At 59.2% G+C, this 55,858-nt stretch carries 46 protein-coding genes; 28 read left to right on the forward strand and 18 right to left on the reverse strand.

The window, feature by feature from the left end; translation table 11 throughout:
• Positions 1-137: 137 nt before the first annotated feature.
• From GPK39_RS02495 to GPK39_RS02510, 4 genes are all read right to left on the reverse strand, one after another.
• Positions 138-1,169 carry a 3-deoxy-7-phosphoheptulonate synthase gene (locus GPK39_RS02495; protein WP_252204576.1) on the reverse strand — a complete coding sequence of 344 codons (1,032 nt, stop codon included), beginning with the start codon at positions 1,167-1,169 and terminating at the stop codon, positions 138-140.
• A gap of 581 nt (positions 1,170-1,750) precedes the next feature.
• Entirely contained in the window at positions 1,751-3,607 is a 1,857-nt protein-coding gene (locus GPK39_RS02500; RefSeq protein WP_215673653.1) for an ABC transporter ATP-binding protein, read from the reverse strand.
• Positions 3,607-5,973, reverse strand: a complete 2,367-nt coding sequence (locus GPK39_RS02505; protein ID WP_215673654.1) for an ABC transporter ATP-binding protein — start codon at positions 5,971-5,973, stop codon at positions 3,607-3,609. Before GPK39_RS02505 ends, GPK39_RS02500 begins: the two co-directional genes overlap by 1 nt.
• A complete protein-coding gene (locus GPK39_RS02510; protein WP_050766108.1) occupies positions 5,970-6,419 on the reverse strand; it encodes a MarR family winged helix-turn-helix transcriptional regulator in 450 nt (149 codons plus the stop codon). Before GPK39_RS02510 ends, GPK39_RS02505 begins: the two co-directional genes overlap by 4 nt.
• Positions 6,420-6,671: 252 nt before the next feature.
• Here GPK39_RS02510 and GPK39_RS02515 point away from each other — a divergent pair, with 252 nt between their 5' ends.
• From GPK39_RS02515 to GPK39_RS02585, 15 genes are all read left to right on the forward strand, one after another.
• Positions 6,672-7,421 (forward strand): SDR family NAD(P)-dependent oxidoreductase, encoded by a 750-nt coding sequence (locus tag GPK39_RS02515; RefSeq protein ID WP_006234857.1) that lies wholly within the window; start codon positions 6,672-6,674, stop codon positions 7,419-7,421.
• A 108-nt stretch (positions 7,422-7,529) separates the two neighbouring features.
• Positions 7,530-8,546 carry a 2-keto-3-deoxygluconate permease gene (locus GPK39_RS02520; RefSeq protein ID WP_195240566.1) on the forward strand — a complete coding sequence of 339 codons (1,017 nt, stop codon included), beginning with the start codon at positions 7,530-7,532 and terminating at the stop codon, positions 8,544-8,546.
• Between the two features lie 467 nt (positions 8,547-9,013).
• Positions 9,014-11,065, forward strand: a complete 2,052-nt coding sequence (gene pflB / locus GPK39_RS02525) for a formate C-acetyltransferase (protein ID WP_035137643.1) — start codon at positions 9,014-9,016, stop codon at positions 11,063-11,065.
• A gap of 85 nt (positions 11,066-11,150) precedes the next feature.
• On the forward strand, positions 11,151-11,402 hold the full coding sequence (grcA3, locus tag GPK39_RS02530; RefSeq protein ID WP_117746636.1) for an autonomous glycyl radical cofactor GrcA3: 252 nt from the start codon (positions 11,151-11,153) through the stop codon (positions 11,400-11,402).
• Between the two features lie 303 nt (positions 11,403-11,705).
• Complete coding sequence (locus tag GPK39_RS02535; RefSeq protein WP_252204578.1) at positions 11,706-12,716, forward strand: LacI family DNA-binding transcriptional regulator; 1,011 nt, start codon at positions 11,706-11,708, stop codon at positions 12,714-12,716.
• A 183-nt stretch (positions 12,717-12,899) separates the two neighbouring features.
• Positions 12,900-14,282: a family 43 glycosylhydrolase gene (locus GPK39_RS02540; RefSeq protein ID WP_117743236.1), complete on the forward strand. Its 1,383-nt coding sequence runs from the start codon at positions 12,900-12,902 to the stop codon at positions 14,280-14,282.
• Positions 14,283-14,327: 45 nt separating this feature from the next.
• Positions 14,328-15,779 (forward strand): PTS transporter subunit EIIC, encoded by a 1,452-nt coding sequence (locus tag GPK39_RS02545; RefSeq protein WP_252204580.1) that lies wholly within the window; start codon positions 14,328-14,330, stop codon positions 15,777-15,779.
• A gap of 101 nt (positions 15,780-15,880) precedes the next feature.
• Positions 15,881-17,323: a glycoside hydrolase family 32 protein gene (locus GPK39_RS02550; protein ID WP_215673658.1), complete on the forward strand. Its 1,443-nt coding sequence runs from the start codon at positions 15,881-15,883 to the stop codon at positions 17,321-17,323.
• Between the two features lie 277 nt (positions 17,324-17,600).
• Entirely contained in the window at positions 17,601-18,455 is an 855-nt protein-coding gene (locus GPK39_RS02555) for a DegV family protein (protein WP_252204582.1), read from the forward strand.
• Positions 18,456-18,642: 187 nt separating this feature from the next.
• Entirely contained in the window at positions 18,643-19,461 is an 819-nt protein-coding gene (pflA, locus tag GPK39_RS02560) for a pyruvate formate-lyase-activating protein (protein WP_215673660.1), read from the forward strand.
• A 448-nt stretch (positions 19,462-19,909) separates the two neighbouring features.
• Complete coding sequence (locus GPK39_RS02565) at positions 19,910-20,842, forward strand: serine hydrolase (protein ID WP_215673661.1); 933 nt, start codon at positions 19,910-19,912, stop codon at positions 20,840-20,842.
• Positions 20,843-20,920: 78 nt separating this feature from the next.
• Positions 20,921-21,661, forward strand: a complete 741-nt coding sequence (mtnN, locus tag GPK39_RS02570) for a 5'-methylthioadenosine/S-adenosylhomocysteine nucleosidase (RefSeq protein WP_196025698.1) — start codon at positions 20,921-20,923, stop codon at positions 21,659-21,661.
• A gap of 38 nt (positions 21,662-21,699) precedes the next feature.
• The gene (gene yihA / locus GPK39_RS02575) at positions 21,700-22,290 is read left to right on the forward strand and encodes a ribosome biogenesis GTP-binding protein YihA/YsxC (protein ID WP_195362208.1); all 591 of its coding nucleotides are present in this window, start codon (positions 21,700-21,702) and stop codon (positions 22,288-22,290) included.
• Positions 22,291-22,383: 93 nt separating this feature from the next.
• Positions 22,384-23,067, forward strand: a complete 684-nt coding sequence (locus GPK39_RS02580) for a DUF3990 domain-containing protein (protein WP_215673662.1) — start codon at positions 22,384-22,386, stop codon at positions 23,065-23,067.
• A 31-nt stretch (positions 23,068-23,098) separates the two neighbouring features.
• Entirely contained in the window at positions 23,099-23,731 is a 633-nt protein-coding gene (locus tag GPK39_RS02585) for a helix-turn-helix transcriptional regulator (RefSeq protein ID WP_215673663.1), read from the forward strand.
• Positions 23,732-24,017: 286 nt separating this feature from the next.
• Here the strand turns inward: GPK39_RS02585 and thrB are convergent, their stop codons facing one another.
• Together thrB and thrC are read right to left on the reverse strand one after the other, a co-directional pair.
• The gene (gene thrB / locus GPK39_RS02590) at positions 24,018-24,899 is read right to left on the reverse strand and encodes a homoserine kinase (RefSeq protein ID WP_006234874.1); all 882 of its coding nucleotides are present in this window, start codon (positions 24,897-24,899) and stop codon (positions 24,018-24,020) included.
• Between the two features lie 201 nt (positions 24,900-25,100).
• Entirely contained in the window at positions 25,101-26,618 is a 1,518-nt protein-coding gene (gene thrC, locus GPK39_RS02595; RefSeq protein WP_215673664.1) for a threonine synthase, read from the reverse strand.
• A gap of 104 nt (positions 26,619-26,722) precedes the next feature.
• Here thrC and GPK39_RS02600 point away from each other — a divergent pair, with 104 nt between their 5' ends.
• The 3 genes from GPK39_RS02600 (at position 26,723) to GPK39_RS02610 (ending at position 30,293) form a co-directional block, all read left to right on the forward strand.
• Positions 26,723-28,111 (forward strand): aspartate kinase, encoded by a 1,389-nt coding sequence (locus tag GPK39_RS02600; RefSeq protein ID WP_215673665.1) that lies wholly within the window; start codon positions 26,723-26,725, stop codon positions 28,109-28,111.
• Positions 28,112-28,285: 174 nt separating this feature from the next.
• Complete coding sequence (locus GPK39_RS02605; RefSeq protein ID WP_117766544.1) at positions 28,286-29,311, forward strand: aspartate-semialdehyde dehydrogenase; 1,026 nt, start codon at positions 28,286-28,288, stop codon at positions 29,309-29,311.
• 403 nt (positions 29,312-29,714) lie between these two features.
• Positions 29,715-30,293, forward strand: a complete 579-nt coding sequence (locus GPK39_RS02610) for a methylated-DNA--[protein]-cysteine S-methyltransferase (RefSeq protein ID WP_338404378.1) — start codon at positions 29,715-29,717, stop codon at positions 30,291-30,293.
• A 312-nt stretch (positions 30,294-30,605) separates the two neighbouring features.
• Here the strand turns inward: GPK39_RS02610 and GPK39_RS02615 are convergent, their stop codons facing one another.
• Positions 30,606-31,244 carry a GyrI-like domain-containing protein gene (locus GPK39_RS02615; RefSeq protein ID WP_215673666.1) on the reverse strand — a complete coding sequence of 213 codons (639 nt, stop codon included), beginning with the start codon at positions 31,242-31,244 and terminating at the stop codon, positions 30,606-30,608.
• A 271-nt stretch (positions 31,245-31,515) separates the two neighbouring features.
• On the opposite strand from GPK39_RS02615, the gene GPK39_RS02620 reads away from it, so the two are divergent.
• Positions 31,516-32,217 (forward strand): ABC transporter ATP-binding protein, encoded by a 702-nt coding sequence (locus tag GPK39_RS02620; protein ID WP_117635686.1) that lies wholly within the window; start codon positions 31,516-31,518, stop codon positions 32,215-32,217.
• 5 nt (positions 32,218-32,222) lie between these two features.
• Positions 32,223-34,988 carry an FtsX-like permease family protein gene (locus GPK39_RS02625; RefSeq protein WP_252204585.1) on the forward strand — a complete coding sequence of 922 codons (2,766 nt, stop codon included), beginning with the start codon at positions 32,223-32,225 and terminating at the stop codon, positions 34,986-34,988.
• 542 nt (positions 34,989-35,530) lie between these two features.
• On the opposite strand, the gene GPK39_RS02630 is transcribed toward GPK39_RS02625, so the two are convergent.
• Both GPK39_RS02630 and GPK39_RS02635 read right to left on the reverse strand, forming a co-directional pair.
• Positions 35,531-36,610 carry a 6-phosphofructokinase gene (locus GPK39_RS02630; RefSeq protein ID WP_196025713.1) on the reverse strand — a complete coding sequence of 360 codons (1,080 nt, stop codon included), beginning with the start codon at positions 36,608-36,610 and terminating at the stop codon, positions 35,531-35,533.
• 140 nt (positions 36,611-36,750) lie between these two features.
• On the reverse strand, positions 36,751-37,836 hold the full coding sequence (locus GPK39_RS02635; protein ID WP_215673667.1) for a carcinine hydrolase/isopenicillin-N N-acyltransferase family protein: 1,086 nt from the start codon (positions 37,834-37,836) through the stop codon (positions 36,751-36,753).
• Positions 37,837-37,997: 161 nt separating this feature from the next.
• On the opposite strand from GPK39_RS02635, the gene GPK39_RS02640 reads away from it, so the two are divergent.
• Positions 37,998-39,383 carry a M18 family aminopeptidase gene (locus GPK39_RS02640; protein WP_252204587.1) on the forward strand — a complete coding sequence of 462 codons (1,386 nt, stop codon included), beginning with the start codon at positions 37,998-38,000 and terminating at the stop codon, positions 39,381-39,383.
• A gap of 257 nt (positions 39,384-39,640) precedes the next feature.
• On the opposite strand, the gene GPK39_RS02645 is transcribed toward GPK39_RS02640, so the two are convergent.
• From GPK39_RS02645 to GPK39_RS02655, 3 genes are all read right to left on the reverse strand, one after another.
• Entirely contained in the window at positions 39,641-40,576 is a 936-nt protein-coding gene (locus GPK39_RS02645) for a D-2-hydroxyacid dehydrogenase (protein ID WP_215673669.1), read from the reverse strand.
• A 127-nt stretch (positions 40,577-40,703) separates the two neighbouring features.
• Positions 40,704-41,591 carry a type I methionyl aminopeptidase gene (gene map / locus GPK39_RS02650; protein ID WP_055286839.1) on the reverse strand — a complete coding sequence of 296 codons (888 nt, stop codon included), beginning with the start codon at positions 41,589-41,591 and terminating at the stop codon, positions 40,704-40,706.
• A gap of 159 nt (positions 41,592-41,750) precedes the next feature.
• Complete coding sequence (locus GPK39_RS02655) at positions 41,751-42,527, reverse strand: radical SAM protein (protein ID WP_215673670.1); 777 nt, start codon at positions 42,525-42,527, stop codon at positions 41,751-41,753.
• Positions 42,528-42,752: 225 nt separating this feature from the next.
• On the opposite strand from GPK39_RS02655, the gene GPK39_RS02660 reads away from it, so the two are divergent.
• From GPK39_RS02660 to GPK39_RS02670, 3 genes are all read left to right on the forward strand, one after another.
• A complete protein-coding gene (locus GPK39_RS02660) occupies positions 42,753-43,550 on the forward strand; it encodes an alpha/beta fold hydrolase (RefSeq protein ID WP_215673671.1) in 798 nt (265 codons plus the stop codon).
• A gap of 211 nt (positions 43,551-43,761) precedes the next feature.
• Complete coding sequence (locus tag GPK39_RS02665) at positions 43,762-45,663, forward strand: diguanylate cyclase (RefSeq protein WP_215673672.1); 1,902 nt, start codon at positions 43,762-43,764, stop codon at positions 45,661-45,663.
• Positions 45,664-45,666: 3 nt separating this feature from the next.
• Entirely contained in the window at positions 45,667-46,023 is a 357-nt protein-coding gene (locus GPK39_RS02670) for an Hpt domain-containing protein (RefSeq protein WP_195240810.1), read from the forward strand.
• 105 nt (positions 46,024-46,128) lie between these two features.
• Here the strand turns inward: GPK39_RS02670 and GPK39_RS02675 are convergent, their stop codons facing one another.
• The 6 genes from GPK39_RS02675 to GPK39_RS02700 form a co-directional block, all read right to left on the reverse strand.
• On the reverse strand, positions 46,129-46,938 hold the full coding sequence (locus GPK39_RS02675; protein ID WP_215673673.1) for a gamma-glutamyl-gamma-aminobutyrate hydrolase family protein: 810 nt from the start codon (positions 46,936-46,938) through the stop codon (positions 46,129-46,131).
• 87 nt (positions 46,939-47,025) lie between these two features.
• The gene (locus GPK39_RS02680; protein ID WP_276571283.1) at positions 47,026-47,790 is read right to left on the reverse strand and encodes an amino acid ABC transporter ATP-binding protein; all 765 of its coding nucleotides are present in this window, start codon (positions 47,788-47,790) and stop codon (positions 47,026-47,028) included.
• A gap of 36 nt (positions 47,791-47,826) precedes the next feature.
• On the reverse strand, positions 47,827-48,660 hold the full coding sequence (locus tag GPK39_RS02685) for an amino acid ABC transporter permease (protein ID WP_215673674.1): 834 nt from the start codon (positions 48,658-48,660) through the stop codon (positions 47,827-47,829).
• Positions 48,657-49,316 (reverse strand): amino acid ABC transporter permease, encoded by a 660-nt coding sequence (locus tag GPK39_RS02690; RefSeq protein WP_215673675.1) that lies wholly within the window; start codon positions 49,314-49,316, stop codon positions 48,657-48,659. The genes GPK39_RS02685 and GPK39_RS02690 overlap by 4 nt, the downstream gene beginning before the upstream one ends.
• 138 nt (positions 49,317-49,454) lie before the next feature.
• Positions 49,455-50,450, reverse strand: a complete 996-nt coding sequence (locus tag GPK39_RS02695) for a glutamate ABC transporter substrate-binding protein (RefSeq protein ID WP_215673676.1) — start codon at positions 50,448-50,450, stop codon at positions 49,455-49,457.
• Positions 50,451-50,829: 379 nt separating this feature from the next.
• The gene (locus tag GPK39_RS02700; RefSeq protein ID WP_215673677.1) at positions 50,830-52,611 is read right to left on the reverse strand and encodes a 1-deoxy-D-xylulose-5-phosphate synthase; all 1,782 of its coding nucleotides are present in this window, start codon (positions 52,609-52,611) and stop codon (positions 50,830-50,832) included.
• Between the two features lie 228 nt (positions 52,612-52,839).
• On the opposite strand from GPK39_RS02700, the gene GPK39_RS02705 reads away from it, so the two are divergent.
• The 4 genes from GPK39_RS02705 to GPK39_RS02720 all read left to right on the forward strand — a co-directional run bounded on the left by GPK39_RS02705 (position 52,840) and on the right by GPK39_RS02720 (position 55,517).
• Positions 52,840-53,376 (forward strand): HD domain-containing protein, encoded by a 537-nt coding sequence (locus GPK39_RS02705; protein WP_215673678.1) that lies wholly within the window; start codon positions 52,840-52,842, stop codon positions 53,374-53,376.
• 3 nt (positions 53,377-53,379) lie between these two features.
• Complete coding sequence (locus GPK39_RS02710) at positions 53,380-54,399, forward strand: putative ABC transporter permease (protein ID WP_338404379.1); 1,020 nt, start codon at positions 53,380-53,382, stop codon at positions 54,397-54,399.
• A gap of 5 nt (positions 54,400-54,404) precedes the next feature.
• The gene (locus tag GPK39_RS09870; RefSeq protein WP_215673679.1) at positions 54,405-54,572 is read left to right on the forward strand and encodes a P-II family nitrogen regulator; all 168 of its coding nucleotides are present in this window, start codon (positions 54,405-54,407) and stop codon (positions 54,570-54,572) included.
• 87 nt (positions 54,573-54,659) lie between these two features.
• Entirely contained in the window at positions 54,660-55,517 is an 858-nt protein-coding gene (locus GPK39_RS02720; protein ID WP_215673680.1) for an HAD-IIB family hydrolase, read from the forward strand.
• Positions 55,518-55,858 lie beyond the last annotated feature (341 nt).

The raw sequence follows: 55,858 nt of genomic DNA on the forward strand, positions 1-55,858 counted from the left end.
GTCGCATTTGAGACAAGGTGACGTGAAACGAAAGGGCGCTGACCTTCTGGTCGCGCCCTTGAAGTTGAACGTCAGATTGTACAGGTGCGGCCCGCGCAACGTCGGTCGGTTACGGCGTTTGGTAAAACCGCGTAACTCTAAATACGCTCCGCGATTTCGTGGATGAGGTAGTCGGTCTTTTCCCAGCCCAGGCACGGGTCGGTGATCGACTTGCCAAAGACGCCGCCGTCGACCGGCTGATCGCCGTCCTCCAGGTAGGACTCGATCATAAAGCCCTTGACTAGCTTAGAGATGGACTCATTGCGGCGGCAGCTGTCGAGCACCTCCTTGCAAATACGATACTGCTCCAGCGGACGTTTGCCCGAGTTGTCGTGGTTGCAGTCGATGACCGCTGCCGGGTTGGCATAGCCGGCATGCTCGGTATAGCGCTCGGCCAGGCGCTCCAGGTGCTCGTAGTGGTAATTGGGGTAGGTACGACCGTCGAGACCGATGTAGCCACGCATGACGGCGTGTGCGAGCGGATTGCCGTCGCATTCAACCTCCCAGTTGCGGAAGATAAAGCTCTGATGTGCCTGGGCGGCGTAGATGGAGTTGAGCATGACGGTGGTGGAACCGGCGGTGGGGTTCTTCATGCCCACAGGCACCGAAATGCCGCTCGACACCAGGCGATGCTCCTGGTTTTCGACCGAGCGCGCGCCTACGGCAACGTAGCTCAGTAGGTCGACGAGGTACTGGTAGTTGGACGGATAGAGCATCTCATCGGCGGTAAAGAAGCCAGTCTCCTCGATGACGCGCAGGTGCATATGGCGGATGGCCTTGACGCCCTCGAGCAGGTCGTCGGGAGCCTCGGGGTTGGGGTTGTGCAGCAGGCCCTTGTAGCCGGTGCCCTTGGTGCGCGGCTTGTTGGTGTAGACGCGCGGAATGATGATGAGCTTGTCCTTGACCTCTTCGGCGGTCTTGGCCAGTCGGTTCATATACTCGAGCACCGAATCCTCGCGGTCGGCAGAGCACGGGCCGATGATGAGCACCTTACGTGCGTCCTCGCCGGTAAAGACTTTGGCGACCTCGGCGTCAAATGCCTGCTTTTTGGCGGTAAGCTCGGCAGAAAGTGGCATTTCCTTGCGGATCTCCATGGGGATCGGCAGCCTGCGTTTGAATTCCATGGCCATAGGGGTCTCCTCAATCTATAGAAAGAGCAATAAGCGTATTGTCGAATGCTCGGCATTATCCGCTGTCGCACGCTAAAGTGCAAGCCCTTGTCACCCCGAAACCTACCAAAAAGAGACAGGTTTATTTTGGCAGGTTTTATCTGGGCAAACGTCGGCGAATGCCGGGAGGGAGCGGCGCCGCGCGGGACCCTAAGGCTGTTGTCAGTTCCCCAGGAAATACCCTGTGGGCAAAAAATGCCAAATATGAGTACGGTTGCTATCTTAGTATCATATTGCCTTCGCAAAATAATAGACATAACAGCAAAATATGTTTATTAACGCAAACACATATAAGTCCGCTATAGGGCTGTTTGATCAATTTAGGGACGCGTGTAAGCCGTGAAAACGGCATTTGGGGCTGTTTTGGCTGTTACTAAAAAGGTAACAGTACTCATATTTGCCCTTTTTTGCCCACGGGGTCTGGAAAGCGCCGTCAATGAGGTCTCAGGGAAGGCGTTTCGAGGCTCGAAGGACACAAAACGGGGGCGCAGGTTGTCCTGCGCCCCCGTTTTCTGGGCATTGCTGTTGTTTGCCGCCGGTTGTTACGCCGCCTCGTCGAACTGCGAGTTGTACAGGTCGGCGTAGAAGCCGCCCTGGGCGAGCAGCTCGTCGTGCGTGCCCTTTTCGACGATGTCGCCGTCGCGAATTACCAAGATCACGTCGGCGTTGCGGATCGTGGACAGGCGGTGCGCGATGACAAAGCTGGTACGGCCCTGCATCAGCGCATCCATGGCGCGCTGAATAAGCTCCTCGGTACGGGTATCGACGTTGGAAGTCGCCTCGTCCAGAATCAGCGCCGGGCGGTCGGCCAAAATGGCGCGGGCGATGGTCACGAGTTGGCGCTGGCCCTGCGACAGGTTAGTGCCCTCCTCGTTGATCATGAAATCGTAGCCGCCGGCGAGCGTATGGATAAAGTGGTCGCAACGCGCGGCACGCGCGGCGGCCTCGACCTCGGCATCGCTCGCGTCGGGGCGTCCGTAGCGGATGTTCTCGCGGATGGTGCCGTTAAACAGCCAGGTATCCTGCAGCACCATGGCAAACTCGCCGCGCAGCGCCGCGCGGTCCCAGTCGCGCACGTCGATGCCCTCGACGCGCAGCGAGCCGCCGTCCACGTCGTAAAAGCGCTGCAGCAGCTTGATGAGCGTGGTCTTGCCGGCGCCGGTGGGGCCGACGATGGCGATGGTCTGGCCGGGCTGCGCCTCGCAGCTAAAGTCGTGGATGATGGTCTTGTCGGGCGTGTAGCCAAACTTGACATGGTCAAACTCCACGTGGCCGGGGCGCTTCTCGGGAATCTGCGCGTCGGCTTTCTGCTCCTCCTCGGGCGCGGCCAGGAACTCAAAGACGCGCTCGGTGGCGGCGGCCATCGACTGCATCGTGTTGCTCACGTTGCCCAGCTGCTGTACGGGCTGCGTAAAGTTGCGAACGTACTGGATAAAGCTCTGGATGTCGCCGGGCGTGGCATTGCCGGTCAGCGCGAGCTGCGCGCCCACCACGACGACGCCCACATAGCCCATGTTGCCCACCAGGCTCATAAGCGGCATCATCAGGCCCGACAGGAACTGCGAGCGCCAGCCGCTAATAAAGAGGCGGTCGTTTTGACGGTCGAACTCCTCGATTGAGGCCTCGGCGCGGTCGAACACTTGAATGACGTTCTGGCCGGCAAAGTCCTCCTCGATGATGCCGTTGACGGTGCCCAGGACCTGCTGCTGCTCGCGGAAGTACGGCTGCGAGAAGTGAATCATCACCATCAAGATAATTGCGGCTGCCGGTAGCGTGAGCACGGTGACGCCGGTGAGCGGCAGGCTGATCGAGAGCATCATGATGAGCACGCCGATAATCTGCGTGACCGACGTGATAAGCTGCGTCACGCTCTGGTTGAGCGACTGACCCAGCGTATCGACGTCGTTGGTGATGCGGCTGAGCACATCGCCCTTGCTGTGGCCGTTGAAGTAACTCATCGGAACGACAGCGATCTTGGCGGCGATCTCCTTGCGCATGCGATAGCAGATCTTTTGCGTGACGCCGGTCATGAGCCAGCCTTGGATCAGGCTGCAGACAGAGCTCGCCAGATACAGGCAGAGCAAAAAGCCGAGCGTCTTGGCGATCCAGTCAAAGTCAACGTCGCCGGTGCCGTTGACCTTGGCGACCAGGCCTTCGAACAGCTTGGTCGTAACCTGGCCGAGCACCTTGGGTCCCACAATGTTAAAGATGACCGAGCACACGGCAAAGGCGACGGCGGCAAACACGGCAATCTTGTGCTGGCCGATATAGCCGAGCAGCTGCCTCATGGTGCCCTTAAAGTCCTTGGCCTTTTCGCCACGACGCATGCCACCCATGCGGCCCATGGGACCACGCTGGCGGGTGGGTTTGGGAATCTGAGTCTTGGTCTCGTCTGCCATTAGCGCTCGCCTCCTTCCGTGACGGCTGCAATTTCTTCTTGGGTAAGCCCCAGCTCCTCGGCAGAAAGCTGCGACTGTGCGATCTCCAGGTACGCCGGGCAGCTGCGCAGCAGCTCCTCGTGCGTGCCGGTGCCCACCACGTGGCCGTCGTCGAGCACGATGATCTGGTCGGCGTGCATGATGGTCGCGATGCGCTGGGCCACGACCACGAGCGCGGCGTCGGTAACGTTTTTGGCCAGCTCTTCGCGCAGACGTGCGTCGGTCTTGTAGTCGAGGGCGCTAAACGAGTCATCGAACACCGCGACCTCGGGCTTTTTGGCCAGGGCGCGGGCGATGGCCAGGCGCTGGCGCTGACCGCCCGAAACATTGGAGCCGCCCTGGCTGATGGGGGAGTCGTAGCCGCCCTCGCGCTCGGCGATAAAGTCCTCGGCCTGTGAGATGCGCGCGGCTTGGCGCATGTCATCATCGCTTACCATGTCGCCCGCAAACTTGAGGTTGCTCTCAACGGTGCCCGAGAACAGACGACCCTGCTGCGGAATATAACCGATGCGGCGGCGCAGCTCGGAAAGGGTCATGTCGCGCACGTCGATGCCGTCGAGCGAAATGCTGCCGCCCGTGACGTCGTACAAGCGTGGAATCAGCTGCACGAGCGTGGACTTGCCCGAGCCCGTGGAGCCAATGATGCCGAGCATCTGACCGGCATGCGTGGTGAAATTCACGCCGCTGATGACATCGGCGCGGGCATCGGGGTACTGGAAGCTCACGTCGCGGAAGGTGAGCTCACCGCGCGGCGAGCTGGCCGCGGGCAGTTTGGGCGAGGCAGGGTCGTTGATGCTCGTGGGGCAGGTGATGACCTCATCTACGCGCTCGGCTGCGACCTCGGCACGGGGCAGGATGACCGAAACCATGGTGAGGATCATAAACGCCATGACGATCTGCATGGTGTAGGAGATAAACGCCATCATGTTGCCGACCTGCATCACGCCGTCGGACACGCCCTGCGCGCCAAACCAGACGATAAGCACGGTGATGCAGTTCATGACGAGCATCATGAGCGGCATCATAAAGCTCATGGCTCGGTTGGTGTAGAGCTGCGTGGTCATCAGGTCGAGCGACGCCTTGTCAAAACGTTCGAGCTCATGTTCCTCGCGGTTGAACGAGCGGATGGGCATAAGGCCGTCGAGCAGCTCGCGGGCGGTAAGGTTCACGCGGTCAACAAAGCTTTGCATCTTTTTGAACTTGGGCATGGTGAGGCCCATAAGCACGCCGACGACGGCCGAGACCGCGATGATGGCAACGGCGATGGTCCACTCCAGGCCGGTATGGTTGGCCAGGACGCGCATGACGGCGACGATGCCCATGACGGGGGCCATCAGACACATGCGGATAAACAGAGTTGCGGCCATCTGGATCTGCTGAATGTCGTTGGTGCAGCGGGTGATGAGCGAGGCCTGGCTAAACTTGCCCACCTCGGCCGGCGAGAAGTGCATAACCTTGTTGAAGGTCTCGCGGCGCAGGTCGCGGGCGATGGAGCAGGCGGTGCGCGAAGCCACGGCACCGGTCAGGATGGTGGCGACGAGCGACACGAGGCACAGTCCAAACATCGTGGTCGCCATGCGGCTCAGGTAGGCGTTCTGCACGTCGGCGGGGTCGATGCCCTGCGCCTTGTACTCGTCCTGTACATAGCTCACGGCGCGCTGGGTGACGATGGAGCCCGACATGGAGCCCATTTTGTCCGCCATTTGGTTGGCGCCCTCGACGAGCTTGCTTTGGTCTACCAGACCGCCCTCGACACCCAGGCGCAGGCTCTTCATAGTGATCTTACCGCCGTCGGCATCAATCTGCTTTTGCATGTTCTGCGCCGCCGCGGCCTTCTGCTGCATCTCGGCGAGCTGCTCGGGCGTCATCGCTGCCATTTGCTCGGGGGTGGGCATGGCCTGGGCAGCGTTGTCGTCTTTCTCGCTGGACGAGCCCATCATGTCGCCCATGGAGTTGGCGTCGATGCCCTGGTTGAGCGAAAGGACAACAGTCTCGGGCAGGCTCATAATGTCGGCAATCTTGCCTCCATCGGCACGCTCTTCCTCGGTGCCCTCGTACGTTCGAATGTCGTTTTTGTCAGCCTTGCTAAACACGGCCTCCACAGCCTTGGCGTCCTTGGCGCTCATAAAGAGTTCGAGGTCGTCGAGCGATTCGGCGCGGATGGTGTCGGGTACGGGCGACGCGATGCCGCCTTGCTGCACACCCACGTCGACGATGTCGCTCATATAGGTAGGCAGCGCCAGATCGGCGTTGCAGCTGATTACGATAAGTACGATAGCTGCGAACAGTGCCAGGATATGTTTTTTAAAGAGCTTGAGAATCCTCACTCGGCATCTCTCCTTTCTTGATTGCGGTCGATAATTTCGTTGGCACGTCTAAGAAGGCGCACCATCTCTTGGGTATCTGTTTCGCCAAGCTGCTCGAGGAAGGCCGCGGTGCGGTCCTCGAATTCCCGACGTTTGATTTCGATAACCTGGAATCCTTTGTCGGTCACCGTGACGTGTACGCGACGACGGTCGGTCTTTGAGTGCTCGCGCTCGACCCAGCCCTTGGCCTCGAGGGCGCGCAGGATATTGGCGATGCGGGCGCTCGAGACCCAGGCGCGATCAGCGAGTTCGCTCGGCGTGAGCGAGCCGCCGGCGCGCATGAGGGCGCGCATGACGGCCATCTCGCCACCCAGAGCCTGGTCGGCAAAGCGCGAAACGCGCTGGTGCATGCTGCCAAACTCGGTAAAGAGCTGACGCCCAAGCTCATGGAAATCGGTATCTTCCACCGAAAACCCCTAACACTAGAAACTATTTTCGGTGGAAGATGATACCCCCATACGCGGGCCTCATACAGTAGGCAATATTAAGAGCTCATTAAGACTTAAAATCATTCAATTGCTAAAGCGTTTCAAAGAACTATCATGCCCGCGGTTAGGCGAGGGGTTGTCACCACCATGACGACTGGGACTCATATAATCGCCACGTGCGATGCTCCAACTTCCCGCAAGGAGACACCTTACATAAAGGGGGATGGAGTCATGGCATTTGACTTCACGGGCAAGACCGCGATTGTCACGGGCGGCACTCAGGGCATTGGCCTCGAGATCGCCAAGGGCATCGTCGCGGGCGGCGGACATGTCGCGCTCATCGCAAGGAACGCTGCTAAGGGCGAGGCCGCTGTGGCCGAGCTTGGCGAGGGCAACAAGTTCTATCAGCTCGATGTCGCCGATGCGCCCAAGGCGCGCGAGACCGTCGAGCAGATTTTTACGGACCTGCCGCAAACCAACATCCTGATCAACTGCGCTGGCGTCATCAGCACCAAGAAGTTCGACGAGATCGATGACACCGAGTGGCGCCGCACCATCGACATCAACCTCAACGGTACCTTTACCATGATGAACGCCGTCTACCCGCACTTTAAGGCGGCCCATGCCGGCACTATCGTCAACGTGAGTTCCGTTGCGGGCAAGATCGGTGGCGGCCTGCTCGGCACCGCGGCTTACGCGAGCTCCAAAGCAGGCGTTAACGGTCTGACCAAGGCAGTCGCCAAGGAAGGCGGCAAGTTTGGCGTTCGCTGCAACGCCGTGTGCCCGTCGCTCACGTTGACCGATATGACCTCGATTCTCTCTGACGAGAACTCTCAGCGCATCATCAACGGTATTCCTCTGGGCCGCGCCGCCCAGGCCAGCGAGCCTGCGCAGATGGTGCTGTTCTTCGCTTCCGACCTCGCCAGCTTCGTGAACGGCGAGATTGGTGACTGCGACGGCGGCATCGTCCTGGACGGGTAATACCCCGCGGTGATCGTTTGGCGGCGACCCTGGCGACTCGGGGTTGTCGCCTTCTTTCTGACATAGGCGCGTGCGGCTACGATTCGCATGCATCCAAAGGAGATATATATGAGTGAATCGACTGCGGTGGAGGCGCCGGCGGCAAAGGAGCCGTTCTTTAAGATGTCCTCCATCCCGGGCGCCAATATCTTGGTGCCGCTTCTGTTGGGCTGCCTGCTCAACACGCTATTCCCCGACCTGTTTAAAACGCTCGGTAGCTTTACGCTTGGCATGACCCAGCAGGGCGCAGGCCCGCTCGTGGGCGCTTTTTTGCTCATCGTCGGTACGACGATTTCGTTTAAGAGTGCTCCTGCCGCCGCTGCACGCGGCGCCATCATCATCGCCGTCAAGCAGATCGTGGTCGTTGCCGTGTCGCTGCTCATCCTTTATGTGTTCAACGACAACCTGTTTGGCATCTCGGCCATGGTGATGCTGGCCGCTTGCACGGGTGCCAACAACGCTATGTACGCTGGACTGATGGGCACCATGGGCAACGAGGCCGAGCGTGGCGCCGTCGCCATCACCACGCTCGTTGTCGGCCCTCCGGTCACGATGATCGTGCTCGGCGCCGCCGGTCAGGCTCCGATTGGCTGGTCGCTCGTGGGCGCCATCCTGCCGATCGTTGTCGGCATTATTCTAGGTAACCTGTTCCCCAGCTTTAAGAAGATGATGGCACCGGCACTTTCCGCCGTCATCGTGCTCGTCTTCTTTGCCATGGGCTCGACCATGACCTTTGGCCAGCTCATTAATGGCGGTCTTCCCGGTATTCTGCTCGGCGTGATCTGCTCGGTGGTCTTTGCAATTCCCGTTATCGCGGTCGATAAGCTCACGGGCGGTACGGGTGTCGCAGGTGCGGCCATTTCGAGCTGCGCCGGAGCCAATGTGGCCACGCCTGCTGCCATGGCAAGCGTCAACGAGGCCTTGTACGGTGGCGCCGTGCTCGCGACGGCTACGGCACAGGTTGCCGCCTGCGCAATCGTGACGGCTATTTTGACCCCGCTGGTCACCAGCTGGTGCTACAAGCATTTTGAGGGCCAGCAGAGCAACGGCAAGGCAACGACCGACAAGGCCGCCTCAGCCGCCTAATGCCAAACGGCAATCAAAGCTAAAAACTAGCTACGCCACAGGGCGGCCACGGGGGATCCCGTGGCCGCCCTGCAGTTTCTGTAGGGTCTCTGGGACACTTTACCCTGCTAAAGCTGGCATAACAGCTAGAGCGAACGTCGTACAAAGGCAAGGAAAAATAACATACAAATCGGTGAACGGTAGCTGTCCGCGCTCGCATTTCCTGCGGGTTTGTAAAAAACGCCCTTATGATATAAAAAAAGAAACATATAACAGCCCAGATGGAGAGGGTCGCTATGTTATCCTTCTCAAACGGGTGAAATCTTGGGTTTTGGGTTGTAGTTCCAAGGTGGACAAACGTTTTTCTCTGCACCAACGTGTGGTGAAGAACGGAAGAAGCCGGTAGTGCAAGCCGAACATTCAAGAATTCAATAAGCAGCGGTGTGAGAGAGCGCCGCATAACACGTAACTAGGAGCGTGGTTACACAATGCAGGAGGCATGGGAAGGCTTCAAGGAAGGCATTTGGACGGGAGAGGTTGACGTCCGAGACTTCATCCAGAAGAACTACACCCCCTACGAGGGCGACGAGTCGTTCCTCGTCGGCCCGACCGAGCGTACCAAGGAGCTGTGGGGCGAGGTTCTCGACCTGCTGCTTAAGGAGCGCGAGCAGGGCGGTGTCCTCGATATGGACACCAAGACCGTTACGGGTATCGTGAGCCACCCCGCTGGCTACATCGATAACGCCCACCGCGAGAAGGAGACCATCGTCGGTCTCCAGACCGACAAGCCGCTCAAGCGCGCGCTGCACGTCAACGGCGGTATCCGCATCGCTTGCCAGGCTGCCAGCCAGCACGGCTATAAGGTCGACGAGAACGTTGTCGAGCGCTACACCTTCGAGCGTAAGACCCACAACGCTGGCGTCTTCGATGTTTACACCCCCGAGATGCGTGCTTGCCGCTCGGCTCACATCATCACCGGTCTGCCCGATGGCTATGGCCGCGGCCGTATCATCGGCGACTACCGTCGTGTTGCCCTGTACGGCGTCGACTACCTGATCAAGGACAAGGAGGCCCAGAAGGCTTCCACCCCGACGGTCATGACCGCCGACAACATCCGCGACCGCGAGGAGCTGCAGGAGCAGATCCGCGCCCTCGGCGAGCTCAAGATGATGGCCGAGACCTATGGTTTCGATATTTCCAACCCTGCCACCAACACGCAGGAGGCCATCCAGTGGATGTACTTCGCCTACCTTGCTGCCGTTAAGGAGCAGAACGGTGCCGCTATGTCCATCGGCCGTACCTCTACGTTCATCGACATCTACGCTGAGCGCGACCTTGCCAACGGTACCTTCACCGAGGAGCAGATCCAGGAGTTCGTGGATCACTTCATCATGAAGCTCCGCATGGTCAAGTTTGCCCGTACCCCCGAGTACCAGGCCCTGTTCACCGGCGATCCGCAGTGGGTCACCGAGTCCATCGGCGGCATGGGTGTTGACGGCCGTACGCTCGTTACCAAGATGAGCTACCGCTACCTGCACACGCTCGAGAACATGGGCACCAGCCCCGAGCCCAACATGACCGTTCTGTGGTCGACCCGTCTGCCCGAGAACTTCAAGAAGTTCTGCGCCAAGACTTCTGTCGCCAGCTCCTCGATTCAGTACGAGAACGACGACCTCATGCGTGTCTATCATGGCGACGACTACGGTATTGCCTGCTGCGTGTCCTCCATGCGCATCGGCAAGGAGATGCAGTTCTTCGGCGCCCGCGCCAACCTGGCCAAGTGCCTGCTGTACGCACTCAACGGCGGTGTTGACGAGGTCTCCAAGAAGCAGGTCGGTCCCAAGTATCGCGCCGTCGAGGGCGATACGCTCGATTACGACGACGTTGTGGCCAAGTACAACGACATGATGAAGTGGCTCGCTGGCGTGTACGTCAACTCGCTGAACATCATTCACTACATGCACGACAAGTACTGCTACGAGCGCATTCAGATGGCTCTGCACGACAAGCACGTGCACCGCTGGTTCGCTACGGGCATCGCTGGCCTTTCCGTCGTGGCTGACTCCCTGTCCGCCATCAAGTACGCCAAGGTCCACCCCGTCCGTGATGAGAACGGCATCATCGTCGACTTCGAGACCGAGGGCGAGTTCCCCAAGTACGGTAACGACGACGACCGCGTCGACCAGATCGCTCACGACGTTGTGCACCAGTTCATGGAGTACATCCGCATGAACGACACCTATCGCAACTCCGTGCCCACGACCTCGGTTCTGACCATTACCTCCAATGTCGTGTACGGTAAGAAGACCGGCTCCACGCCCGACGGCCGCAAGGCTGGCCAGCCGTTCGCCCCGGGTGCTAACCCCATGCACAAGCGCGATAGCCACGGCGCCATCGCTTCGCTGTCTTCGGTTTCCAAGCTCCCGTTCCGCGATGCTCAGGACGGCATCTCCAACACCTTCTCCATCATCCCGAGTGCGCTCGGCAAGGAGGATCAGGTGTTCTTTGGCGATATCGACCTTGATCAGCTGGGCGAGTAACTATTGTTAGTGCTATACTAACAATAACGATTACTGATTAGTGCGCCGGTTTCGGCCGGCGCCTATCGATCGAAGGAGACACATTATGAAGGTTTCTGAAGTTTCCGAGACTCAGGCCGATAACCTGGTCCACATGCTCGACGCTTACGCCGAGAAGGGTGGCCACCACCTGAACATCAACGTCTTCAACCGTGAGACGCTGCTCGACGCTCAGGCTCACCCCGAGAAGTATCCGCAGCTGACCATCCGCGTTTCCGGCTACGCCGTGAACTTCCACACGCTCACCAAGGAGCAGCAGGACGAGGTCATTGCGCGTACCTTCCACAACAAGTTCTAAAGGGTTCAACTCCTGTAGGATTACTGGGGCCGGTTTTGGGTTATTTCCCAAAACGTCCTCGGACATGCAAAGAGGCTCCGCTGCGCGCGTTGCGCGGTGGAGCCTCTTTGCGTCCTGCGGAATGTTTTGGGAGATAGCCCAAACAGCCCCGGCGGGGGTCCTGTGTAGTCACCCTTTAGGCGGAACTCTCCTAATTATTTGGATGAGTCGTTTACTTACTTGTACTGTTACCGTCTTCCCGCTCTTGTTGGGGTATGCTTTGTTCGTATGTAAACGTATGACATGTTGATGGGGGAGGGTGCTATGGCTCGCGAGGGCGCTCGTTCTAAGGATTCGGCTAAGCCTGGCATCAAGGAAGTTGCAGCGGTGGCGGGGGTTTCGCCTACTACGGTATCTCGCGTGCTTAATAATCGCGGCTATATTAGCCAAGAGACCCGCGATAAGGTCCATGCCGCGATGAAGCGCATCAACTATACGCCCAACGATATCGCCCGTGCCATGCTCAACGGTCGCCTGAATCTTATCGGTATGATCGTCCCCTATGTCAGCAGTCCGTTTCATGCCCAAGTGGTTCAAGTCATTGAGCATACCCTGGCCGAAAACGGTTTTAAGATGCTGCTGTGCAATAGCGCCAATCGACCCGAGCTTGAGCGCTCTTATATCGACATGCTTCGACGCAATATGGTTGATGGCGTCATCGTCAACTCGCTTAATATCGGTGCCGAGGCGTATGCCGAGATGGGCTTGAGTCTGGTTGGTATCGACTGCGACCTTGGCGAGGCCTCTGTTCAGATTGCGAGCGACAGCTATGGCATCGGCGAACTTGCCACGCGTCGCCTGATTGATGACGGGTGTTCGCGCATCTTGTGCCTGCGCAACAATAGCCGCATGCGCATGCCTGCCAATAAGCGTACCGATGCCTACCACGATGTTGTGGAGCAGGCCGGTTTGCCCGCGCTTGTCCGTGAGGTCGAGTTCGTTAAGTCCGATGACGAAAAGAGTGCGGTCGTTGCGAAGATCCTCGATGAGAACCCCGATATTGACGGCATCTTTGCGGGAGACGACACGATGGCGGCTATCTGTCTTAACGTGATGAAGCAGCGCGGCTTGAGCGCTCCGGACGATATTAAGGTCGTGGGCGCGGATGGCGCCCGCCGCACTATGACGTTTATGCCTGACTTAACAACCGTTCGTCAAGATATCGATCGCATCGGAGAGCTCGCGGCGCAATCCATCATCGCTCTTGTTAACGGTGAAAAGCCCGAATCGAATACCAAGCTCCCCGTTGAACTCATTGAGGGCAAAACCGCGTAGTTCATCCCGTGCCAAAAGAATTCCTCAAACGCCTCTGATGACCGTTCGCCGGCATATGTCAACCGTTTGCCGACGACTGGAACTGCGAAAAGACGTATTGGTGTGAAAACGTTTGACATATGAAAACGATTGACATATCTTGCAGTTGTACCGAGTTAGTATCACGTGGGAAGGAAGTCTCGGATGCACAAGGTGTATTACCAGCCTGAGGGAATTTGGGTGGGCGACATCATGCCGTACGGCGAGGACGGCACGTTCTATCTCTATCATCAGCGTGACACGCGAAACCCCGGACCTTTCGGAGAGCCGTTTGGCTGGGCACTCGCGACAACCAAGGACTTCGTCAATTACAAAGACTTTGGCGAGAGCCTTGAGCGTGGCGGCGACGAGGAAGTCGACCAGTATGTTTATGCCGGCACGGTGTTTAAGGTGGGCGACAAGTACCATGCGCTCTACACTGGTTGCAATCGCGATAAGGTCAAGGCACGCTTGATGAAGCAGGTTCTTCTTCACGCAACGAGTGACGACGCCGTCAAGTGGGAGAAGAACATCGCCGAGACGCTGCTTCCGCCCCAGGAAGGTTACGATGACCGCAACTGGCGCGATCCCTTTGTGCTTTGGGATGAGGAGAACGAAGAGTACATGCTCATCCTCGGCACGCGCGTGGGCGAGGACAAGCGTCTGATGACCGGGCGTCTGGTCAAGTTCACCTCCAAGGACCTGGATACCTGGGAGTTCCAGGGCGACTGGTGGAATCCGGGCCTTTACACCATGTTCGAGATGCCTGATCTCTTTAAGATGGGCGACTGGTGGTATCTGGTGTTCTCCGAGTACAGTGATGGCAACAAGACCCGTTACCGCATGTCTCGCTCCATCAACGGTCCTTGGATCACTCCTGCTGACGATTCATTCGATGGCCGCGCGTACTATGCCGCGCGTACCGCATTTGATGGCGAGCGCCGCGTTCTCTTTGGTTGGGTTCCTACGCGTGACGAGGGTGGCGATCCCAGCTCTTACCTGTGGGGTGGCACCTTTATGCCTCTCGAGATCGTTCAGCGTGCCGACGGAACGCTCGGCACCAAGCTCCCTGACAGCATGCTTGGCGCCTTTGGCGAGGCTAAGGCAGTCGAGGCCTTTGAGCTTTCCTGCGAGTCGGGCAAGGTCGAGCAGGTGCTCGCCGCGGATGCCGGTTCCACCTATATGCTCGATGCCGACATCGAGCTCGCCGGTGACGCTGCCGGCTTCTCGGTGAAGCTTGCCGAGGACGCCGAGTCCGGTCTTGCCTATGAGTTCCGCGCCAACCTGCGTGAGGGCAAGCTCGAGTTTACGGCGGCCCCCCAGTATCCGTGGTTCCAGGTCAACAACATGGGCCTCGAGCGTCCGTTGTTCTTTAAGGGCGAGGGCACTCATCATGTGCGCCTGGTCGTTGACGACGATATCGCGACCATCTTTGTCGATGATGTTGCGCTTAACGCGCGCTTCTGCAATAAGCAGGGCCAGGGTGTGGCACTGACGGTCACCGACGGTACGCTCAAGTGCGCAAATGCAACGATCGCGTCTCTGTAATGGCATCAAAACGTTTTATGATTTCGTAAGGGAATGGAGAGGAACATGGACTACAAAGTAGTGTCTCAGCAAGTCGTCGATAACGTCGGCGGTCTGGAGAACATCGAGGGCGCCACGCATTGCGTTACGCGTCTGCGTCTGGTGCTCAAGGATACGAGCAAGTACAACAAGGCCGAGCTCGAGAACATCGATGGCGTCAAGGGCGTGCTGTACAACAGCGGCCAGCTCATGATCATCTTCGGTACCGGTACCGTCAACAAGGTCTACGATGAGTTTATGGCTCTGACGGGCGTTAAGGAGATCAGCGCTTCCGAGGTCAAGGGCGCCGAGGCGGACAAGAAGGGCAAGTTCTTCTCGGTCCTCAAGGTATTCTCGGATATCTTTATCCCCATCATTCCCGCTTTCGTCGGCGCTGCTATCATCATCGGCCTTAAGTCGCTGATCGTTGCCAACGGCCTCTTTGGCATGGAGGGCAGCCTTGCCGACCACAGCGAGTTCCTCAAGAACCTCGCAAGCTTCTTTGCCATTATCGCCACCACGTTTGACTACCTGCCTGTCCTGGTTATGTACAGCGCGGTGAAGCGTTTTGGCGGTAACCCGATTCTGGGCATCCTCGTCGGTATCGTCATGGTTCACCCGAGCCTTATGAACCGCAACACGTTCGTTATGGATCCGACGGGTGCTGAGTACTGGAACTTTGGTCCGCTCTCCATTCCCATGGTTGCTTTCCAGGGCGGCGTGTTCCCTGCAATCCTGACTGCCTGGTTTATGGCCAAGGTCGAAAAGATTGCCCAGAAGCAAATCCCCGAGGTCGTCTCGTTCGTCTTTGTCCCGACCGTTACCCTGATTCTTGCTAACGTCGCCCTGTTCACCGTGTTCGGCCCGCTCGGCAACCTGATCGGCGACGTCCTCGCCGGTGTAATCGATATCCTGTACAACAGGATGGGCGTCTTCGGTGCCTTTGTCTTTGCCGCATTCCTGCAGCCGCTCGTCGTTACCGGTACGCATCAGTTCATCCAGGGTATCGAGGCAAACCTCGTCGCCACGACTGGCTTCAACTACATCCAGGCCATCTGGTCGGTTTCCATCATCGCCCAGGGCGGCGGCGCCATCGGCATGTACCTCATTCACAAGAAGCATTCCAAAGAGCGCAACATCTGCATGTCGTCCTTTATCCCGACGCTGGTCGGTATCTCCGAGCCCGCAATCTTTGCTGCAAACATGCGCTACTCGATCATCCCGTTCATCTGCGCTTGCATCGGTGCAGGCTGCGGCGGTGCCTTCGTGAAGCTCTTTGAGGTGCGCGCCATCGGTCAGGGTCTGACCGGCGTGCTTGGCCTGCTCATCGTCACGCCCGAGACGCTCGTGTGGTATGTGGCTGGCAATCTCATCGCCTTTATCGTGCCGATCGTCTTGATCTTTGCCTACAACAAGGCAAAGGGCGTGCCGACCACTGATGAAGAGGGCGCTGGTGCTGGCTTTGATGTCAGCTTCTAGTTGAGCCGTTCAGCGTAATCTGAGGATAAGTCCATTTGGGGAAGGGCGTTCGACTCGTGTGAGTCGAGCGTCCTTCCCCATAGACGAGAAAGTCAACGGCGATGTTTAATCAAAAAAATAAGGTGACACGCGCGGACTATGAGCAGTGGCGTGCCGGACAGGATGAGACGGCGGGTCGCATCGCGTCCGACCCCGATAGGCTCCTGTTCCATGTGGAGCCTGAGCTTGGCTGGCTCAACGACCCCAACGGTTTGGTGCAGATCGGTGATACGTATCACATCTATCACCAATACGATCCATTCGATGCTGCGCATGGCGGTCCAGTGCTTTGGAATCATCTGACAACAAAGGATTTTGTGACGTACGAGAATCGCGGCCCTGTGCTGTTCCCCGATTCCGATTTGGATTCGAGCGGAGCGTATTCTGGTTCTGCCTTTGTACACGACGGCAAGATTCACTACTTCTATACCGGCAACGTCAAGCATTTTGACCGCGATGATTACGACTACGTGTTGACGGGCCGTGAGCAAAACCAGATTCATGTGGTTGCCGAGAACCCCGACGAATTGGGCGAGAAGCGCATAGCTGTTGGGCCGGTCGATTGCCCCGACGATATCGGTACGCACGTGCGCGATCCCAAAATCCTTGAACACGATGGTATCTACTACATGGTTCTGGGCGCTCGTACGAAAGACGACCGCGGCTGCGTGCTTGTCTATACCTCGAGCAATCTAGAGGACTGGAGCTATGCGACGCGCATTGAGTTGGGCGAGAAGTTTGGCTTTATGTGGGAGTGCCCCGATCTGTTTGAGCTCGATGGTGAGCTTATTCTCGTTTGCTGTCCGCAGGGTGTGTCCGCCGATGGTTGGCGTTACCGCAATCCGCACCAGTGCGTGTGGTTTCCCATCGAGGCCGATTGGGAGGCGCCGAGTTTTAAGATCGCCGGGCAGGGCATGCCCCCGATGGTCGATGCCGGCTTTGATTTCTACGCACCGCAGTCTTTTGAGGATGCTGCGGGTCGGCGTTTGATGATCGGGTGGTCGGGTTGCCCCGATGCGACGGCAAAAAGCCCGACGGTGGCACGCGGGTGGCAGTGCGCGTTGACGGTGCCGAGAAAACTGAGCATGCGCGATGGTAAGCTCTGTCAGCAGCCGGTGCACGAGATTGAGAGGATGCGCGGCGACTGCGTTCGTACCGTAGGCGGAGGGACCGTTGAGGAGCCGGGCCGCCTGTTTGATCTTGTGGTTTCCTGTGAGGGCGCCCAGGTGATCGAGCTCGAAATCCGCAAGGGTGTCTTTGTGCGCTATGCAGACGGGATGCTTACCCTCGACATGGGTGACGAAGGCTATGGGCGCGACCAGAGGTCGATCGAGCTCAGCGAGCTTCGCGACCTGCGCGTGCTTTCGGACACTACGATGGTCGAGATTTTTGCAAATGGCGGCGAGGCAGCACTTACGAGCCGGACCTATTCGCCGGCGGTTCCGGCGATGGAGCTGCACGCCGAGGGTGCGGTATCGATGAATTTCTACCGCCTCGTGCATTAACCGTGCATGGAGTACGATTGGACTTGCTGGGCGGAATGTGTCGCAGTTACCGCGGCCAGCTACCGTTTATCGCGTATAGCTACCGTTTGCGGAATAAGTAACACTCCTTAATAAACCGTGTAGAATCTCAAGCAAGCACGGAGTTTTCCAGGGAGACGCTGTCCTTTGTTGTGTGCAAGGGGCGGCGTCTCTTTGGCGCTTGAGGGCAGTTCTGCAGCAGGATGGTGGACGTGCGTCACATATTAAAAAGCCAATGTCGAGATGGGTCGTGATAAGAATGGGCAAGTACGTAATCGTGGTTGAATCTGGTTCGGATGTGACGCCAGAGCTCTGCGAACGCTACGGCATCGTGCGCGTGCCTATGCATGTCACGATTGGTGACGAGACCGTCGAGGACGGCTCGATCGATCCGCTCGAGATTTATTCGCGCTGCAACGAGTTTGGCGTGATGCCAAAGACCAGTGGCTGCGCACCGGCAGATTTCTCTCGCGTGTACGATCGCATTCACGCCGAGCAGCCCGACGCGACCATTTTGCATCTTGCATATTCCGAGGCCACGACCTGCTCGCATCAGTCCTCAAAGATTGCGGCCCAGGGGCGCGACTACGTGTTCTCCATGGACACGCGCTTTGTCTCGGTGGGCCAGTCGCTCGTTGTCGTCGAGACTGCCAAATACATTGAGGCTCACCCCGATGCCACCGTTGACGATATTTTCGCCTTCACCAATTCGGTGATGGACCGCGTGCTGTTGGGCTTTGTTCCTACCGACCTCGCCTTCCTTAAGGCCGGCGGTCGCTTATCCAACGTCGCGTTCCTAGGCGCCCATCTGCTCAAGATTAAGCCCTGCATCGAGGTGACGGGCGGTAAGTTCGTAGCGACCAAGAAGTTCCGCGGTTCTATGCTCAAGTGCGCCCGTGCCTTTCTTGACCACATGGTAGCGAAGGGCGAGATCGACTACTCACATATTGGCCTGGCGTATTCGGTGGGTCTTTCCGAGGAGTTGCGCGACGACATGGAAGTCTATGCGCACGATCTGGGCTTTAAGGAGGTTACCTGGACTCAGGTCGGCGGCGTCATCTCGAGCCACTGCGGCCCGACCGCCTTCGGTGCGGTGCTCACGCTTAAGGCGTAAAGGCCTGACGTCTATCGATATCTATTGCCACAGCGGCGGGCGGGTTGCGACAACCTTCCCGCCGCTCTTGCGTAGGGCCAAATAGGGCAACCCAATTGACCGCTAAACCGTTTCGCCATCATGCGTATGGGCTAGAATGACTCTGGTATTTATGTAGCTAAAACCAATGAGAGGCAAGGTAGCGGGAATGGCTGAGATGACGCTTGAGGGTGTGGACGCTCGTCCTGGGGATTCCGCATTTGCCCTAGGCCGTGTGCATTCGATTGAGACGATGGGAACGGTCGATGGTCCCGGCATTCGCTTTGTGGTGTTTGTCCAGGGCTGTCCTATGCGCTGTGCGTATTGTCACAATCCCGATACCTGGTCTGTTAACGGCGGCACGATGGTGACCGTCGAGCATCTGATGGACGAGTTCCAGAGCAACCATGAGTTCTATCGCAGTGGCGGCATTACCGTTTCGGGCGGTGAACCGCTCCTGCAACCCGAGTTTTTGGCCGACCTGTTCCGCGCGATGCACAACAACCCCGATGGTCGCGTGCATACCTGCCTTGACAGCTGTGGCTATGCGTTTGATCCCAAGCATCCGGAGAAGTTCGATGCCGTACTCAACGAGACCGACATGGTGCTGCTCGACATTAAACACGCCGATCCCGTCGAGCATAAAAAGTTGACCGGATGCGATCCTGCACGCATCCTGGCGTTTGGCGATGAGCTCGCGCGTCGCAAGATCAAGGTCGTTATTCGCCACGTGGTGGTGCCGGGCATTACCGACACGGTGGAGGAGTGCGAGGCGCTCGGCCGCCTGATTGCCCCGTGGCATAACGTGGTCGGCCTGGAGATGCTGCCGTATCACACGATGGGTGTCGTCAAGTACGAGCAACTGGGCATTCCCTATAAGCTCGAGGGCGTGCCCCAGATGGATACCGCGCGCATGCCCGAGCTGCGCAACGCCGTCATGACGGGCATGAAAAAGCGCCGCGCGGAACTCAAAAACGCCATCGGCTAGCGAGCCATTTTCGCTCCCCAAGGGCACTCATTGGGGACAGACTTAAATGAGCGCCCCTGGGCACCAAGTTGATTGCCAAAGAGCCCCGTCCCAAAAAGACTGGTCAAGGTTGCGGTGAGATGCGCAACAGAATCGTGCCATTTGGATAAATACGCTTGTGGTTTCTTTAAAGACACCTTAAACGCCGCTGAATATCTTTGGAAAGAAATGCCTGCTCGGTATCATGCTGCTCGTATATAAACGGTAGCAGTCAGGAGACCACGTGCGAAACATCGCATCGCGGGACGAGTATGTGCCGCAGCATGGCAGCAGATATAAGACGAAGGACACGTCTTCGTGTGGCCTTGCCGACACTCGCATCCGCGTGAGGAAGATTGCCGCCATTGGGATGCTAACGTCGGCGGTTATTATCCTCGGAATTACCGCCAAAACCTACGCATCGGAGCGAATGGCACATTCAGATGCGTCAACGGTACAGACGCAAAACAAAAAGGTCTCTGAATCTAAAGTCACCGCAAGTCAAACCCTGTCGACAGCGAACCTCAAGACGGGGCTTTCGAAGGCGGACTTTAACGATATTCCCTCAGGCGATACCGTGCAGACCTTCTCACTGGTTGATGACCAGATCCTCGCCCTGGAGGATGAGAACCTCGCCGCACTCCAGAATGCGCTTGACCAGGCGCAGGAGCTGGGCGATGTGGGCGTGGTGTTTTACGACCTGTCGAGCGGTAAGGGCGTGACGTATAACGCTGATGTCGAGGTGTACGGTGCGAGTAGCTACAAGGCACTCTATGCGTTGTACATCTGCGAATCTCTGGTCGAGACGGGCCAGGTTTCACTCGATGACTTCCTTGGCACCTATGGTGGCTACAACATGGGTTGGCAGACGGTACGCGACTTGATCGAGGCCGCGGTCGTTTATTCAGACAACGATTCGTTTATTGCGTTACGTGCGGCGTTTGACCGTGTCGGTTACGAGGATTGGATTGTCGGTCTTGGCATCGGTTACGATACGGCACTGGATCCGATGAGTGATTTTCCGACCTACTGCCCGCGCACTTCTGCGAGGTTATGGCGTGAGATGAGCGAGTATCTGAGCATGGATACCGAGACTTCACAGTGGTTGTCGGGCCTTCTGACATCAACATCGCGCTCGTTTATTCGCGATGGCATTGCGGACGAGCAGGTTTTGGTGCGCAACAAGGCAGGCTGGATTAGCGAGGATGGTTACTATTCGACATGCGATGCAGGCCTCATCGACATCGATGGCCGTACCTATGTCATGAGCGTCATGACATCGATGCCATGGAGTGACCGTTCGAGCGAGGTTACGGCCGCGATTGCAAAGGCTCTGTTTGATACGCGAGCTGCACTGGCTTAGCGTGTTCGTTTGGCGAGGTCAAACAAAATGCTGGTACCATACCTTGGTTGAGAATTTCGTATAGGTTTGGGGAATGGTATGGCTACCATCGCGATTATCGGTGCGCTCGAAAAAGAGATCATGCAGATTAAGGAAGAGCTGAGCGACGTTTGCGAGGCACGGGAGGCGGGCTTGACCGTTGTGAGCGGTGAGCTCGACGGCCTGACAGTTGTCGCCACAACGGCGGGCATGGGCACGGTGAACGCCGCCGCTGCAACACAGCACCTCATTAGCAAGTATGCTCCGCAGGCTGTTGTGTTTTCGGGCATTGCGGGCGGTTTGAACCCCAAGCTCCATATCGACGACGTGGTCATTGGCAAACGCCTACGCTATCTGGATACCGATACCGCGCTTATCGCCGAGTCCGCACCGGGGCTCGAGGAGTTTGGCTCGACGCCCGCGCTGGTCGATATTGCCGCCGACGTGCTTGCTGGACGTGGGTTTGTTGACGCTTCGAAAAATGCAGTCGCTTCGAACGAGGGCACCAAGCAGTTCCTGGTCGGCACGATTGCCACGGGTAACCGCTTTGTGACGGGCGCCACCATGCGCAACGACGCTATCGAGGCGACGCATGCCGATTGTGTCGGCATGGAGGGCGCGGCAATTGCCCATGTCGCAACCAAAAATGGTGTCGATTGCCTGGTGTTGCGCGCTATCAGCGATAATTGTGACGAGGCGTACGATGCAATTTGCGAGCGAGAGTTCGATCTGTTCGAGTACGCGCGTGTCGCAAGTGACATTACGCTCGATATCGTCCGCCGCATTGCCGCTGCGCAATAGCGCGTCTATTTGTAAGAACCTACGACCAAGGAGTGTCCATGGCCGATTCCATTAACTACCAGCTTGCCAAGTTCGTCGCCAGCTATGGCAAGGTTTCGCAGATTCCCGAGTCCACCTGCCCCGAGGTGAGCTTTGTCGGCCGCTCCAACGTGGGCAAGTCGTCGATTATGAACAAGCTATTTGGCCGCAAGAACCTAGTCAAGGTTTCCAGTACGCCGGGCAAGACGAGCAACATCAACTTCTTTGAGGCCGATGACGTGCATTTCGTGGACCTGCCGGGTTACGGTTTCGCCCGTCGCTCCAAGGCCGAGCGCGACCGCTGGGCCGAGCTTATCGGCGACTTTTTCGACTCCGAGCGCAGCTTTAACTTGGTGGTCTCGCTGGTGGACATTCGTCACGACCCCAGCAAGCTCGACCACGACATGATCGACTACCTACAGGGCAACGAGTTCAACTTTATCGTTTGCCTCACCAAAGCCGACAAGCTCAGCCGCACCCAGCAGGCCCGCCAGGCAGCAGCCATCAAAAAGCAGCTCAACGTTCCGGCCGAGAACGTGATCATCACAAGCTCCCAGACCGGCGTGGGTATCGACGAACTAAAAAAGCGCATCGCCGAGGCCTGCCTCTAGTCAGGGTTAAACCGTCAAAAGCCCCCGTTCATATCACCCCAGTGATAGTTATTGGTAAACTATCACTGGGGTGATATTTTTTAGGAGGTCGATATGGAGCTTTGGCACGGGTCGGAGGTTGTTGTCGAGCATCCATCGTTGGATAAATGCAGGCAATTCAATGACTATGGGCGCGGGTTTTATTGCACACCGCATGAGGAAATGGCAATGGAGTGGGCATGTCGGACCGAGTCTGATGGCATTGCCAATCGATATGAGCTTGATTTAGATGGCCTTGCGATTTTGGATTTGGAATCAGGTGAGTTCTCGATTCTCAACTGGCTTGCAATTCTGGCGAATAACAGAGAGTTCAATGTTTCAACGCCAGTAGCACGCGAGGGGCTTCGTTATCTGCTGGATAACTGCCTGATTGATATTTCTCCCTATGACGTTATTCGAGGCTATCGTGCAGACGATTCCTATTTCTCGTTTGCAAGACAGTTTGTCAACGGCATGATCTCGCTCAGGCAATTGCAGCGCATTATGTTTTTGGGGGATTTGGGCATTCAATATGCGCTTATGAGTGAGCGTGCGTTCTCGGCGATTAAGTTCCGCGATTGGAAGCAGGCTTCGGGAGCTGAGTTTTATCCCAAACGATTTGAGCGAGAACAGAACGCTCGACGAAAGTACCTGGATACGGTAAACGGATTTGACTCTGATGGTGTCGACATTAGGGATTTGATGGCAGGGAGGGTTGATTTGAATGATCCAAGAGTTAACGGATTGTGGGCCGAGTAGGACATACCCCGTCTACTACCTCGAGGATGCAATGAACAACCTCGGCGACTGCTTTGACTATGCCGTCAATGACTATGGAGCAGAAGGATCGGAAGTTGCTGAACTCTTTTGCCTGAGCGGGGTTGCTCGAGAGTTTGAGCGCGGCAATGCATGGGTAGTGTCGGGAAAATCGGGCGTTGAGCTGTTCGCGCTCATTGCCGAAAGGTCCGGCTATCAATCAAGGCCGATGCCAAATCGAACCTACCGATTCGAAAAGACACCGGAATATTGGACAGGCTGGATATTGGCATACCTTCAGTGGCGCCTAGGAGAGTCTTTCGAAGACCTGCTGCATGTCGTTCCGTTTGACGCACTGCTCAGTCTGTACTATCCCTGGCACGAAGCCTCGGAGGAACGCGTGGCTCGCCTCGTCTGCGATATGGCGAAAAAAGCGTCCAGGCAAACCAAACTTGCGTTAGCAAGAAAGAGACTCAAGAAAACCCAACAAGATCTGGCATACGAATCGGGTGTGTCACTCCGCTCAATCCAAATGTACGAGCAGCGTCAGAGAAACATCAATGAAGCCTCGGTAACAAGCGTACGAGCCATAGCAAAAGCCCTCCACTGCAACATCGAGGACCTCCTAGAACCAGTCTTCGAATACAAAGAAACCGGCGCCGTCTAAACCAAGCACACAGCCGATGCCCGCCTCTAGGAAGTGCTCCAGCCTAGCAAGAGCCCCTATCAATAAAAATCCAAACTATCAGCCCGGCGACTTTCCAGAGCGTAGGTCCCTGTAGCCGCCGCCGGTGAAGTTAACATAGGGGAGGCTAGGGGGCTTTGCCCCCAAATCTTTCCGCAGGACGGCAGGACCCCCGCCGCACGAAGTGCGCAGCGGGGGTCCTGCCATGTCCGAGGACGATTTGGGGGCAAAGCCCCCTGGCCTCCCCGGCGAGTATACGGGACGGCGACTACAGGTATTCGATCTGGGCGCCTTCCGTGTCGCACGTCAGAATATGCGTATCGCACTTGGGGAACTGCTCGCGCAGCTTGACCTGCAGGAACTTTGCCACGATGGTGTCGTCGGTCACAGCCATGAGGGTCGAGCCCGAGCCGCTAATCCAGATGGTCTTGGCGCCGCCGTTAAGGCAGGTGTCGCGCACGGCGTTGTAGTCGGGGATGAGGCGGCGGCGATAGGGCTCCTGGATGCGGTCGTCGTTGGCGGCGGCAATCAGGTCAAGGTCGCCGGTCTCCAGGCCGCGCGTCATGCCGGCGATGCGGCCCATCTGCCACACGGCGGTGGAGAGCGGAATCTCCTGCGGCACGACCTTGCGCGCCTCGCTCGTGTGTACCTCGTAGGGCGGAATCACGGTAATAAAACGCAGGCGATCGCTCACCTCGTAGCGCAGGCACTGGGGGAGCGAATCAGTCGGCGTAAAGGAGCAAACGGCACCGCCCAGGATGGCAGGGGCGACGTTATCGGGATGGCCCTCGACCTCGGTGGCAATGCGGACAAGCTCGGCACGGTCGACGGTGTGGCCCGTCAGCGCGGCGGCCGCCATGATGCCAGCGACGACGCAGGTGGAGCTGGAACCCAGGCCGCGGGCGACGGGCACGTCGGTCTGGATGTCGATAGCGACGGGAAAAGCCGGCTCGCCCCATGCGGCCAGCGCATCGACAAAGCTCACGTAGACCAGGTTGTTCTCGTTTTGGAATTCCTCGGGGCAGCCCGTGATGGTGAGCTTGTCGGCGCGCTCAAAGGTAAAGTGCGAGTAGAGGCTGACGGCCATGCCGAGGGTGTCGTAGCCGATGCCTAGGTTTGCGCTTGTTGCAGGGACGGTGATCTTGATCATGGGAATCTCCTGGGCGGTCTGCCTGTTTAGTTCGCTGCTCGGGCAGTCCTGGCTCGCTCGGAAAGCACATTAAGTGCTTTCCGGCTCGTGCGGAACTCGCGACGAACTAAACAGGCAGACCCGCATGTCAGTTCGTCATCATCCCGGTGGGTATCTGATAAAAGAAGGTGCGCCGGCTTTCGCCGGCGCTTAATAAGGGATCTAGTTGGTGCTCATTCGTTTTGCTGCAGAGTCGACGTAGCTGGTCATCTCGTCGACGTCGCAGACGTCTTCGAAGCGGACGGGCTTGGACTCGAGTTCGGCGAGCTGTGCCGGTGCGATCGTATTGGTGGCCTGCTCGAGCACGCGCATGGCTTCAAAATCATCCTCGGGAACGTCGAGGCCCAGGGCGTCGCAGCAGGCGCGCGGGAACTTGTAGGGGCTGGCGGTCGAAAGCAGCACGCGGGCCTTGGCGCCCTCGGCGGGGGCGACCTTTTCAAAGACGTGATAGCCGCAAGCGGTGTGCGGGTCGATCACATAGCCGTTTGCATCCCAGCAGTTCTTGATAGCAGCGCGGACCTCGTCCTCGCTGGCCCAGCCGCAGCCAAACACACTCTGGATCTTGGCCAGCAGCTCGGCGGGCACCTCATAGCGACCAGTCTGTGCCAGCTGCTCCATAAGGCCGGCAACGAGTTCGCAGTCGCCATCGGACAGGAAATAAAGCATACGCTCCAGGTTGGAGCTAATAAGGATGTCCATCGACGGCGAGATGGTCGTGAAGAACGGGCGGTTGCGGTCGTAAACGCCGGTGGTCAGGAAGTCAGCGAGCACGTTGTTCTTGTCGCTGGCCACGACGAGTTTGGCGACGGGCAGACCCATGCGCTTGGCATAGTAGCCGGCCAGGATATCGCCAAAGTTGCCGGTCGGCACGCAGAACTCCACGGCATCGCCGGCCTCGATGGCGCCGGCGCGCAGCAGCTGCGCATAGGCGGCAAAGTAGTAGACGACCTGCGGTACCAGGCGGCCAACGTTGATGGAGTTGGCGCTCGAAAGCACCGTGCCAGCGGCCTCCAGGCGCTCGGCAAGCTCCTTATCGGCAAAGATGCGCTTGACGGCGCTCTGGGCGTCGTCAAAGTTGCCGCGGATGCCGCAGACGGCGACGTTGTCGCCCTCCTGCGTGGACATCTGCAGGTTCTGGACGCGGCTGACCTTGCCCTCGGGATAAAAGACGGTGATGCCCGTGCCCGGAGCGTCGGCAAAACCGGCGAGCGCGGCCTTGCCCGTGTCGCCCGATGTGGCGGTGACGATCATGATGCGCTCGGTGCCGCCGTCCTTGGCGGAAGTGCGGGCCATCAGACGGGGGAGCATCTGCAGGGCGACGTCCTTAAAGGCGCTCGTGGGGCCGCCAAAGAGCTCCATCACATAGGTCTGGGGGGAGTCAGCGCCCGGCGCAGCGTCGAGTTTGACGAGCGGCGTAACCTCTTCACTCGCAAACGTGCCGCGGTATGCCTCGTCGACACACGCCGAAATTTCTTCGGCCGTGTAATCATTCAGTAACATTCCCAACACATCTTGAGCGATTTCAAAGTACGATTTATCTGCAAGCGAGCTGATATCGACCTGCTGAGTGCCAAGCTCGTCCGAGACAAACAAACCCCCGTCGGGAGCGATGCCGGTGCGGATTGCCACCTTACTTGAGCACGATAAAGTGCGTCCTCGTGTACTATGATAAGTTCCCATATAACACTGCTCCTCGGATGCCTTGGTCCCAATCGGTGAACCCATGGTATCAGAGCGCGCAAAATAGGTTCGCAGAGGCTTTTTAGAAAGGTAACCTCCAGTCCATGATTAAGATTGCCAAGTTTGGCGGCTCGTCGGTCGCCGACGCCGAACACTTCAAGAAGATCAAGGCCATCGTCGATGCCGACCCTGCCCGCCGTTTTGTGGTGGTTTCCGCCTGCGGCCGCCGCTTTAAGGGCGACACCAAGGTGACCGACCTGCTCTACCTGGTTAACGCGCACGTTAAGTATCACGTGTCGTGTGAGGAGCTGCTCGAGGACATTGGCCAGCGCTATTTTGATATCGCTGACGAGCTGGAGCTCACCTATCCCATCCGCGAGGAGTTCGCGGCCTTTGCCGAGCGCGCCCGCTCGGGCGGCTACTCTACCGAGGAGCTCGTGAGCCGTGGCGAGTACTTCACCGCTCGCCTGATGGCGGAGTACCTGGGCCTGCCGTTCCTGGACGCCGCGACGGTTGTGGCGTTCCATCATGACGGTACGCTCAGCATGAATCGCACCTCCGAGCTGGTGCAGGAGTACGGCCAGCAGGGCGGCTTTGTTATGCCCGGTTTCTACGGCGCGACGCGTGAGGGCCAGATCAAGCTGCTCGACCGTGGTGGCGGCGATATTTCCGGCTCGATCCTGGCCAAGTGCCTGGGTGCCGACCTGTACGAGAACTGGACCGACGTCTCGGGCTTCTATTCTGCCGATCCTCGCATTGTGCCCGAGGCTCAGCCCATTGCGCGCGTTACCTACGAGGAGCTGCGCGAACTTTCGTACATGGGTGCAAGCGTCCTGCACGAGGAGGCCGTGTTCCCCGTGCGCGAGGCGGGTATTCCGCTGGTCATCAAGAACACCAATGCGCCGCAGGACCCCGGCACCATCATTAGCGAGACGGCTGATGAGGGTGAGGCAGAGCCCATCATTACCGGCGTGACCGGCAAGCGCGGCTTTGTCGCCATCAACGTTGCCCGCGACCGCACCAAGCCCCGTGTTGGCTTTATGCGCCGCGCGCTTTCGGTCTTCGAGCGCTATGACGTTTCCGTCGAGCACATGCCCACCGGTGTCGACCGCTTTGGCGCCGTGGTGCAGGAGCAGGACGTGCACGACTCGCTGTACTCGCTCGTGGGCGACATTCAGCAGGAGGTCGAGCCGCTCGAGATCGAGGTTGTCGAGGGCCTGGCGCTCATCGCGACCGTCGGCCGTAACCTGCGTGGCCGCGCAGGTATCTCGGGCCATCTGTTTGGCATGCTTGGCCAGGCCGGCGTGAGCGTGCGCATGATTTCGCAGAGCTGCGACGAGATCAACATCATTATCGGTGTCGAGGAGAAGGACTTCGACCTGGCGATTCAGACCATCTACCGTGCCTTCTCCGATGAGAACGGCATTGTGAAGGTCTCCGACCTGGAGGTCCCCGCACCGGTCGATCCCGCCCTGGCCGCGCTCTGCAAGTAGCTGCCGTCCCGGTGCATTTTTGGGACAAGTGCCAAAAATCTACGGCGGGGCGTTTCGTTTCGGTTTCGTTTCGACGGGGCGGGTTTCGTGCCCGCCCCGTTCTTGTATACACTGGCAACAATAATCAGCCTGCTCGGCGTGCGGGCAAAAGCCAAAACCTTTAAAGGGGGAAGCATGAAACAGTACACGGTTGCTATTTTGGGCGCGACGGGAGCCGTGGGCACCCAGATGCTCGAGTGCCTCAACGAGCAGGAGTTTCCGGTTGGCAAGCTCAAGCTGTTGGCAAGTGCACGCTCCGCGGGCAAGACCGTTGAGTTCCGCGGCGAGCAAATCGTGATCGAAGAGGCTTGCCCCGAGGCCTTTGAGGGCTGCGACATTGTGCTCGGAGCCGCCGGCGACGATATCGCGAAGGAGCTGCTGCCCGAGGCCGTCAAGCGCGGCGCCGTCGTGGTCGACAACAGTCATGCCTTCCGCATGGATCCCGAGGTGCCGCTGGTCGTGCCCGAGATCAATGCCGACGATATCAAGTGGCATCACGGCCTTATCGCCAACCCCAACTGCGCGACCATCATCGGCCTGGTTCCTACGTGGCCGCTGCATCAGCTCGCCGGCGTGAAGCGCATGATCGTCTCGACGTATCAGGCGGCTTCGGGTGCCGGCGCTCCCGGCATGGCCGAGCTCGAGGCTCAGTTGGCCGCCCTGGGCCGTGGCGAGGAGATTCCCGAGCCGCGCGCGTTTGCCGCCCAGCTGGCGAGTAACCTGATTCCGCAGATTGGCGGCGTCAAGGAGGAGGGCTTTACCTCCGAGGAGATGAAGCTGCAAAACGAGGGCCGCAAGATCATGCACCTGCCCGAGCTGCGCGTGAACTGCACCTGCGTGCGCGTGCCTGTGCTGCGCTCGCACTCCGAGAGCATTACGCTCGAGTTTGAGCGCGATATAACGGTTGAGGAGGCTCGTGCTGCGCTGGCTGCTGCTCCCGGCGTCAAGCTGGTTGACGATATGGCTGCCGAGGATGCACACGACCGCTTCCCCATGCCGATGGACACCTCCGACCAGGACCTGATTTGGGTCGGCCGCGTGCGCCGCGACATCTCGAACCCCGAGGCTGCGCGCGGCATCACCTTCTGGTGCTGCGGCGACCAAATCCGTAAGGGCGCGGCAACCAACGCCGTCCAGATCGCTAAGCTGCTCTGCGAGTAGTGTGACCTGTCCGGCGGGGGCCGGGCCCAGTTTTCAGAACGTCCTCGACCATGTGTGGCGCCTTGTCCTGCTCCTTCGGAGCCGCGGACAAGGCGCCACACTGGTCTGCGGAGTGTTCTGAAAACTGGGCCCGGCCCCCGCCTGCGGTGACGCTGTTGCGAGCGGCCTGCGATGGGGCCGTTGCTGGTTGGGGCCGCTGGGCTGATGTTGGGGCGCGTGGCTGTTGCGGGCCCTAGTCCCGGCGGCGGCCACGGCGCTTTGCGCCTGCCGCCTTGGGGGGCTGTGGGGCGCGGCCGGCAGCTGCGGCGCGTTCGCGCCTACTGCCTGGGGTGACTTTGGGGTCGATTGGGGTTGTCTGCACAATTCGCGGTATTATGTTGCGGAGTTTTGAAAGGAGCCGCTGGTGGTCACGACGACGTTTGCTTCGCCTTTGGGCGAAATCTTGCTTGCCGCTGATGGCCGCGGTCTGACGGGACTTTGGTTTGAGGGGCAGGAGCATTTTGGCTCCACGCTTCTCCGGGAAGACTCCGAACATGTTGAAGGCGCCGACGCGGTTTCCGGTACCGGTGGCATGTCGTCGGTGAATCCCGCAAATGGTGCGGCCTCCTCGGTGCTCGAGCGTTCTTGGGCTTGGTTGAATGCTTATTTTGCAGGGCAGGAACCTCGGTTTACGCCGCCGTTGCATTTGATTGGCACGGCGTTTCAGCGTGAAGTTTGGTACGAGCTGCTTTCTATTCCGCGTGGCGAGGTCGCCACGTATGGCGAGATTGCCCAGCGTGTTGCGGCTCGACATCGTGTACCGGGAAACGAGGACCCCGTTGTGTCTTCCCGTGCCGTGGGGGCCGCGGTCGCGCGTAATCCCATTTCGATTATTGTGCCGTGCCATCGCGTGGTTGCCGCCGATGGTTCGCTCAACGGATATGCCGGCGGGCTTGATCGCAAGGAGTGGCTGCTTCGGCTTGAGGGCGCGTACGAGGAGTAGCGTTCGAGTGCTTTGCCTGTAGTAGCCGACTTCGACCAAAGCTCGCTCGAGTTCGCTTTGATCAGAGCACTTAAGACCCTTGTTTTCTGTCAATAGTGCCATCTGTTCGTTGATGGATATCCACGACTTCTGGTATTTCATTTAAGCCTCTTGATATAAAAAGAGCTGGAGTTGCGCATCGTTGAGAGGCTTTCCAGCTTTAGCAAAACAAACTTATTAGATGCGACGGGCCGCGTCAAGATAATTACCGGACGGCCTAGGAGGCGGCTGGTTGGCTGGTTTAAAACCTGGCGCGTGAAATGACGCTCCACGCTATTCAGCGCGCTTGATAGGATGACGAACCACAGTCTTAAGTTTCTCCGGTGCACATTTGCGCGGATCGGAGAGATAGATTTCGTGATGGAAACGGGTGTCTGAGAAGTCGGGAACATAGCCCTGCTCGGTCGTGTATTCATGCATAGCGTCTACGGTCGCCGGTTCGTTGTCGTAGGGCCCGGTGTGCATGCATTGAACGCAGAGACCCTCGTCAACTTTAAGCAGCTCGACGGCGGAAAAGTCCAGTTTCTTTTTGTTCGTGGCTTCCACGACTGCCCAGTCAAAGTCATCTCGGGTGACGAAATCGGGTAGGCGGATGCACGAGATAAAGTTGAAATCGTCCTTGCGTACATAATCGATGTCACCGCTCGGGGAATCTTGCCACCAGAAACCCTCGAGCGGCGGTACCACAAAGTCGAAATAGCCCTCGATACTCCTTGAGCCTTTCTTCGACATCTTGACGGTATAGGCGATGCCGTAAAGCAGCGGCAGGGCGTTTTGATACTCGCCACCTTCGGTATTTGGGTCGCCCTTTCCGCGAACGGCAACGTAGCTCATAGGCGGGACAGTTACGATACTCGGCTTGCTTGCAGGTTTGTAGAGCTCCTTGCATTCCTTCTTAAAGTCGAACGCCATGTTGGCCGCCTTTCTGCGTATTGGCCAGCTTAGATAACGGAATCATATCATAGAAACGAACAACTGTTCGAATGATTTGGCTGACAGATAGAGATGCGTGCGTTGTGTTTGGCGGTCGGCCTGACCCTGTCGATGATTTCCCTACCTTCCCGGCGCCTCATCTATAGCTGCCGTTTCCCCATATAAAACCTGCCAAAATGAACCTGTCCCTTTTTGGTCGGTGCGAAATGGGTAATACTAAAGAGTTATCCGACCAGATGGGAACCGATCGATGGCCTATATCGAATTCAAAGACGTCATCAAAGCATACGGCGAGGGCGATGCTCGCATCCACGCTCTCGACGGCGCGAGCTTTACGGTCGAGCGCGGCGAGCTCGCCATTATCCTGGGCGCCTCGGGTGCCGGCAAGACCACGGCGCTCAACATTCTGGGCGGCATGGATACGGCGACCTCCGGCACCGTGACGGTGGACGGGCGCGATGTGAGCTCCGCTAACGAGGCGCAGCTCGTGGAATACCGCCGCGCCGACGTCGGCTTTGTCTTCCAGTTCTACAATCTGGTTCCCAACCTGACGGCGCTTGAGAACGTCGAGCTCGCGGCACAGATTTGCCCCGATTCGCTCGATGCCGAACAGACGCTTCGCCAGGTTGGCTTGGGTGAGCGCCTCGCCAACTTCCCCGCGCAGCTTTCGGGCGGCGAGCAGCAGCGCGTGTCCATCGCCCGCGCACTGGCAAAGAACCCCAAGCTGCTTCTGTGCGACGAGCCCACGGGCGCGCTCGACTATAAAACCGGCAAGCAGATCTTGCAGCTGCTGCAGGATACCTGCCGCAAGCAGGGCATTACGGTCATCATCATCACGCACAACTCCGCGCTCGCGCCCATGGCCGATCGCCTGATTCGCTTTAAGAGTGGTCGCGTGGAGAGCGAGACGGTCCAGCAAAATCCCGTGCCTATCGAGACGATCGAGTGGTAGCGCCCATGGACCAGGACCGCCAAAACAGCCTACGCCGCGACGCGCAGAACACGGAGCGCGAGCAGGATTTTACGACCTACCGCACTGCCCAAAGCTCAAACGATATGGTGCCGACGGTGTTTCGCCGTGGCATCTACCGCACAATCCGAGGCAGTCTTAAGCGCTTCTTGTCAATCGTGGTCATCACCGCGCTTGGCGTGAGCGTGATGTGCGGCCTTAAGGCGGGTTGCGAGGACCTGTGTGATTCGGTTGATGCCTACTTCGACCAGCAAAATGTCTATGACATTAACGTGCAGTCGACCTATGGCCTGACTGACGATGATCTCGACGCCATCCAAGAGGTCGATGGCGTCGAAACGGCCGAGGGCATCTACACCGAGACCGCCTACACCGCCGTGGGCACAACGCGCGAGCGCGTGGTCGTGCAGAGTCTCTCCAAGGAGAACATCGATCAGCCGGTGCTCGTGAACGGCGATTTGCCCGAGAGCGCCGATGAAGTCGCGGTGACTTCGAAGTTCCTGAAGGCATCGGGCAAGAAAATCGGCGATACGGTGAGTTTTGCCGCCAATGACGCGAGCTCGTCCAATCAAAGCGCCAAGGACCAGTTTGCCGCGGGCGATTACACCATTACGGCTGAGGTCCTCGACCCCACTGATGTAAGTTCTGACTCGACAGTCAACGCCTTTCGCGCTGCTTCGGCGGCGGACTATAAGTTCTATGTGAGCGAGGACGCCGCGACATCTTCTTCCTACTCCGCGGTCCACGTGATCGTCGAGGGAGCCAAGAGCCTCAACTCCTATTCGGATTCCTACGCGGCAAAGATCAATGAGGTCAAGGGCAATATCGAGAAGATCCGCGAGGAGCGTGAGAAGGCGCGCGCCCAGGAGCTGACGGTCGACACGCCGGCGAGCTTGGACGCGGCTGAGCGTCAGGCGAATATGCTCTTTGGGATTGAGCAGGACAACATCAATCGCATGGCAGAGGGCAGCGAGGAGCGCGTGCAAGCGCAGACCGACCTGGATCAGCGCCGCGCCGCCGCCGACCAGCAGTTTGCCGATGCCCGCGCCGAGCTTTCCGATCTGGGCGAATGCACCTGGTACATCCAGGACCGCGGCAATATCGCAAGCTACTCGAGCGTGGAGAGCGATAGCTCGTCAATTGAGGCTATCGCCACGGTGTTCCCGTTCATCTTCTTTATCGTCGCCGTGCTCATCAGCCTTACCACCGCCACGCGTATGGTCGAGGAGGAGCGCACGCTCATCGGCCTGTATAAGGCGCTCGGCTATTCGCGCGGGCGCATCCTGTCCAAATACGTGGACTATGCGCTGTGGGCGTGTCTGATCGGTGGCGTGCTCGGCAATATCATCGGCTTTGTGGGCCTGCCGCTGTTCTTGTTTACGGTGTTCGACGACATGTATTCGCTGCCCCAGATGCTGCTTTCGTACGACATCGTGTCGTCGCTCGTGTCGGTGGCGCTATTTGCCGTGGGCGTGGTGGGTGCTACGATTATTGCCTGCCGCCACGAGATGGCCGAGACCCCCGCCTCGCTCATGCGTCCCAAGGCCCCGCGTGCCGGCTCGCGCATCTTGCTTGAGCGCATCGGCTTTATTTGGCGACGTATGAGCTTTTTGAACAAGGTGGCAGCACGTAACCTGTTCCGCTACAAAAAGCGTGCCTTTATGACCATCTTCGGTATCGCCGGCTGCACGGCGCTCGTGATCTGCGGTATGGGTATCCGTGACACGTCGGTGGCGCTTTCGCCCAAACAGTACGGGCATATCACGCGCTACGACCTGCTGGCGGTCGCCAATCCCGACGATTTTTCGCAGACGTGCGCGGCATTGGATGAGCGCGGCGCGGCCAATGATTCCAACGTGACCGTGACTTCGACGCTGCCGATTATGACCGACAACGTTACCTTTACATTCGGCGGAAAGAGCGAGACCGTGCAGCTGATCGTGGTGCCCGATGACCGCACGGGTGACTTGGGCGATTACGTTCGCCTTGAGGATGAGTCCAAAGAGCCACTGTCTTTGCGTGACGGAGACGTGTATCTGAGTAAGAGTTCACAGCTGGTGCTGGGGATTCAACCGGGCGATACGGCGCACGTCCAGGATTCGTCGCTCAATGTCGCCAAGGTCAAAGTCAGCGACATTTCGCTTAACTATCTGGGCAACACGCTTTACATGACGCAGAGCACCTATGAGCGCGCGTTTGGGCGCAGCGTTCGCCTCAATGGCATCTTTGCGCTGCTCAAGGGTTCGTCGGCCGACCAGATTGCGTTTAGCAAGAAGCTTAAGAGTGACGGCTGGCTTTCGATTTCGAGCACGGCCGAGCATTGGGAGAACTTTGAGGCGAACTTCACTATTATCAATTCCGTCGTGGTGCTCGTGACCTTTATGGCGGCGTGCCTGTCGTTTGTGGTGGTGTTTACGCTGTCCAACACGAATATCTCCGAGCGCGAGCGCGAGCTGGCGACCATCAAGGTGCTTGGTTTCCGCCGTGGCGAGGTGCACCATTACGTCAACAAGGAGACGTTGATCCTCACGGCAATTGGCGCCGCGCTGGGCGTGCCACTGGGCGGCTTGCTGGCCGAGAGTTTTACGTACATTTTGCAGATGCCGTCGCTGTACTTTGATGTTGAGGTCGAGCCGCTAAGCTACGTGCTCGCCGTGGTGCTTTCCTTTGGCTTTACGTTTATCGTCAACCTCGCCACCAATCGTACCCTCAACAAGATCGACATGGTCGGCGCCCTCAAGAGCGCCGAGTAACCTGTCCTGGGATTCAAGTTCTAGCGAGCTGCCGACGCGCCCGCAGCAGTATTTTTGCATAAACCGCTCCGCCAAATGCATACTTTGACGGGGCGGTTGCTTTTTGCCCACAGGTACCCCAGGGGGCGCCGTGCAAATTCCGGAGTATTCAGCATCCCGGGGTCCGCGGGCGCGGGGGCGGGTGCACAAAACCGCGCTGAAAGCCCCGATTCTGAGTCCCAACGCCTCTAGAGCCGCTCGTTTTTTTTACAGGATGCGGCCCATGGTGCCTGCCTTTCGCCCAAAATCCAGTATGCAGGCACCCTCGGCTGCTGAATACTCCCAAAAATGCACGCCGCATCCTACCCCAGGCACCCGCAGCAAGAAGACGAATAGCCACGGCCTCCCTAGTTACCGCAGGAGGCCCCAGGGCTTACCTCCCAAATCTTTCCGCAGGACGGAAGGATCCCGCCGCGCGAAGCACACGGCGGGGTCCTGACATGTCCGAGGACGATTTGGGAGGTAAGCCCTGGGGGCTCCGATGGGGGCGGTTCCAGCCGAGGCTATTCGTCGCCGAAGCTGATGCCCAGCGCCTTGGCCTCGCGCACCAGATCACTCTGGGGATCGACAAACTTGAGCTTGCCGGCGACATCCTCGAGCGGCATGTGGCACATCTTGCCGTCGCGCAGGGCAATCATGTAGCCAAACTCGCCGCGCAGGCAGCCGAGCGCTGCCTCGACGCCGCACTGGGTCGCAAAGATGCGGTCCTGGGCGTCGGGCTGGCCGCCGCGCTGCGTGTGGCCGGGGATGGCGACGCGGGTCTCGCGACCGGTCTTGGCCTCGATCTCCTTGGCGATGTCGTACACGATTGACGGGCTCGTGCGCTCGGCGAGCTTCTTCTTGTACTCCTTCTTGGGCAGCGCCGCGTCCTCCTTGGAGATAGCGCCCTCGGCGACGGCCACGATAGTAAAGCGGCTGCCGGTCTCCATGCGATGCTCGATGGTCTTGATGACGTTATCCATGTCGTAGGGAATCTCGGGAATCAAGATGACATCTGCGCCGCCCGCGACGCCGGCATACAGCGGAATCCAGCCAACCTTGTGACCCATGATCTCGATAACGAACACGCGGCCGTGACTTGAGGCGGTGGTGTGAATGTCGTCGATGCACTTGGTAGCGACGTCGATGGCGCTCGTAAAGCCAAACGTCAACTCGGTGCCCCAGGTGTCGTTATCGATGGTCTTGGGCAGGGCGATAACGTTGAGGCCCTCTTCGCGCAGGCGGTTGGCGGTCTTGGTGGAGCCGTTGCCGCCCAGCATAAACAGGCAGTCGAGCTGCAGCTTATGATAGGTGTGGACCATCGCCGGCACCTTCTCGACGCCGTCGGCCTCGGGAGTGTCCAGGCGCTTGAATGGCGTACGGCTCGTGCCCAGAATGGTGCCGCCGCGGGTGAGGATGCCGCTAAAATCGGCGGGAGTCATGACACGGAATCTGCTGTAGATAAGGCCCTGGTAGCCGTCCTCAAAACCATAGATTTCAATAGGCTCTTCGCTATTGGTCATAAGCGTTTTGACAATGCCGCGCATGGTGGCGTTGAGCGCCTGGCAGTCGCCGCCACTGGTAAGAAGACCGATCCTAAGCATGATGAATCCTTCCGGGCAAGTTATAACATGCGCATAAGTTTACCCCCGCACACTGTTGATACGGGGGTAAAACGTGTTAGCTCAAGCGTATAGAAATGTAAACAACGTCAGGCGAGCGTAAGGTCGACGAGCCTGGGTCCTTACAGTGCGAAGGCGTCGACGTCGCCCCAGTGGCGGCGCAGCGTAATGGCGGCGGCGGGTTCGGTATTGTCAAAGACGACCGACCATTGCGTATTGCTGGTGATGTCTTTCGGATTGGGTTCTTGCGCTGCAGCGCGTAGGGCCTTCCAAGCGACTGCCTCGTCCTGGGCACCGACATGGGCGTCAAGGACATCGGCGATTGCGATGGCGCGCTCTTTACCATGGCCCAGCTCGTCATTCTTTTGGTTGGGCAGCACTTCGTCGCCATAGCAGGCGTAGAAGTTCGTAACCTGGCGTACAGGAGTCGCTTTGAAAGCGCGGTCCGGATCGCGCGGATCCCACTCTACTACGCGCGCGTCACCGGCGGCGTCGTTGATAAAGAAGTGGTAATCGCGTCCTGCCATGGCGTGCATGTCGTAGGCGGAAAGTAGGTCGACAGCTTCTTGCGTGGTGGCGGCACGGTCGAGCACCAGACGGATGGCGAGCGAGGTATTGATGACGGAGCGTTGCGTGTCCTGGTCACAGGGCTTGGAATCCAGGGTGAGTACGGCAATGGACACGCCACATTCGTTAACACCGTCGAGCTGGGCAAACGGGCCCATGAGTGCGGCGGCGCGTCCGGCGACGGAGTTAAGCGGAGTGTTATCGCCCAGGTTGTTAAGGGCGGCAAGCCCGATTGAGGCATAGCCGCCGTGTGGGTGATTGCGTACCAGCAGCGCCGAGGTGTCGTCCTTAAAGTCGTAATTGCGACCGGTGCGCACACGGCCTTCGGCATCTACGGCGACAAAAGCGCTGCAGGCAAACTGGGGTGCCTGGACATGTGCCGGCACACCGGGCAGCACCTGCGCCACCACGGCATCGATGTAGGCCTGGTCGTCGCGCACGCCAGCGGCGATGATGCGATCAAGATCGTAGTCGTAGGCTATGTCGATTGCATACAGGTCATAGCCATCCGCGTAGCCGGTCAAGCGTTTGAGCGACGCGGCGGACTTGATTTGCTTGTGATAAACGATACCGGTGGCAGCGGCAAGGCTGACGGCGACTCCCGCGACACCGCAGGCGATGGCAATGTTACGTGGCTTCATGACGGCTCCTCTCGTCCTGTTAGCGCAATTGTCGCAAAAGGAGCGCGGGCATGATGGCTCAACTTGGTGAGCGGCGCGGAATTAAGCACGGAATGAAGAGTGCGGCGCTGGCGTGGCGGGGTATGCTGGAGGGGACCATCAACCCAGCGAAAGGGGAGAGCATGACGGATCAGGAAACGCCCGAGCGCGTACACGTGACGGCCGACGATATCGAGGCCGCCAACGACCTTATCGACTTTATCGAGGCATGTCCCAGCATGTTCCATACGGCGGCGACCATTATGGCCGAGCTCGACGAGGCAGGCTTTACCTACCTGCCCGAGAACGCGGCGTGGGACATCGAGCCGGGCGGGCGTTATTACACGCAGCGCAACACCTCGAGCGTTGTTGCCTTTAAGGTGGGCGAGGACCTGGCCGCGACGTGGGGCGAGGACGGCGTTGCCGGTGACTATCATTTTCAGCTCACGGCGTCGCACAGCGACTCGCCGACGTTTAAGGTTAAGGCCGTGCCCGAGCTCGACGGCGCGGGCGAGACGCTGCGCCTGAACACCGAGGCCTACGGCGGCATGATTGACTACACCTGGTTCGATCGCCCGCTGGCGCTCGCGGGCCGCGTGCTGGTGCGCGAGGGCGACCGTATCGAGAGTCGCTTGCTCGCCACCGAGCGCGAAGTCGCCATCATTCCGAGTCTTGCTATCCATATGAACCGCGGCGTTAACGAGGGCTTTGCTCCCAACCGAGCCGTTGACCTGTGCCCGCTCATTAGCGCCGGCGAACTCAAGCAGGGAGATTTTGATGCCCTGATTGCCGATGAGCTGGACGTCGAGCCCGAGCAGATTCTGGGCCGCGATCTGTTCCTGGTCAATCGTCAGGATGCGCGCATTTGGGGCTGGGCTGACGAGTTTATCTCGACGCCCAAGCTTGACGACCTGGCCTGCGCCTATACCTCGCTACAGGCATTTTTGGGCGCCGAGAACGCGCACAACGTCTCGGTCTTCTGTTGCTTTGATAACGAGGAGGTTGGCTCCGAGACCAAGCAGGGTGCCATGTCGACGTTCTTGGCCGACGCGCTGCGCCGCATCAACGGATCGTTGGGCTTTGACGACGAGTCGTACCACCGCGCGCTTGCGGCCTCGATGCTCGTGAGCTGCGACAACGCACATGCCGTGCATCCCAACCATGCCGAGAAGTGCGATGCCCGCAACCAGGTGGTGCTTAACGGCGGCATCGTCGTCAAGGAAGCTGCTAACCAGCACTACTGCACCGATGCCTTTAGCCGCGCGGTGTTCCAGGCCATCTGCGATGACGCCGACGTGCCCACGCAGGCCTTCGCCAACAAGAGCGACATGGCCGGCGGCTCCACGCTCGGCAATCTGTCCAATATGCAGGCGAGCATGCATGCCGTGGACGTGGGCCTGCCGCAGCTGGCCATGCACTCAAGCTACGAGACCGGCGGCGTGCGCGACGTGATGTGCGCCATCCGCGCCCTCACGGCCTTCTACGAGCGCGACCTAACCATCAACGGTGCCGAAAGTGTGGAACTCTAAAATCTGCCAAAAAGGGACAGGTTTACTTTGGCAGGTTTTATCTGGGCAAATGCCGCAATACCACCAGCTGGACGGAATTGTTAAGACACCGCGGGTTGGGCAAACGTCAGCGAGCGACGTCCAGAGCGAACAAGTTGGCATGAAAAAGGCGAGGTATTGACCTTCTGGTCATGCCTCGCCTTTTGAATGACAAATTGTCGCTCTGGGCGGCGCGCAGCGTCGACCGGTCCGCCGTTCGTTAGAACGGCGGAACAAGATTAGTGCTCAATCCAACAGCGCAGGGTTTCGCCGACTTGCAGGTGACGCAGATTCTCCGCGGCGATGTCGACCACATTATTGAGTGTGGCCTCTAGGTGGAACCAGCCGGAGACGTGTGGCGTGATGAGCATGTTGGGCGCATCCCACAGTGGGCTTGTCTCAGGCAACGGTTCGGGGTCGGTGACGTCGACCGCGGCGCCGGCGAGATGTCCCGACTCCAGGGCGGCAACCAAGTCGTCGGCGACCACAAGGTCGCCGCGGCCGCCGTTGGCAAAGAAGGCGCTCGGTTTCATCGCGGCGAAGAACTCGGCGTTCGCCAGGCCGCGGGTCTCGGGTGTGCTCGGCATAAAGGATGCGACGACGTCTGCCTCCGCCAAGTGCTCAGACAGGGCATCCATGCCGTCCATGTCCTCAAACACAATGGGGTAGACGAGCGGATGGCGCTTGATGCCGCGGACGTGCGCACCCATGCCACGGCAGAGCGTGGCAAAGTGGCCGCCGATATCGCCCGCGCCCAGCACCAGCACGTTGGCGTTTTTGAGCGAGGTAACCGGCCCCAAATCCTTCCAGCGATGCTCACGCTGCAGATCGTGATAGCCGGGCAGACGCTTCATCATAGACAGCACCATGGCAAACATGTGCTCGCTTACGGCCTGGCCGTAGGCGCCCACCGAGCAAGACAGTTTGGCGTCGGCCGGTACGGTGCCGGCGGCAAGGTAGTCGTCATAGCCGGCGGTCTGCAATTGCAACAGCTGGAGATGCTCGCATGCCGTGAGCATGTCAGGGTCGATGTTGCCCAGGATCACGTCGGCATCGGCGACCTGCTCGCGCGTGGCGGCGTCGGCGCTCGTGTAGATAAAGTCCTCGCCCGGAGCGCTCGACTCAAGAATTGCGCGATGGCGGTCATTGACGGGCAGCAAAACCAGGATGTTCACAAGCAGTCCTCTCCGCTCGACCTGCAAAAAGGGACAGGTTTTTTGGCAGGTTTTATCAGGCAAAACGTTCAAATAAAAACGCCGGATGCAAGACGAGCGTGCCCGTCAGCATCCGGCGCATCCACGGCTACCAGCTCAGCAGCTCGTAACCGTCCTCGGTCACCACGAGCTGTACCTCGCACTGGGCCGAATCGCTGCCGTCCTTGGTGCGCACGCACCAACCGTCACCCTTGCTGATCTTGATGTCGGGCGCTCCGGCATTGACCATGGGCTCAATGGTAAAGACCATGCCCGGAGCCATGATGGTGTCCACATCGGGTGCCTCGGTGGTAAAGCCCACAAACGGGTCCTCGTGGAACTCCTTGCCGATGCCGTGTCCGCCGTACTCGCGCACCACGCTAAAGCCGGCGTCCTCGACCGTCTTTTGTACGGCCTCGGCCATAACGGACAGCGGCAGCCATGGCTTGACGGCCGCCAGGCCCGCCTCCACGCTGGCGCGGGTGACGTCGACAAGACGCTGGCGCTCGGCAGAGACCTCGCCGATGCAGAACATGCGGCTCGAGTCGCTAAAGTAGCCGTCCAAAATCGTGGAGCAGTCCACGTTGATGATGTCGCCCTCGTGCAGCACGTCTGTATCGCAGGGGATACCGTGACAGACCACATCGTTGATCGAGGTGCACACGCTCTTGGGGTAGCCCTCGTAGTTGAGATCGGCCGGCGTGCCGCCGTGCTCGACGGTGTAGTCGTAGATCATCTGGTCGATCTGGTTGGTGGTCATGCCCGCGGCGATGTGTTCGCCTACGTAATCGAGCACACCCACGTTGATGGCGGCCGAGCGCTTGATGCCCTCGATATCGGCGGGCGTCTTGTAGAGCGTGCGGGGCAGAACCTCCCAGCCCTCTTCCCACAAGCGCTCGAGGCGCTCATCAAAGGCGCTATGGCATTTCTTATATTTTTTGCCGCTGCCGCACCAGCAGGCGTCGTTGCGGCCGGGCACGGGTCCTTTGTCATACATGGCTAACTTCCTTTCATCCGCAGCTAGTATAGCCCACCCACGCGTCCATAAAAGTTGCGGTGATATAGTTCCGATTAAGCGGTTTAACAGCATAAACAGGAACTATATCACCGCAACTGATGGAGCGGGGTGGCGGGCACTAGCTGCTGCGTGGTTTTGCTAGTAGCTCGCCTGACAGGGGATGCCGAGGGCGCGCACACGCGCGGCAATGGCGTCGAGGACGTCGGGTGCTGCTTTGGCAAGGCCGGTGACCGGTGTCTCGCGCGCCACCGTGTAGATGGTCGCCTCCTGCGGACGAATGCGCTCGAGTGCCGCGAGCCAAGGGCCAACGTACTCCTCGCCGGTATTGTCGAGAGGATTGCCCTGGTGTTCGCCGGTCAAAAACATCGTCTGGATAATGACGTGGCCGTTAAAGCTCGCGAACGTCTCGATCTGGTGCTCCACATCGTAGGGGCCAACGGGTTGATCGAGCAGCTGGATAAATGCCGGGTCGACCGTATCGAGCTTGAGGATGTTGTCGTCGACCATCATGAGCGCGTCGTGTACCTGGGGACGGTCGGCGCGCGTGCCGTTGGAGAGCACGGCGATCTTGGAGTTTGGGGCAAGCTCGTCGCGCAGCGCGACAGCGCCGGCGATGGCCTGCGGAAACTCCGGTGCGGCGGTGGGCTCGCCGTTGCCGGCAAACGTGATTACATCGGGCAGCTCACCTTCGACTGCCATCTCGCGCAGCTTTGCCTCGAGCGCGTCGAGTACCACGGCGGCTGTGTTGTACGGCTCATGACAGGGGCGCTCGGCGTTGAGGCCGTTTTCGCAGTAAATGCAGTCGAACGTGCAGATTTTGCCGCTGGCCGGCATCATGTTGACGCCGAGCGAGAGACCAAGGCGACGGCTGCGAACGGGCCCAAAGATGGGGCTGGCATTTAGAAACGTAGACATAGGCATATGCTCCTCAAGACAATTGTGCCTAAGCATAGCATCGGCTCCAAAACAAGGTGCGGGCTCTTGCTTTACAAGTTTCGTTTTTTCACGTCGCTCATTATGCTGCGCCATGAAAAGCCTCGGCTCGGGTACAGTTAATTTGTTAACAAGGCATAAGGCAATGCGGGTCCATCCAACCGTACTGACGTGCAACTGGATGGGCATTGATGATGGGGGCACAACATGGATTTTACGGTCGAGAATGCGGGCACCACGATTGCCTGTCGCGAATATGCCGGCCCGGATGTGTCGCCTGATGCTCCTGCTTTGGTGTGCGTGCACGGCGCTTGTGTCGACGGCACATTTTTCGACGGTATCGCTTGTGAGCTCAGCCGCAACTACCGCGTAATTGCCTACGACCGCCGCGGCTGCGGTGGCAGCAGCGATGCGGCAGACGGCAGCTATGATCTTGCCGCTCAGGCCGCCGACCTGCAAGCCGTGATCGAACACGTTGGCGCTCCGGCAAATGTGCTTGCGCATAGTGCCGGTACGTTGGTTGCGCTGGAGCTTCTTCGCACCGAACCCCATCTCGTCGCCCGTGCGATTCTGCATGAGCCGGCTGTGTCGGCCAAAGGTGTCGGTATGGGCGCAGCTCCGGTTTTGCTCGATATGATTGCGGCGGGAAAGGTTTCAAGGGCGCTCCGGCTTTTCTTGGGAGCCCTCGGCGACTTGGACCCCGAGGCTCCTGGGACGACCGAAGCGGAAGTCAAACATGCCCTGCGCAATGGTCGTTGCTTTATGGCCAATGAATACGGAACAAATATGACATATGCTCCCGACTGGGAGCACGCTCGCGCGTCAAAGGCGGTGTCGGCCGTGTTCTTGGGCGAGCTCTCGGTTGGCACGCCCCGCGAGGCGGGCACGAGGGTGGCTGCCGAATATCTCGATTGCCCCCTTGTGACGATTCCGGGCGCGCATAACGGTCTGCGCGATCGCCCCGTTACGGCGGCAAATGCCGTTCGTGATGTCTTGGAGCGTTAGCACGCTCGATGACCTGCGGGGAGAGGGGTTGTTAGCGTTTCGTCATTGTTAACGAATGCGTCCATAACCGCGCGCCCGCGGCTCCATTACCGCCGCTGGCCAGGTCATAAAAATGTAACGATAATCGCGCGTTTGCCTTCAGCTGTTAGATGTTACCCTTGTACCAATTGATATGCACCGTTGCCGTGCATAACGATAGAAAGGGCCCCATATGCGCAAAAATCACGAGGTCAATCTAACCGACGAGGAGGCTGCCGCTGAGGTCGCCCGCGTCGCGAAGACCTACCCCGTGGTGCGTTTGCTGTCGGCCGATCAGATTAAGAGCGAGCCTAACTGCCTGCTCGCCGGCGATCGCTGCCCTTGTCTGCGTCAGTTGAGTCTTGAGGCTTTGGCAGACTCCGATGAGGTGTCGGAGCAACTGCTCAACGATGGTGTTGAGTACCGCGCTCGCCTACGCCCTCTAAAGGTCGAGGGTGAGCCTCGTGTCTTGCTGATGGTGCGTCCGATCGATGAACAAGAGGCTGCAGAAGAGGACCTTGTCTACACCGACGTGCTGACGAGTGTGCGCAATCGCCGATATTACGAGGAAAAGCTCCGTAGCGCCCGCATGAAGGCCGGCGTTGCGGTGATCGACCTTGATGATTTTAGGGTCTTCAACGATACGTGCGGCCGCCATGCCGGCGACCTTGCGCTCGGTGCCGTGGCGACAGCCATACGCAGCGGTATTCGTTCGACTGACGAACTTGTGCGCTATGGCTGCGACAAGTTTGTGGCCGTCATGCCCGATATTCCCTCCGATGACTTCGCCCGTCGCCTGCGTCAGGTATCCGATGCCGTTCGTTCCGCGATTATTCCGGGCCATGAGCACGTGAGCTTGACGGCATGTGTTGGTGGCGTTCGCATTCATGGCGAGACGGTTGATGAGGGCGTTGGCCGCGCTGTCCAGTTACTGAGCCGTGCTAAGGCAAAAGCCGGTACGGTCGTGACCGATGGCGATTTCATCGAGGCCTTCCAAAACGAAAAGCCTTTGGTGCTTATCATCGATGACTCCGAGATGAACCGAGCCATTCTCAACGAGATGCTCAAGGACGAGTATTGCATCCTCGAGGCTGATAACGGTCGTACGGCGCTCGATATGGTCGACCGCTATGGCGATGAGTTGTCGCTCGTGCTACTGGACATTGTCATGCCGGACGTGAGCGGCTTTGAGGTGCTGGCCGATCTGTCGCGCCGATCGGTTGTTGACAAACTACCTGTCATCATGATCTCGAGCGAAGATTCCGACGATGTGGTTCTGCGTGCGTACGAGCTGGGCGCCTCGGACTATATCAGCCGCCCGTTTGACGCCCGTGTCGTGCGCCGTCGTGTAAGCAACACTATCCGTCTGTACGCCAAACAGCGCCGCCTGACGAGCCTGCTGTCCCAGCAGTACAACGAGCGCGTCAAGAACAGTCGCATGCTCATCGACATCATGGCCGGTGTCATGGAACTTCGCAATGGCGAGAGCGGCAGGCACGTTACGAATATCGAAAAGCTGACCGAGCTGCTGCTTGGCTGTCTGGTCCAGCGTAGCGACACCATTTCCCTCGACAACGAGGAACGCTCCACGATTGCCTTGGCTTCGGCGCTGCACGATATCGGCAAGATGGCGATTGACGATGCGATTCTCAACAAACCCGGACGCCTTACGTCCGAGGAGTTCGAGATTATGAAGACGCATACTACGATTGGCGCCGACATGTTGCTTGAGCTGGGCCGACATCACGTCGGCAATGCGCTTATGGAATATGCGTACCAGATTGCGCGTTGGCATCACGAGCGCTGGGACGGCAAGGGTTATCCCGATGGCCTTAAGGGCGACGATATTCCCATTGCCGCACAGGTGGTTTCGGTGGCCGACGTGTACGATGCTCTGACGAGCGTGCGCGTGTACAAGGACGCTATCCCGCACAAGGAGGCTATCCAGATGATCTTGGACGGTAAGTGCGGTGAGTTTAACCCGCTGTTGCTCGACTGCCTGCTCGAGGTGCAAGACCGTATTGCCGAGACGTTGGCACGCCCCGCCGATGTCGTCGCGTTTCCCACGATTTGGTTTGACCAAAGGAGTTTTTAATCCATGATTTCCATGCGTGAGGCGTATGAGAAGATTGGCGCCAATTATGATGACGCGTGCGCTCGGCTGATGGGCGAGGAAATGCTTGCCCGCTTTGCCCTCAAGTTTTTAGATGACGAGAGCATGGACAAGCTGGAGGCCGCCATGGCGGCAGGAGACGCCGAAGGTGCGTTTATGGCAGCGCACACGCTCAAGGGCGTGAGCCAGAACCTGGGATTCGATAATCTGTACGAGCCGGCGGTCGTGGTGACCGAGGCGCTGCGCGGCGCCGATGCCGTTGACGACGCTCGCGAGGGAATGCATGCGCTGCAGCAGCAATATGCGGCTACGATGTCGGCTCTGCGCGAGGCGGGCGAGTAAGAGGTTGTGAGCCTTGGGCTGTGTGCCTGCCGCGTATAGGCAAAAGGGCGCCCCGCCGGACCATGTGGCCGGCGGGGCGCCCTTATCTGTTATGCGGTTCGCGGGCTAGCGGGCCTGTTTAACCTTGGCCGCTGCCTCGACAAACGACTTCCACAGGTTAAAGTCGGTCTCGAGCGTCTTCCACGTGTACTCGGGGTGCCATTGCACGCCTAGACAGAACGGCTGACCTTCGACCTCGATGCACTCGGGAACGCCGTCGGTTGCCTTGGCGACCAAGCGCGTGCTTTTACCCAGACGATCGACGCAGCAGTGGTGTGCGGAGTTGGTCTGGATCAGCCTGGCGCCGCCAACCGCGCGGTCGAGCAGCGAGCCCGGCACGACCTCGACGGGATGCACGGGGTCGTTGAGCACGTGGGTATGGCGCCACTGCGTGCGGCCCTCGCGCGCACCCAGGCTTGGCACGTCCATGCACAGGGTGCCGCCGGTAGCGACGTTGAGCAGCTGTGTGCCGCGGCACGTGGTAAAGAGCGGCTTTTTGGCGCGAAGCACTTCGCCGACCAGCTTAAACTCAAAGCTATCGCGGATCTCGCAGCAGAGGGTGGGATCGTAGGGTCGATCATCGCCCCAGCGCTTGGGATTGACATCGGGGCCGCCGGGAATGGCGATGCCGTCGGCGATATCGACGTAATGACGGATAACCTCAATGTCCTCGGTGATGGACATCTGCAGCGGCAGGCCGCCGGCGGCAAGGATGGCATCGACAAAGACACTTGCGATTTCCTCGTTGGGGGAGAGCGTCTCGCTTAAAAACGGCTTTGCATCTTCCCAACGCGGCGCGACGAGGATGAGCGGACGGTCGGCGGGGGCGACGTCGACGTGCGGGGTATAGGACGAGGAAGTACGGGTTCCGATCATAGGTGTTGCTTTCGAATCCGGGTGGACATGGCACAGGGGTGCGCGGGGCAAACGCTGGTGATGAATTTGCCCCGCGCGGCAATTGGGTTAGTGGCCCTTGATGGAGTTGAGGAAGTCCTGGGCGCGCTTGGTCTGGGGGTGGCTGAAGAACTCGTCGGGCGTGCCGGTTTCCACGATCTGGCCGTCGGCCATAAAGACGACGCGATCGGCCACGCGGCGGGCAAAGTTCATCTCGTGCGTGATGACGATCATCGTCATGCCCTTCTGGGCCAGACGGACCATGACCTCGAGCACCTCGTTGATCATCTCGGGGTCAAGGGCGCTCGTGGGCTCGTCAAAAAGCATTGCCTTGGGTTGCATGGCAAGCGAGCGGGCGATGGCCACGCGCTGCTGCTGGCCACCCGAGAGCTGTGCGGGTACCTTATCGGCCTGCTCGGCCACGCCCACGCGGCCCAGCAGGTCCATGGCGCGCTCACGGGCCTCGTCCTTGGAGACGCCCAGCACGTCGACCGGTCCCAGCATGACGTTCTGCAGTACGGTCATATGTGCGAACAGGTTGAACTGCTGAAACACCATGCCCAGTTCGGCGCGCATGCGGGCAAGATCCTTGCCTTCCTGCGGCAGGGGCTCACCCTCGATGAGGATCTCGCCCGAGTCGATGGTTTCCAGGCGGTTGATGGTGCGGCACATGGTCGACTTGCCCGAGCCCGAGGGTCCGATCACAACGACGACCTCGCCGCGGTCGACCGAGAGATTGATGTCGTTGAGGACGTGTAGATCGCCATAGTGCTTATCGACGTGCCTGAGCTCAATCAGCGGCTGATTGCCGGTAGAAGAAGTGCTCTGTGCCATGGTGCTCGGCTCCTAATGACTCGAAATGGTAAAGCGTTAGCGGATGATGGTCGCGCCGGTCTTGTGCGAAACATAGACAGCGGCCTTGTTGATCGCGACGTTGATGAGGATATAGATGACCGCGATTACCAGGTAGACCGACACGAGAGCGTCGTAGTTGGTAATGAGCACGCGGGCGTTTTGCATGAGGTCGGGGTAGCTCACCACATAGGCGACGGTGGTGTCCTTGACCACGACCACAAGCTGCGAAATCAACGACGGAATGATAAATCGAATAGCCTGCGGCAATACGATTTTAAAGGTGATTTTAGCCTTGGAGAGACCGAGCGCCTGGGCGGCTTCGACCTGGCCGCGCGGCACGGCGTTGACGCCGGCGCGGAAGATCTCGGCAAGTACGCCGGCCGCAGCGAGCGCGACGGGAAGCGTGAGCATCCAAAACGACGGCAGCGCGATCTTGTACTGGGGCAGCACCAAAAAGAAGAAGTAGATGAACAGCAGGCTCGGCACGCCGCGGAAGAAATCGGTGAGTACGCGGCAGACCAGCTGCAGCGGCTTAATATCGCTCGTGCGGCCGAGCATAAGGGCTAAGCCCAGCACCAGCGCAATGACGCCGGCGGTGAGTGCGACTTTAACGGTGCCCTCAAAGCCGGCAAGCAGGAACTTCCAGGTGGTGAGGTGCGTAAAGAAATACCAGTAGTGGACCGAAAGCTGGCCGGTCACATAAAAGCGCTGCAGTACCAGGACGACGAGTGCGGCCACGGTAACGAGCGAAATGGCGGTGCCGATGCGAATCTTGGCGAGCATCTTGGGGCCGGGAGCCTCGTAGAGCGCATCGCGCATGGTAAGCGCAGGGGAGGAATGCTTGTTCATCGGAGGATCCTCACCTTCTTATCGATATAGTTGCCAATGTGGCTCACCACAAAGGCCGTGCCCAGGTAGCCGAGCGCCGAGATAAAGAACGCGGCGACGCCGCCGAGCGAGCGCGTGTTGATGTAGCTCACCACGCCGGTGAGCTCCTGCGGCTTAAGCGGCACCTGGCTGCCTAGCGCGGTGGTGAGCATGACGGCGATAAAGAGGTTGGTCATGGGCAGCACGCTCGAGCGCAGCGCCTGCGGAATCACGATCTTGGCGAGGATGCGGTTAAAGCTCATGCCCAGCGAGCGGGCGGCTTCCACCTGGCCAACGCCGACGGTGTTGATGCCGCTCATAAAGTTCTCGGAGCCAAAGGCCGAGCCCAAAAGGACCGTGGCGACGATAACGCAGGCGCGGTAGGGCAGGACGACCTTGAGCGGCGGCAGCGCGTAGACGACGATGATAAGCAGCGCGATGCCAGGGATGTTACGGAAGACCTGGACATACAGGTCGCCAAAGACGCGCAGCGGCTTGAGCGGCGACACGCGCATCACGGTGACGGCGATGGCCAGCACCATGGCGATGACAAACGACTCAAGCGTCATGCCCCAGGTTGCGAGCAGCGCGTCGGTATAGTTCTGGCCATAGAGCGACCAGAGCTCGGAGAGACTCATGCGGACCTCCCGCCGATAAGGAAAGGGGCTCCCGTGTGTGCGGAAGCCCCGACAACTCAGTAAGGAAACAGTTTATCGCAATAAAGCACATCGTGCGTTTCCGTATGGTTTCGTTGCGGCCGTTACTAGGCTCGCTGTTTAGGCGCCGATCTCGGGCAGCTCGGGAACATTGGTGTCGCCCGTACGGTCGCCGATGCAGACCTGCCACAGCTCGGTCCAGGTGCCATCGTCCTCGATCTTCTTAAGGAAGTCGTTGACAAAGGCGACGCCGTCGGAATCGAGCGGCAGGCCGATGCCGTAGGGCTCCTTGCTGCCGAAGGGCTTGCCGGCGATCTTGTACTTGCCGGGCTCGCGGACCAGGGCGCTCTGCTGCATGTTGTTATCGATGACGTAGGCATCAACGCGACCCTGCTGGAGTGCCTGGCGGGCCTCCTCGTCGGTCTTGAACTCCTGCTGGCTGGCCTTGGGAACGAACTCCTCCAGGATGGCGGGGCCGTTGGAGCCGGACTGGACAGCGACGTTCTTGTCGGCCAAGTCGTCGACGCTCTTGATGTCGTCGTTATCGGCGAGCACCAGGATGGCCTGCTGCGTGTAGTAGTAGGGGCCGGCAAAGGAGACGAGCTTCTTGCGCTCGTCAGTGATGGTGTAGGTGGCAAAGACAGCGTCGACCTGGCCGTTCTGCAGGACGGACTCGCGTGTGTCCGAGGTAACCTGGGTGATCTCGACCTTGTTCTCGCCCAGAATGTAGTTGGACAGGAGCTGTGCGATACCGGCGTCGAAGCCGCGGGTCTGACCGTCTTTCTCGTTGAGGAGGGAGAAGAGCGTGGAGGTCTGAACGCCACCGATCTTAAAGACGCCGGCGTCCTTGACGGCCGTGGCCCAGGTGCTGGCGGCGATGGCGTCGTCATCGGCCTTGGGGCCGTTGTCGACGAGCTTGTCGAATGCCTTGGCATCGAGCGTAGCGGAAACCTCGGTATCCTCGGAGCCCTTGGAGGAGCCGGCGGCGGAACCCTTGTCGGCCTCGGCGCTGGTGTCGGAGCAGCCGGCAAGACCAAGGCCGGCGACGGTTGCGAAGGTAGCGGCGACAAAGCCGCGGCGGTCGAGAACGACCTGCTGGGAGAGGTTCTTGCTCATGGTAGAACACCTTTCTCAATAAAATCCCTAGCGGTTGAGTAGAGTTATACCCTATCGCGCTCAAATGGGTCAACACGAAATAACTCAGAAACATACTTACCTTATGGGTTATTCTGCCTACCAAAAAGGGACAGGTCTATTTTGGCAGGTTTTATCTGGGCAAACGTCGATTATTACAGCTGAGATAGCGTTTTGAAAACCACCACAAAGGGGACAGGCACCTTTGTGGTGGATCTTGCAGATGTGGCGGCCTGCCTCGCTGTTTTGTCTCAATCTGTAACAGTTAGACGGGAATTCAGGCCCTAGATGTTACAGATCGAGATAATTGAGTTGGGAAAATAAAAACCTCCGCAGGGGTGCTTCCCTCGCGGAGGTTTTCTTACTCGTTGAGTAGCCTTACGGCTTCGGCGGCCATGTTCTCGATCGTCATGCCGTTCTGTGCGAGCAGCTCGTTGGGGTCGTAGCGGTCGGGGAAGCCCTTGGCGATGCCGAAGGTGCGCGTGCGCAACGGCGTGCATGCCAGATAGCATGCCACGCGCTCGCCCCAGCCGCCGTCCAAGATGCCGTCCTCGAGGGTGACGACAACGCGATGCTCGGCGGCAAGACTGTCGAGGAACTCGCGGTCGAGCTCGGTTGCAAAGCGCGGGTTGACGAGCGTGGCCTCGATGCCGTACTCGGCAGTCAGACGGTTTGCCACGCGCTCACCCAGCTCAAAGAAATCGCCAAGCGCGAGCACGGCAACGTCGCGGCCCTGACGCACCACGTTGTAGCGAACGGCGCTGTAGTCGGTGTCTTCGGCGGGCGCAAGGTCGGGGCGGCTTACCAGGCCGATGCCCGGTACGCGGATTGCCACGGGATGCTCGCGGTGGTCGAGCGACCAGCTCAGCATGGACAGATATTCCTCCATGCAGGCCGGCGCCAAGTAGTGCATGTTGGGAAGACCGCCCAGCATGGAAATATCAAAGAACGAAAGATGCGTCTCGGACGTGGTGCCAAAGATTGACGCACCAAACACCAAAATGGTTGCGGGGACGTCGTTGAGGCACAGGTCGTGCCACAGCTCGTCGTAGGCGCGCTGCAAAAACGTACCGTACACACCAAAGACTGGCTTGGCGCCCGAGCGCGCAAGCGCGGTGGCAAAGGTCACGGCGTGCTCCTCGGCAATGCCCACATCGACGAACTGTTTGCCGGCGGCAGCGCGAAGCTCGGGTGTAAAGCCCATGATGTAGGGCGTGGCGGCCGTGATGCCAACGACCTGTGGATCGCGCTCGATGGCGGCGCTGAGCGCCTCGCCCGTAATGTCAGCATAGGTGCGCGGCGCGGGCTCGCTCGGATGGCCCGGGCAAAGCTTGCGCCCAGTCGCCATGTCAAACGGACCCACGTGGTGCCAGCGTTCGGGGTCGCTCTGGGCCGGCTCAAAGCCCTTGCCCTTGGCGGTGGAGACGTGCAGCACGATGGGATGATCGATATTGCGCAGTTCCTGCAGCGCGTCGACCAGGGCCAACACGTCGTTGCCGGCGTCCAAATAACGGTAGTCGAGTCCCATCGCGCGGAAAACGTTGCGCTCACAGGTGCCGTTGCTGGTGCGCAGCTCGGCCAGATTGCGATAGAGGCCACCGTGGTTCTCGGCGATGGACTGGTCGTTATCGTTGACGATGATGATCAGGTTGCTGTCGAGTTCGGCGGCATTGTTGAAGCCCTCAAACGCCAAGCCGCCCGAAAGCGAGCCGTCGCCAATGATGGTGATGACGTTGTAGCTGTCGCCCGCCAGATCGCGGGCGTGTGCCAAGCCGCAGCCCAGGCTCACCGATGTGGAGGTGTGGCCCATGGCGAACAGGTCGTGCTCGGACTCGTCGGGATTGGCAAAGCCAGAAGCCTCGCCATAACGCTCCGGATCGATATAAGTGTACGCGCGACCGGTCAGCGCCTTGTGGGCGTAGGTCTGGTGCGAAACGTCAAAGACAATCTTGTCGATGGGGGAGTTAAACACGCGATGGAGCGCGACCGTGAGCTCAACGACGCCCAGGTTGGGGGCAACGTGTCCGCCGACAGCGGCGGAGCTTTCGAGGATGGCGTGGCGAATCTCGTCGCAGAGCTGCGGGAGCTCGACGCGATTAAGAGCCTTGACGTCCTCGGGCGTTGTCGTTTGCGTAAGCAGCATCGTTGTGGGTTACTCCATGCGAATCGAGCGCCGGCGCTCCCTCGGCCGGCACAATTGCACAAAACAGTCTCGCACATTTTGGCGTTTGATATGTGACGGCGGCGCGGTAATTCGCCAACTGGCGGGGCAAAACGTTTTGTCTGATGCCATACTGATGTGTCCCATGATGTTTTTATCGATTGCGCACAGGCCGTGGCTTGTCGCCGTGAGTCGCTGGAAGGAGGCAGCATGTCCGATGTCGTTCGTGCCGAGAAAATCGCGCACGAGGTCGACTATGCTGCCCGTCAACTGGCACAGATGGGCCGTCTGGACCTGACGCGCGAGTTTATCCAGCATGGTGACGTGACGGTCTATGCGCATGTGACTTCGGTAGCGCGGGCGAGCCTGTCCTTTGCCGAGCGCCTGGGCCGCGTCGGTGTCTCGGTTGACCGCGCCTCGTTGCTGCGCGGGGCCCTGCTGCACGATTACTTTCTCTATGACTGGCACGATCCCGACCCGAGCCATCGACTGCACGGATTCCGGCATCCATTTTTTGCTCTGGCGCGTGCCGAAGAGGATTTTGAGCTGACGCCGCGCGAGCGGAATATCATCGCGCGCCATATGTTTCCGCTGGTACCGGTGCCGCCGACGTGTCGTGAGGCATGGATTGTGTGCCTGGCAGATAAATGGTGCGCGCTGCGCGAGACGGTCGCCGGTCGTCTGCGGCGCATGGACGAGGCGGACGATGGCGTGAGCAGCGAATCGAGCGAGAAGAGGAGAGGGTAGACGGTGGGGACCGCGATCGACATGGCATTTGACGGCGCGACGCTTGCCGCCTGTCCGCTCTCTGCGCTGGTGCTCTCGTTTGCCTTCTACGGTTTTTGCGGCTGGGCTTGGGAGTCGACGGTCTGCGCCATGCTCAACCACGGACGCTTTGCCAACAGCGGCTTTTTGCTGGGACCGTGTTGCCCCATCTATGGCGCGGGCGGCATTGCCTGCTGGCTGCTGTTGCGCGGAATTCCTGACGCGTCGAGCCAGTTTGTCGCTGCAGCGCTCGTATGCAGCGTGATTGAGTACAGCGTGGGCGTGCTGCTGGAAAAAACAACAGGCGCTCGCTTTTGGGACTATTCGCACCTGCCGTTTAACCTGCACGGACGCATCTGTCTGTACTGGGCATGCGCGTTTGGCCTGGGTGCGTTGTGCATTTGTCGCGTGGTGGAGCCGGCGGTGTTGGGCCTGCTTGCCCATCTGCCGGTGCTGATTGTGCGGCTGTCCGCCTTTATCGTCGCGGTCGCGATGATGGTCGACGCGGTGTGCTCGTTGGCGAGCTGGCGGCGTCTGTTCGATCAGTTGGAGCGCGTCCGGGCCGACCTTGCCGACCGCATCAATGAGTCGCTTGCCGATGCGTCAGACTCCATGCTCGAACGTATTCCCGATTCGGCGATCGACTCGGTGGCACAGACGCACATCCGCAGCCGTGCCGTTAACGCGTGGCTGGCGGAGCTGGGCGACGCGACGCTCGATGCCCTGCGCGAGAAGGCTTCGATGCCGACGTTTATCTCGGATGGTGCTCGCGGCCTGGCGCTCGCTGCCCGCCGCGTGGCCGATGCCGCGCCGAACATGCCGCGTCCGTCGCTCAGTCGTCGCCTTGCCGGCAAGCGCATGAGCCGTCCGGTGCCAAGCGTGTCGCTCAGCCGACGCGACCTGCGCTTTTTCAATGCCTTCCCGCGTCTGCGCATCAATCGCTACGAAGGTGTCATTCGAGCAACTAATCTCCGCGACCGCGCCCACGAGCTGTTTCGGCGCTAGCCGGGATGGGCGCGCTCACGGCTCCCTTGCTCGCGTATTTCCCGTTCGTTTCGCGTCCGTTGCCGCGCCGTTTCCAAGATTGCGGCACTGTTGGAGACGGCAAGATTTGGGTCGAGCCGGTCGAGGAGGTTATCCGCATCCGTACCGGCGAACACGGCCCCGCTGCGGTGTAGGACAATCTTTCGCCTGACGGGCGTGCCTCTCTTGGGGCGCGCCCGTTCTCGTCTACAATATCGTGCAGACGAAGGAGAGGCATGCCCATGATCAAGATGTTTGCGAGTGACTTAGACGGAACGCTGCTGAACGCCCTGCACGAGGCAGATGGGACCATCCGCCGTGCCATTCGCGAGCTGACCGAGGCCGGCCTGCATGTGGTTCCCGCGACCGGGCGCTCGACGCTGCCGATTGGCGAGCATGGCTTTACGGGCCTGGCACTCGACGTCTGCTGCTCCAATGGGTCCATCGTGCGCGACAGCCATGGCGAGGTGCTCAGGACCTGGACCATCGACTCGCAGATTACCGAGGAGCTGCTCAAGGAGTTTCCGGATATCTGTTTTGACTGCTCCACGCCCGATGGCATGTTCTCGAGTGGATCGTTCGAGATGCACCAGGCAGGCTTTAAAAAAGACAGTCCTATCAAGCGCATCGTGATGCGCGGTATGCGTGCACGTGGCGGGTACCACGAGGAACAGTATTTCGACCAGTCGATCGGTGACATCCTGCGCCACGATGTGTGCAAGATCAACTGTCGCGTGACCTCGCCCGAGCTGGAGCGCGACCTTAAGGCGTATTTGGCCGAGCGCTCGGACCGTGTGGTCAACGCGCCGTTTGATCCGGTGATGTTTGAGATCACGGACGTGGCGTGCAACAAGGGCGAGAGTGTGGCCTGGCTGGCGGGCTACTACGGCATTGCCGAGGACGAGGTCGCGGTTTACGGAGACGGCGGCAACGACATCGCCATGCTCAAACGCTTCCGCCATAGCTACGCGACCAAAAACGGCAGTGACGCGGCCAAGGCCGCCGCGAGCGCGACTATCGGTAGCTGCATGGCCCACGCCGTCCCCAAACACATGCTTGCCACCATGCACAAGCAGAATTCCTGCACCGTAATCGAATAATGTGACAAAGGGACAGCCCTTTTGTCACAGGTGACGCTGGTCTCTTGAAATACGAACAAACATTCGCATATCTAACTGCGCTTTGATAGAATTGATACTGTTGGCGGCAGTTCCATGTGCCGGGCAACGCCCTCCATCTGATGGGAGGTGATGCCCATGACCGATCTGATTGATTTCGTGAGACTTCTGACCGCTTTGGTCTCGTTCTCCACGGCGCTCGTCGGGCTTTCCGAGGCACTCAAGCAACGTTCGAAGCAACGTAAGACGATATGAGAAAGCCATTGGGGGCCGCCTCCCCCGCGGCGCAGCTTCTTTCCGCGGGCTCGGGGTGCCACAATGGG

The sequence above is a fragment of the Collinsella aerofaciens genome (assembly GCF_018785245.1).
Classification (GTDB): domain Bacteria; phylum Actinomycetota; class Coriobacteriia; order Coriobacteriales; family Coriobacteriaceae; genus Collinsella; species Collinsella aerofaciens_AD.

Bases quoted from the DNA above. Each gene is read 5' to 3' on its own strand.
- GPK39_RS02495 (WP_252204576.1), bottom strand. From the start codon at position 1,169: ATGGCCATGGAATTCAAACGCAGGCTGCCGATCCCCATGGAGATCCGC.
- GPK39_RS02500 (WP_215673653.1), bottom strand. From the start codon at position 3,607: ATGGCAGACGAGACCAAGACTCAGATTCCCAAACCCACCCGCCAGCGT.
- GPK39_RS02515 (WP_006234857.1), top strand. From the start codon at position 6,672: ATGGCATTTGACTTCACGGGCAAGACCGCGATTGTCACGGGCGGCACT.
- GPK39_RS02520 (WP_195240566.1), top strand. From the start codon at position 7,530: ATGAGTGAATCGACTGCGGTGGAGGCGCCGGCGGCAAAGGAGCCGTTC.
- pflB (WP_035137643.1), top strand. From the start codon at position 9,014: ATGCAGGAGGCATGGGAAGGCTTCAAGGAAGGCATTTGGACGGGAGAG.
- grcA3 (WP_117746636.1), top strand. From the start codon at position 11,151: ATGAAGGTTTCTGAAGTTTCCGAGACTCAGGCCGATAACCTGGTCCAC.
- GPK39_RS02535 (WP_252204578.1), top strand. From the start codon at position 11,706: ATGGCTCGCGAGGGCGCTCGTTCTAAGGATTCGGCTAAGCCTGGCATC.
- GPK39_RS02540 (WP_117743236.1), top strand. From the start codon at position 12,900: ATGCACAAGGTGTATTACCAGCCTGAGGGAATTTGGGTGGGCGACATC.
- GPK39_RS02545 (WP_252204580.1), top strand. From the start codon at position 14,328: ATGGACTACAAAGTAGTGTCTCAGCAAGTCGTCGATAACGTCGGCGGT.
- GPK39_RS02550 (WP_215673658.1), top strand. From the start codon at position 15,881: ATGTTTAATCAAAAAAATAAGGTGACACGCGCGGACTATGAGCAGTGG.
- GPK39_RS02555 (WP_252204582.1), top strand. From the start codon at position 17,601: ATGGGCAAGTACGTAATCGTGGTTGAATCTGGTTCGGATGTGACGCCA.
- pflA (WP_215673660.1), top strand. From the start codon at position 18,643: ATGGCTGAGATGACGCTTGAGGGTGTGGACGCTCGTCCTGGGGATTCC.
- GPK39_RS02565 (WP_215673661.1), top strand. From the start codon at position 19,910: ATGGCACATTCAGATGCGTCAACGGTACAGACGCAAAACAAAAAGGTC.
- mtnN (WP_196025698.1), top strand. From the start codon at position 20,921: ATGGCTACCATCGCGATTATCGGTGCGCTCGAAAAAGAGATCATGCAG.
- yihA (WP_195362208.1), top strand. From the start codon at position 21,700: ATGGCCGATTCCATTAACTACCAGCTTGCCAAGTTCGTCGCCAGCTAT.
- GPK39_RS02580 (WP_215673662.1), top strand. From the start codon at position 22,384: ATGGAGCTTTGGCACGGGTCGGAGGTTGTTGTCGAGCATCCATCGTTG.
- GPK39_RS02585 (WP_215673663.1), top strand. From the start codon at position 23,099: ATGAACAACCTCGGCGACTGCTTTGACTATGCCGTCAATGACTATGGA.
- thrB (WP_006234874.1), bottom strand. From the start codon at position 24,899: ATGATCAAGATCACCGTCCCTGCAACAAGCGCAAACCTAGGCATCGGC.
- thrC (WP_215673664.1), bottom strand. From the start codon at position 26,618: ATGGGAACTTATCATAGTACACGAGGACGCACTTTATCGTGCTCAAGT.
- GPK39_RS02600 (WP_215673665.1), top strand. From the start codon at position 26,723: ATGATTAAGATTGCCAAGTTTGGCGGCTCGTCGGTCGCCGACGCCGAA.
- GPK39_RS02605 (WP_117766544.1), top strand. From the start codon at position 28,286: ATGAAACAGTACACGGTTGCTATTTTGGGCGCGACGGGAGCCGTGGGC.
- GPK39_RS02615 (WP_215673666.1), bottom strand. From the start codon at position 31,244: ATGGCGTTCGACTTTAAGAAGGAATGCAAGGAGCTCTACAAACCTGCA.
- GPK39_RS02620 (WP_117635686.1), top strand. From the start codon at position 31,516: ATGGCCTATATCGAATTCAAAGACGTCATCAAAGCATACGGCGAGGGC.
- GPK39_RS02625 (WP_252204585.1), top strand. From the start codon at position 32,223: ATGGACCAGGACCGCCAAAACAGCCTACGCCGCGACGCGCAGAACACG.
- GPK39_RS02630 (WP_196025713.1), bottom strand. From the start codon at position 36,610: ATGCTTAGGATCGGTCTTCTTACCAGTGGCGGCGACTGCCAGGCGCTC.
- GPK39_RS02635 (WP_215673667.1), bottom strand. From the start codon at position 37,836: ATGAAGCCACGTAACATTGCCATCGCCTGCGGTGTCGCGGGAGTCGCC.
- GPK39_RS02640 (WP_252204587.1), top strand. From the start codon at position 37,998: ATGACGGATCAGGAAACGCCCGAGCGCGTACACGTGACGGCCGACGAT.
- map (WP_055286839.1), bottom strand. From the start codon at position 41,591: ATGTATGACAAAGGACCCGTGCCCGGCCGCAACGACGCCTGCTGGTGC.
- GPK39_RS02655 (WP_215673670.1), bottom strand. From the start codon at position 42,527: ATGTCTACGTTTCTAAATGCCAGCCCCATCTTTGGGCCCGTTCGCAGC.
- GPK39_RS02660 (WP_215673671.1), top strand. From the start codon at position 42,753: ATGGATTTTACGGTCGAGAATGCGGGCACCACGATTGCCTGTCGCGAA.
- GPK39_RS02665 (WP_215673672.1), top strand. From the start codon at position 43,762: ATGCGCAAAAATCACGAGGTCAATCTAACCGACGAGGAGGCTGCCGCT.
- GPK39_RS02670 (WP_195240810.1), top strand. From the start codon at position 45,667: ATGATTTCCATGCGTGAGGCGTATGAGAAGATTGGCGCCAATTATGAT.
- GPK39_RS02675 (WP_215673673.1), bottom strand. From the start codon at position 46,938: ATGATCGGAACCCGTACTTCCTCGTCCTATACCCCGCACGTCGACGTC.
- GPK39_RS02680 (WP_276571283.1), bottom strand. From the start codon at position 47,790: ATGGCACAGAGCACTTCTTCTACCGGCAATCAGCCGCTGATTGAGCTC.
- GPK39_RS02685 (WP_215673674.1), bottom strand. From the start codon at position 48,660: ATGAACAAGCATTCCTCCCCTGCGCTTACCATGCGCGATGCGCTCTAC.
- GPK39_RS02690 (WP_215673675.1), bottom strand. From the start codon at position 49,316: ATGAGTCTCTCCGAGCTCTGGTCGCTCTATGGCCAGAACTATACCGAC.
- GPK39_RS02695 (WP_215673676.1), bottom strand. From the start codon at position 50,450: ATGAGCAAGAACCTCTCCCAGCAGGTCGTTCTCGACCGCCGCGGCTTT.
- GPK39_RS02700 (WP_215673677.1), bottom strand. From the start codon at position 52,611: ATGCTGCTTACGCAAACGACAACGCCCGAGGACGTCAAGGCTCTTAAT.
- GPK39_RS02705 (WP_215673678.1), top strand. From the start codon at position 52,840: ATGTCCGATGTCGTTCGTGCCGAGAAAATCGCGCACGAGGTCGACTAT.
- GPK39_RS09870 (WP_215673679.1), top strand. From the start codon at position 54,405: ATGGGCGCGCTCACGGCTCCCTTGCTCGCGTATTTCCCGTTCGTTTCG.
- GPK39_RS02720 (WP_215673680.1), top strand. From the start codon at position 54,660: ATGATCAAGATGTTTGCGAGTGACTTAGACGGAACGCTGCTGAACGCC.